Annotated in this window: 61 protein-coding genes and 1 pseudogene (2 of these 62 cut by a window edge); 29 read left to right on the top strand and 33 right to left on the bottom strand. The window is 71.1% G+C overall.

The genetic code is table 11. The features are described from left to right. Window positions 1-200, bottom strand: partial view of an MFS transporter gene (locus AB0C82_RS06355; protein ID WP_362836782.1) — the start only. 1408 nt of this gene lie to the left of the window's left edge; the window shows 200 of its 1608 coding nt (coding positions 1-200); it begins with the start codon at window positions 198-200; its stop codon lies beyond the left edge, outside the window. 115 nt (window positions 201-315) lie between these two features. Here AB0C82_RS06355 and AB0C82_RS06360 point away from each other — a divergent pair, with 115 nt between their 5' ends. The 3 genes from AB0C82_RS06360 (at window position 316) to AB0C82_RS06370 (ending at window position 1837) form a co-directional block, all read left to right on the top strand. Beyond that, complete coding sequence (locus AB0C82_RS06360; RefSeq protein ID WP_362836784.1) at window positions 316-1227, top strand: TetR/AcrR family transcriptional regulator C-terminal domain-containing protein; 912 nt, start codon at window positions 316-318, stop codon at window positions 1225-1227. Window positions 1228-1310: 83 nt separating this feature from the next. Further along, window positions 1311-1559: a hypothetical protein gene (locus AB0C82_RS06365; protein WP_362836786.1), complete on the top strand. Its 249-nt coding sequence runs from the start codon at window positions 1311-1313 to the stop codon at window positions 1557-1559. An 86-nt stretch (window positions 1560-1645) separates the two neighbouring features. Further along, window positions 1646-1837: a hypothetical protein gene (locus tag AB0C82_RS06370; RefSeq protein ID WP_328911456.1), complete on the top strand. Its 192-nt coding sequence runs from the start codon at window positions 1646-1648 to the stop codon at window positions 1835-1837. Between the two features lie 122 nt (window positions 1838-1959). Here the strand turns inward: AB0C82_RS06370 and AB0C82_RS06375 are convergent, their stop codons facing one another. From AB0C82_RS06375 to mshA, 4 genes are all read right to left on the bottom strand, one after another. Beyond that, window positions 1960-2163, bottom strand: a complete 204-nt coding sequence (locus AB0C82_RS06375) for a hypothetical protein (RefSeq protein ID WP_362836788.1) — start codon at window positions 2161-2163, stop codon at window positions 1960-1962. Window positions 2164-2238: 75 nt separating this feature from the next. Next, window positions 2239-3024 carry a hypothetical protein gene (locus AB0C82_RS06380; RefSeq protein ID WP_362836790.1) on the bottom strand — a complete coding sequence of 262 codons (786 nt, stop codon included), beginning with the start codon at window positions 3022-3024 and terminating at the stop codon, window positions 2239-2241. Between the two features lie 302 nt (window positions 3025-3326). Further along, window positions 3327-3836, bottom strand: coding sequence for a YbjN domain-containing protein (locus tag AB0C82_RS06385; RefSeq protein WP_362836792.1), 510 nt, complete (start codon window positions 3834-3836; stop codon window positions 3327-3329). Next, window positions 3829-5181: a D-inositol-3-phosphate glycosyltransferase gene (mshA, locus tag AB0C82_RS06390; RefSeq protein WP_362836794.1), complete on the bottom strand. Its 1353-nt coding sequence runs from the start codon at window positions 5179-5181 to the stop codon at window positions 3829-3831. Before mshA ends, AB0C82_RS06385 begins: the two co-directional genes overlap by 8 nt. 198 nt (window positions 5182-5379) lie before the next feature. On the opposite strand from mshA, the gene AB0C82_RS06395 reads away from it, so the two are divergent. The 3 genes from AB0C82_RS06395 to AB0C82_RS06405 all read left to right on the top strand — a co-directional run bounded on the left by AB0C82_RS06395 (window position 5380) and on the right by AB0C82_RS06405 (window position 9298). Continuing rightward, window positions 5380-6207 (top strand): class I SAM-dependent methyltransferase, encoded by an 828-nt coding sequence (locus AB0C82_RS06395; RefSeq protein WP_362836796.1) that lies wholly within the window; start codon window positions 5380-5382, stop codon window positions 6205-6207. A gap of 342 nt (window positions 6208-6549) precedes the next feature. Continuing rightward, window positions 6550-7611: an NlpC/P60 family protein gene (locus AB0C82_RS06400; protein ID WP_362836798.1), complete on the top strand. Its 1062-nt coding sequence runs from the start codon at window positions 6550-6552 to the stop codon at window positions 7609-7611. Window positions 7612-7936: 325 nt separating this feature from the next. Next, on the top strand, window positions 7937-9298 hold the full coding sequence (locus tag AB0C82_RS06405; protein ID WP_362836800.1) for a fused response regulator/phosphatase: 1362 nt from the start codon (window positions 7937-7939) through the stop codon (window positions 9296-9298). A 112-nt stretch (window positions 9299-9410) separates the two neighbouring features. Here AB0C82_RS06405 and AB0C82_RS06410 read toward each other — a convergent pair whose 3' ends face one another. The 4 genes from AB0C82_RS06410 to AB0C82_RS06425 form a co-directional block, all read right to left on the bottom strand. Beyond that, on the bottom strand, window positions 9411-9749 hold the full coding sequence (locus AB0C82_RS06410) for a DUF2516 family protein (RefSeq protein ID WP_362837089.1): 339 nt from the start codon (window positions 9747-9749) through the stop codon (window positions 9411-9413). Window positions 9750-9907: 158 nt separating this feature from the next. Then, complete coding sequence (locus AB0C82_RS06415; protein WP_362836802.1) at window positions 9908-10492, bottom strand: hypothetical protein; 585 nt, start codon at window positions 10490-10492, stop codon at window positions 9908-9910. 28 nt (window positions 10493-10520) lie between these two features. Beyond that, window positions 10521-11033 carry a helix-turn-helix transcriptional regulator gene (locus AB0C82_RS06420; RefSeq protein ID WP_362836804.1) on the bottom strand — a complete coding sequence of 171 codons (513 nt, stop codon included), beginning with the start codon at window positions 11031-11033 and terminating at the stop codon, window positions 10521-10523. Window positions 11034-11184: 151 nt separating this feature from the next. After that, window positions 11185-11739, bottom strand: a complete 555-nt coding sequence (locus AB0C82_RS06425; RefSeq protein ID WP_362836806.1) for a GNAT family N-acetyltransferase — start codon at window positions 11737-11739, stop codon at window positions 11185-11187. A 402-nt stretch (window positions 11740-12141) separates the two neighbouring features. Here AB0C82_RS06425 and AB0C82_RS06430 point away from each other — a divergent pair, with 402 nt between their 5' ends. The 7 genes and pseudogenes from AB0C82_RS06430 to AB0C82_RS06460 all read left to right on the top strand — a co-directional run bounded on the left by AB0C82_RS06430 (window position 12142) and on the right by AB0C82_RS06460 (window position 17104). Next, window positions 12142-12498 carry a YciI family protein gene (locus tag AB0C82_RS06430; RefSeq protein WP_362836808.1) on the top strand — a complete coding sequence of 119 codons (357 nt, stop codon included), beginning with the start codon at window positions 12142-12144 and terminating at the stop codon, window positions 12496-12498. Between the two features lie 129 nt (window positions 12499-12627). After that, complete coding sequence (locus AB0C82_RS06435; RefSeq protein WP_362836810.1) at window positions 12628-12972, top strand: deoxyxylulose-5-phosphate synthase; 345 nt, start codon at window positions 12628-12630, stop codon at window positions 12970-12972. A 160-nt stretch (window positions 12973-13132) separates the two neighbouring features. After that, window positions 13133-13621, top strand: a complete 489-nt coding sequence (locus AB0C82_RS06440) for a MarR family winged helix-turn-helix transcriptional regulator (protein ID WP_362836812.1) — start codon at window positions 13133-13135, stop codon at window positions 13619-13621. A 108-nt stretch (window positions 13622-13729) separates the two neighbouring features. Further along, window positions 13730-15193: an MFS transporter gene (locus AB0C82_RS06445; RefSeq protein ID WP_362836814.1), complete on the top strand. Its 1464-nt coding sequence runs from the start codon at window positions 13730-13732 to the stop codon at window positions 15191-15193. A gap of 79 nt (window positions 15194-15272) precedes the next feature. Next, on the top strand, window positions 15273-15785 hold the full coding sequence (locus AB0C82_RS06450; protein WP_362836816.1) for a TIGR03618 family F420-dependent PPOX class oxidoreductase: 513 nt from the start codon (window positions 15273-15275) through the stop codon (window positions 15783-15785). Window positions 15786-15856: 71 nt separating this feature from the next. Next, window positions 15857-16477, top strand: a pseudogene (locus AB0C82_RS06455) (HAD-IA family hydrolase); the annotation flags it as partial. A gap of 33 nt (window positions 16478-16510) precedes the next feature. Beyond that, window positions 16511-17104 carry an HAD-IA family hydrolase gene (locus tag AB0C82_RS06460; protein WP_362837091.1) on the top strand — a complete coding sequence of 198 codons (594 nt, stop codon included), beginning with the start codon at window positions 16511-16513 and terminating at the stop codon, window positions 17102-17104. Between the two features lie 85 nt (window positions 17105-17189). Here the strand turns inward: AB0C82_RS06460 and AB0C82_RS06465 are convergent, their stop codons facing one another. Further along, window positions 17190-17831: a TetR family transcriptional regulator gene (locus AB0C82_RS06465; protein ID WP_362836818.1), complete on the bottom strand. Its 642-nt coding sequence runs from the start codon at window positions 17829-17831 to the stop codon at window positions 17190-17192. A gap of 196 nt (window positions 17832-18027) precedes the next feature. Beyond that, the gene (locus AB0C82_RS06470; RefSeq protein WP_362836820.1) at window positions 18028-18816 is read right to left on the bottom strand and encodes a TetR/AcrR family transcriptional regulator; all 789 of its coding nucleotides are present in this window, start codon (window positions 18814-18816) and stop codon (window positions 18028-18030) included. An 88-nt stretch (window positions 18817-18904) separates the two neighbouring features. On the opposite strand from AB0C82_RS06470, the gene AB0C82_RS06475 reads away from it, so the two are divergent. Beyond that, complete coding sequence (locus AB0C82_RS06475; RefSeq protein ID WP_362836822.1) at window positions 18905-19885, top strand: ATP-binding cassette domain-containing protein; 981 nt, start codon at window positions 18905-18907, stop codon at window positions 19883-19885. After that, complete coding sequence (locus tag AB0C82_RS06480) at window positions 19878-20651, top strand: ABC transporter permease (RefSeq protein WP_362836824.1); 774 nt, start codon at window positions 19878-19880, stop codon at window positions 20649-20651. Before AB0C82_RS06475 ends, AB0C82_RS06480 begins: the two co-directional genes overlap by 8 nt. Here AB0C82_RS06480 and AB0C82_RS06485 read toward each other — a convergent pair. From AB0C82_RS06485 to AB0C82_RS06510, 6 genes are all read right to left on the bottom strand, one after another. Further along, window positions 20632-21738: an aminoglycoside phosphotransferase family protein gene (locus tag AB0C82_RS06485; protein ID WP_362836826.1), complete on the bottom strand. Its 1107-nt coding sequence runs from the start codon at window positions 21736-21738 to the stop codon at window positions 20632-20634. The genes AB0C82_RS06480 and AB0C82_RS06485 overlap by 20 nt on opposite strands. A 165-nt stretch (window positions 21739-21903) precedes the next feature. After that, window positions 21904-22620 carry an HAD family hydrolase gene (locus AB0C82_RS06490; RefSeq protein WP_362836828.1) on the bottom strand — a complete coding sequence of 239 codons (717 nt, stop codon included), beginning with the start codon at window positions 22618-22620 and terminating at the stop codon, window positions 21904-21906. Window positions 22621-22723: 103 nt separating this feature from the next. Beyond that, window positions 22724-23575, bottom strand: coding sequence for a winged helix-turn-helix domain-containing protein (locus AB0C82_RS06495; protein ID WP_362836830.1), 852 nt, complete (start codon window positions 23573-23575; stop codon window positions 22724-22726). A 411-nt stretch (window positions 23576-23986) separates the two neighbouring features. Beyond that, window positions 23987-25237, bottom strand: a complete 1251-nt coding sequence (locus tag AB0C82_RS06500; protein ID WP_362836832.1) for a GNAT family N-acetyltransferase — start codon at window positions 25235-25237, stop codon at window positions 23987-23989. A 71-nt stretch (window positions 25238-25308) separates the two neighbouring features. Continuing rightward, window positions 25309-26283 carry an asparaginase gene (locus tag AB0C82_RS06505; RefSeq protein ID WP_362836834.1) on the bottom strand — a complete coding sequence of 325 codons (975 nt, stop codon included), beginning with the start codon at window positions 26281-26283 and terminating at the stop codon, window positions 25309-25311. Between the two features lie 47 nt (window positions 26284-26330). Further along, complete coding sequence (locus AB0C82_RS06510) at window positions 26331-27104, bottom strand: ABC transporter substrate-binding protein (RefSeq protein WP_362836836.1); 774 nt, start codon at window positions 27102-27104, stop codon at window positions 26331-26333. A 115-nt stretch (window positions 27105-27219) separates the two neighbouring features. Between AB0C82_RS06510 and dtd the strand changes: the two genes are divergently transcribed. Then, window positions 27220-27669: a D-aminoacyl-tRNA deacylase gene (gene dtd / locus AB0C82_RS06515; RefSeq protein WP_362836838.1), complete on the top strand. Its 450-nt coding sequence runs from the start codon at window positions 27220-27222 to the stop codon at window positions 27667-27669. 31 nt (window positions 27670-27700) lie between these two features. On the opposite strand, the gene AB0C82_RS06520 is transcribed toward dtd, so the two are convergent. The 6 genes from AB0C82_RS06520 to AB0C82_RS06545 all read right to left on the bottom strand — a co-directional run bounded on the left by AB0C82_RS06520 (window position 27701) and on the right by AB0C82_RS06545 (window position 32672). Continuing rightward, a complete protein-coding gene (locus tag AB0C82_RS06520) occupies window positions 27701-28666 on the bottom strand; it encodes a folate-binding protein (RefSeq protein ID WP_362836840.1) in 966 nt (321 codons plus the stop codon). A gap of 51 nt (window positions 28667-28717) precedes the next feature. Continuing rightward, window positions 28718-29167, bottom strand: coding sequence for a Fur family transcriptional regulator (locus AB0C82_RS06525; protein ID WP_362836842.1), 450 nt, complete (start codon window positions 29165-29167; stop codon window positions 28718-28720). A gap of 76 nt (window positions 29168-29243) precedes the next feature. Then, window positions 29244-29816 carry an FABP family protein gene (locus AB0C82_RS06530; RefSeq protein WP_362836844.1) on the bottom strand — a complete coding sequence of 191 codons (573 nt, stop codon included), beginning with the start codon at window positions 29814-29816 and terminating at the stop codon, window positions 29244-29246. 248 nt (window positions 29817-30064) lie between these two features. Further along, window positions 30065-30985: a hypothetical protein gene (locus AB0C82_RS06535; protein WP_362836846.1), complete on the bottom strand. Its 921-nt coding sequence runs from the start codon at window positions 30983-30985 to the stop codon at window positions 30065-30067. Further along, window positions 30982-31761, bottom strand: a complete 780-nt coding sequence (locus tag AB0C82_RS06540; protein ID WP_362837093.1) for a hypothetical protein — start codon at window positions 31759-31761, stop codon at window positions 30982-30984. The genes AB0C82_RS06535 and AB0C82_RS06540 overlap by 4 nt, the downstream gene beginning before the upstream one ends. A gap of 56 nt (window positions 31762-31817) precedes the next feature. After that, on the bottom strand, window positions 31818-32672 hold the full coding sequence (locus AB0C82_RS06545; RefSeq protein WP_362836848.1) for a hypothetical protein: 855 nt from the start codon (window positions 32670-32672) through the stop codon (window positions 31818-31820). Between the two features lie 107 nt (window positions 32673-32779). On the opposite strand from AB0C82_RS06545, the gene AB0C82_RS06550 reads away from it, so the two are divergent. Beyond that, on the top strand, window positions 32780-33142 hold the full coding sequence (locus tag AB0C82_RS06550; RefSeq protein WP_362836850.1) for a DsrE family protein: 363 nt from the start codon (window positions 32780-32782) through the stop codon (window positions 33140-33142). Between the two features lie 22 nt (window positions 33143-33164). Here the strand turns inward: AB0C82_RS06550 and AB0C82_RS06555 are convergent, their stop codons facing one another. The 8 genes from AB0C82_RS06555 to AB0C82_RS06590 all read right to left on the bottom strand — a co-directional run bounded on the left by AB0C82_RS06555 (window position 33165) and on the right by AB0C82_RS06590 (window position 38765). Continuing rightward, the gene (locus tag AB0C82_RS06555; protein ID WP_362836852.1) at window positions 33165-33425 is read right to left on the bottom strand and encodes a DUF3099 domain-containing protein; all 261 of its coding nucleotides are present in this window, start codon (window positions 33423-33425) and stop codon (window positions 33165-33167) included. Between the two features lie 126 nt (window positions 33426-33551). Next, window positions 33552-33839 (bottom strand): DUF1416 domain-containing protein, encoded by a 288-nt coding sequence (locus AB0C82_RS06560; protein ID WP_003968135.1) that lies wholly within the window; start codon window positions 33837-33839, stop codon window positions 33552-33554. Between the two features lie 50 nt (window positions 33840-33889). Then, on the bottom strand, window positions 33890-34735 hold the full coding sequence (locus tag AB0C82_RS06565) for a sulfurtransferase (RefSeq protein ID WP_362836854.1): 846 nt from the start codon (window positions 34733-34735) through the stop codon (window positions 33890-33892). A 142-nt stretch (window positions 34736-34877) separates the two neighbouring features. Then, window positions 34878-34958 carry a putative leader peptide gene (locus AB0C82_RS06570; protein WP_350310325.1) on the bottom strand — a complete coding sequence of 27 codons (81 nt, stop codon included), beginning with the start codon at window positions 34956-34958 and terminating at the stop codon, window positions 34878-34880. A gap of 333 nt (window positions 34959-35291) precedes the next feature. Next, window positions 35292-35981, bottom strand: a complete 690-nt coding sequence (locus AB0C82_RS06575) for a DUF2993 domain-containing protein (RefSeq protein ID WP_362836856.1) — start codon at window positions 35979-35981, stop codon at window positions 35292-35294. Window positions 35982-36174: 193 nt separating this feature from the next. After that, window positions 36175-37533 carry a hypothetical protein gene (locus tag AB0C82_RS06580; protein WP_362836858.1) on the bottom strand — a complete coding sequence of 453 codons (1359 nt, stop codon included), beginning with the start codon at window positions 37531-37533 and terminating at the stop codon, window positions 36175-36177. 10 nt (window positions 37534-37543) lie between these two features. Next, the gene (locus AB0C82_RS06585) at window positions 37544-37798 is read right to left on the bottom strand and encodes a MoaD/ThiS family protein (protein ID WP_328904981.1); all 255 of its coding nucleotides are present in this window, start codon (window positions 37796-37798) and stop codon (window positions 37544-37546) included. 40 nt (window positions 37799-37838) lie between these two features. Then, the gene (locus AB0C82_RS06590) at window positions 37839-38765 is read right to left on the bottom strand and encodes an alpha/beta fold hydrolase (protein WP_362836860.1); all 927 of its coding nucleotides are present in this window, start codon (window positions 38763-38765) and stop codon (window positions 37839-37841) included. 262 nt (window positions 38766-39027) lie between these two features. Here AB0C82_RS06590 and AB0C82_RS06595 point away from each other — a divergent pair, with 262 nt between their 5' ends. The 6 genes from AB0C82_RS06595 to AB0C82_RS06620 all read left to right on the top strand — a co-directional run bounded on the left by AB0C82_RS06595 (window position 39028) and on the right by AB0C82_RS06620 (window position 44533). After that, on the top strand, window positions 39028-39834 hold the full coding sequence (locus tag AB0C82_RS06595) for a response regulator transcription factor (RefSeq protein ID WP_362836862.1): 807 nt from the start codon (window positions 39028-39030) through the stop codon (window positions 39832-39834). Window positions 39835-39858: 24 nt separating this feature from the next. Continuing rightward, window positions 39859-40902: a LacI family DNA-binding transcriptional regulator gene (locus tag AB0C82_RS06600; protein ID WP_362836864.1), complete on the top strand. Its 1044-nt coding sequence runs from the start codon at window positions 39859-39861 to the stop codon at window positions 40900-40902. Window positions 40903-41011: 109 nt separating this feature from the next. Continuing rightward, complete coding sequence (locus AB0C82_RS06605) at window positions 41012-42121, top strand: trypsin-like peptidase domain-containing protein (protein ID WP_362836866.1); 1110 nt, start codon at window positions 41012-41014, stop codon at window positions 42119-42121. A gap of 37 nt (window positions 42122-42158) precedes the next feature. Continuing rightward, entirely contained in the window at window positions 42159-42350 is a 192-nt protein-coding gene (locus AB0C82_RS06610; RefSeq protein ID WP_362836868.1) for a hypothetical protein, read from the top strand. 42 nt (window positions 42351-42392) lie between these two features. Further along, window positions 42393-43124, top strand: a complete 732-nt coding sequence (locus AB0C82_RS06615; RefSeq protein WP_362836870.1) for a response regulator transcription factor — start codon at window positions 42393-42395, stop codon at window positions 43122-43124. Next, the gene (locus AB0C82_RS06620; RefSeq protein WP_362836872.1) at window positions 43121-44533 is read left to right on the top strand and encodes a HAMP domain-containing sensor histidine kinase; all 1413 of its coding nucleotides are present in this window, start codon (window positions 43121-43123) and stop codon (window positions 44531-44533) included. The genes AB0C82_RS06615 and AB0C82_RS06620 overlap by 4 nt, the downstream gene beginning before the upstream one ends. Before the next feature lie 7 nt (window positions 44534-44540). Here the strand turns inward: AB0C82_RS06620 and AB0C82_RS06625 are convergent, their stop codons facing one another. Both AB0C82_RS06625 and AB0C82_RS06630 read right to left on the bottom strand, forming a co-directional pair. After that, on the bottom strand, window positions 44541-45434 hold the full coding sequence (locus AB0C82_RS06625; RefSeq protein ID WP_362836874.1) for a phosphatidylinositol-specific phospholipase C: 894 nt from the start codon (window positions 45432-45434) through the stop codon (window positions 44541-44543). A 153-nt stretch (window positions 45435-45587) separates the two neighbouring features. Continuing rightward, window positions 45588-47399, bottom strand: a complete 1812-nt coding sequence (locus AB0C82_RS06630; protein ID WP_362836876.1) for a bifunctional metallophosphatase/5'-nucleotidase — start codon at window positions 47397-47399, stop codon at window positions 45588-45590. 295 nt (window positions 47400-47694) lie between these two features. Between AB0C82_RS06630 and mshD the strand changes: the two genes are divergently transcribed. The 6 genes from mshD to AB0C82_RS06660 all read left to right on the top strand — a co-directional run. Next, window positions 47695-48618 (top strand): mycothiol synthase, encoded by a 924-nt coding sequence (gene mshD, locus AB0C82_RS06635; protein ID WP_362836878.1) that lies wholly within the window; start codon window positions 47695-47697, stop codon window positions 48616-48618. A 92-nt stretch (window positions 48619-48710) separates the two neighbouring features. Next, window positions 48711-49121, top strand: a complete 411-nt coding sequence (locus tag AB0C82_RS06640; protein ID WP_362836880.1) for a GntR family transcriptional regulator — start codon at window positions 48711-48713, stop codon at window positions 49119-49121. Further along, complete coding sequence (locus AB0C82_RS06645; protein ID WP_362836882.1) at window positions 49118-50023, top strand: ABC transporter ATP-binding protein; 906 nt, start codon at window positions 49118-49120, stop codon at window positions 50021-50023. Before AB0C82_RS06640 ends, AB0C82_RS06645 begins: the two co-directional genes overlap by 4 nt. Further along, entirely contained in the window at window positions 50020-51015 is a 996-nt protein-coding gene (locus tag AB0C82_RS06650) for an ABC transporter permease (protein ID WP_362836884.1), read from the top strand. The genes AB0C82_RS06645 and AB0C82_RS06650 overlap by 4 nt, the downstream gene beginning before the upstream one ends. Before the next feature lie 253 nt (window positions 51016-51268). Continuing rightward, complete coding sequence (locus tag AB0C82_RS06655; protein ID WP_362836886.1) at window positions 51269-53521, top strand: RNA degradosome polyphosphate kinase; 2253 nt, start codon at window positions 51269-51271, stop codon at window positions 53519-53521. Next, window positions 53508-54206, top strand: partial view of a CHAD domain-containing protein gene (locus tag AB0C82_RS06660; RefSeq protein ID WP_362836888.1) — the 5' portion only. 381 nt of this gene lie beyond the right edge of the window; 699 of the gene's 1080 nt are visible here — the first part of the coding sequence; it begins with the start codon at window positions 53508-53510; its stop codon lies off the right edge, out of view. Before AB0C82_RS06655 ends, AB0C82_RS06660 begins: the two co-directional genes overlap by 14 nt.

The raw sequence follows: 54206 nt of genomic DNA on the forward strand, positions 1-54206 counted from the left end.
AAGCCGTACATGTCGAGGATCCACAGCTGCTGGGTGGCGCTCGGTGTCAGGTCCTCACTCACGTACGGGATCGCGAAGTAGAGGACCGAGACATCCATCGACACGAGGAGCAGGGGCAGCATCAGGACGCCGAGGGCGATCCATTCCTTGCGGCCCGCGTGGGGGCCGGTATTCGTCTCCGTCAGGGCTTTCGTCTCCATGAGGGCTACGGAAGCGGGACCGCGCGTACACCGCAATCAGATGCCTAGTGCACCTGCGCACCGCCCCTTTCCCAGGTGGGCGGACGGCGTTCCGGCGCACTAGTACAGTGCCGCCATGGTCAGCGATCCGCCCTACCTCCGTATCGCCGGTGACATCCGCCGCCGCATCACCTCCGGGGAGCTCGGACCCGGCGATCCGGTTCCTTCGACCCGGCGCATCACGCAGGAGTGGGGGGTCGCCATGGCCACCGCGTCGAAGGCGTTGGCCGCCCTGGCGCAGGAGGGTCTGGTGCGGGCGGTGCCCGGGGTCGGGACCGTGGTGGCGGATGGCCGGCGGGAGCGCGGGGCGGCACCGGGGCAGGGGCTGAACGCCGAACGCGTCATCCGCACGGCGATCGAACTGGCCGACGCGGAGGGGCTCGGCGCCCTGTCGATGCGCCGGATCGCGACGGAGTTCGGCACCTCCACCATGACGCTGTACCGGCACGTGCCGAGCAAGGGTGAACTCGTACGACTGATGGCGGAAGCGGTGTTCAGGGAGGCGCCCACGGATCCGTCGGCCGCTTCGTGGCGTGCCCGGATCACCGTGGAGGCACGGTGGTTGTGGGCGAGGTACGAGCGTCACCCGTGGCTGGCACGGGCGATGGCCGCACTCACCCGGCCGATGGCCTCGCCCCACGCCATGCGCTACACGGAACGGGTCCTGGCCTCCCTCAGCGGTCTGGGCCTCACCCCGGCCCAGATGCTCCACACGCACCTGACCCTGCTCGGGTTCGCCCAGGGGATCGCGGTGGCGATGGAGCTGGAGTCGCTGGCGCGGCAGGACACCGGGATGACGCCGGACGAGTGGATGGCGTCCAACGAGCCCCGGATGGAGGCGATTCAGACATCCGGGGCCTATCCGACGCTGTCGACACTCTTCGGACCTGACGAGTTCGACCTGGAACTGGGCACGCTCTTCGAGTTCGGCCTCGAACGCATCCTGGACGGCGTACAGGTGCTCACCGAGCAGGCCACGACCCTATGATCGTGCGCATCGTGGACTGTCCCTGACACGCGCGTGGACGCACGCGAACGGGCGTGGATCGCAAGGAGATCGGGGAGACGATCATGGGTGAGCCTCTGAAGACCTTCGTCGGCGGCACCGAAGTCGACGTGCCCAACAGCATCCCTGCCATCCGCACCGCCCTGCCCGAGGACAGACGCACGGAGTTCGACCATGCGATCAACGAGGCCGGGGTGGACGAGATCCATGCGGTCATGCGGCACTGGATGCTGGAGGCCGTGCCCGATCCGGAGGCCGAGGGCATCCTGGTCCGGCTCGCGCAGGACGAGGCCGAGAGGCGGCAGATGTCTTGAGCCGTCACCGCAGGGACCGCGGCCGGCCGGGTGCCGGAGCGTTCCGTATCTCCTACGCGCCGCCGGCGGACGACACCCTGGCCAAGATGCGGGACGGCGATCCGTTCCGCGACGCGATGGCGCGCACGCTGGGCCGTGATCCGTACGGACACGGCTCGTGCGCCGTCAAGAGCGAACGGGACCGCCGCGAGGCGACGGTCCTCGGCGCCATCGTCCTCTATTACGTCTCCGGGTCGGTCCTGACCGTCACCGTGGTGAGGCTCGTACCGCTGCCCTGACGCGCGTGTCCTGCCGGGCACGCGCGCTGCCCTGGGGTCCGCGCCCGGTAAGCGTGCGCGCCCCGCTCACACACACGCGCGCCCCGCCGTTCGGCAGGGGGCGCGGTTCGGACGGGCGGGGATCAGGCGAGCTTCGCCGCCTGGGCCGCGATCACGTCCGCCGGCAGTTCGAACGTGACCTCCTTGCCGCTCATCGAGGCGAGGTTGAACGACGTGAGCGTGGCGACGGTGCCGCCCTGGCGAACTGCCCTGACGCGCGTGTCCTGCCGGGCACGCGCATGCTGCCCTGCGGGTCCGCGCCCGGTAGGCGGGCGCGCCCCGCTCACACATACACGCGCGCCCCGCTCACACACACGCGCGCCCCGCCGTTCGGCAGGGCGCGCGGTTCGGACGGGCGGGGATCAGGCGAGCTTCGCCGCCTGGGCCGCGATGACGTCCGCCGGGAGCTCGAACGTGACCTCCTTGCCGCTCATCGAGGCGAGGTTGAACGAGGTGAGCGTGGCGACGGTGCCGCCCTGGCGCAGCACCACGAGCTTCATCGGGACCTTCTGGCCGCCCTGGGTGACGTCCAGCGTCCAGGCGAGGGCCTCCTCGCCGCCCGAGGTCTTCTCCTCGGTGATCTTGGTGACCTGCTGCTTGTCCCCGGCCATGGTGATCGAGAAGCCACCGGCGCAGTCGGTCGCGGCCTTGCGCAGGTCGGCGACGTTGCCCTCGGCGGTCGCACCGTCGAAGGAGGAGAGCGAGACCAGCGTGGACGTCAGGTCGAAGGCGGCCGTCAGCGCGTCCTCCATGTCCTCGGTGGAAGCGGCTTCCTCGGTCTTGGGCTCGCTGACCACCTTGCGCTTCGTGGCCGCCGTCGGCTTGCCCTCCTCGGCGCCGTACAGTGCCCGGGCCAGCGGAGCGCACTCCTCCTTGTCGACGACGACGTCGGCCGCGGCGACGGTGTCCTCGGGGCCGCCCTTCGAGATCTTGTGGGCCTTGACGTCGCCCTGCTTCAGGGATGCCTTCTCCAGCTCGGCGGCGGTCAGCGCCGTGGCCGCGGGCTTCTCGGCGGCACCTTCCTTGGCACCGCCCTTCGCGTCGTCACCCTTGGTGCTGGAGTCCGAGCCGCCGCAGGCCGTGGCCAGCAGGGCCAGGGTGGCCACGGAAGCGGCGAGGGCGGTACGGCGTACGGCGGTGGCGCGCATGGTTCATCTCTCCGTCTCATGGAACAACGACCCTTGCCCGCAGGGCACTTAGATGCTGTGCGGGATGGATCGTCGCAGTGCGTCACACTCTAGATTCGGACGCGCGTCCGATGAGGGCGTTGACCAGTCAGGGGGCGCATTGTGATTTCCCTGTGATCACTCTGTGCGTACGACCGGGATCTGCCGGAGTACAACCATCGGGCGGGCGGAGGGTCGCCCGGGGCGCCGAGGACCGAGCTGAGGCGGGAAGCCGGGGGCAGGGAGGGACGCAAAGCCGGTCCGTCCGCGCGGGGCCGGAGCCGTCAGTCGGACGGACGCTGCGTCAGGTGGGCGAACGCGTCCAGGTTCCGCGTGGACTCGCCGCGCGAGACCCGCCACGCGTACTCCTTGCGGATCGCGCTCGCGAAGCCCAGTTCGAGCAGGGTGTTGAACGACCCGTCAGCGGCTTCGAGCACCGTGCCGAGCAGGCGGTCCAGCTCGTCCGGAGTGACGACAGCCAGCGGGAGCTTGCCGGCCAGGTAGATGTCACCGAGGCGGTCGACCGCGTAACTCACCCCGAAGAGGCGGAGGTTGCGCTCCAGCAGCCAGCGGTGCACCCCGGCGTCGTTCTCGTCCGGGTGGCGGATGACGAAGGCGTTGAGGGAGAGGGAGTGCCTGCCGACGCGCAGGGAACACGTCGTGAAGAGCTTGCGGGTACCGGGCAGCTTCACGACGTACGTGCCGGGCTCCGGGCTCTCCCATTCGAGCTCCGCGTCGCTCAGCGTCGACTCGATGACCTGCGCCACTGCTGCTTCGTCGGGTACGTCAGCCATGGTGCGAGCGTACGTGACGGCGGTGTTCGTTCATCGCTGCCGTGTACACGTCGGAGGTTCCCGACGCGGCCGTGTCCCAGCCGAACGACTGGGCGTGCGCGGCGGCTGCCGCACCCATCCGGCCGACGAGCTCCGGCGTGTCCACGAACCGGCCCAGCGCCGACGCGTACGCCTCCGGATCGTGCCCGGGGATCAGGAAGCCGCTGACCTCGTCCCGCACGGCCACCGGCAGGCCGCCCACGGCCGCGGCGACGACCGGGGTGCCGGCCGCCTGGGCCTCTATGGCGACGAGGCCGAAGGACTCGCTGTACGAGGGCATGACCAGCACGGACGCGGCCCGGAACCAGTCGGCGAGCTGGTCCTGGCCGACCGGCGGGTGGAACCGTACGACATCGGCGATGCCCAGCCGCGCGGCCAGTTTCTGCAGGCCCTCCGGCTTGGCGAGACCGCTTCCGCTCGGCCCGCCGACGACGGGGACGATCATGCGGTGGCGCAGCGAGGGCTCCCGGTCCAGGAGCACCGCCGCGGCGCGCAGCAGGATGTCGGGGGCCTTCAGCGGCTGGATACGGCCGGCGAAGAGCGGAATGAAGGCGTCCTGGGGCAGTCCGAGCCGGGCACGGGCCGCGGCGCGGCCGTCCGCCGGGCGGAAACGGTCCAGATTGACGCCGGGATGGACGACTGCGACGTTGCCCGGGTCGGCCTCGTAGAAGCGGACGAGCTCGTCCGCCTCCTCGGCCGTGTTCGCGATGAGCCGGTCCGAGGCGCGCACGATCTGGGTCTCGCCGATGACGCGGGCGGCCGGCTCGGGGGTGTCGCCATCGGCGAGCGCCGCGTTCTTGACCTTCGCCATGGTGTGCATGGCGTGGACGAGCGGAACGCCCCAGCGCTGCGCGGCCAGCCAGCCGACCTGGCCGGAGAGCCAGTAGTGGGAGTGGACGAGGTCGTAGTAGCCGGGGCGCTGACCGGCCCAGGCCTGCATCACGCCGTGCGTGAAGGCGCAGAGCTGCGCGGGCAGCTCCTCCTTGGCCAGGCCCTCGTAAGGGCCCGCGTCGACGTGCCGCACCAGGACGCCGGGCGACAGCTCCACCGCCGGGGGCAGCGCGCCGGTCGTGGCCCGGGTGAAGATCTCCACCTCGATGTTGATCGCGGCGAGACGCTTGGCCAGCTCGACGATGTAGACGTTCATACCGCCCGCGTCGCCCGTGCCGGGCTGGTGCAGCGGCGAGGTGTGCACGGACAGCATCGCGATGCGCCGCGGCCTGCGGTGCGTGCCCGGGAAACCGCCGGGGAACCGGATGCGCGGCGCCACGCGACTGCCGCCGAGCCGAGAGACGTACTGGCTCACGTCGTCCGGTCCTCCTCGCTCAGGCATCACTTTTGAAGGGCGCACTGGTCCCTACGCACAGCCAGAACAGCGACATGCGGCAGTTCATTCCGCTTTACCGAACCATGACCGAGCCGTGCTCCCGCGGGACGGCCCAGGGAAGCCCTGGGGCCCGGCCGACCGTCTTCCCCGTTTACCGCGTCGCATACGCTCGCTGTCATGCGCCAGCGCCCCATCGGCACCGCGACCCGCGGGACCACCAACCCGAACAGGCTGCGCCGTATGGACCGCTGGATCGCCGCGACCCACGGCCCCGCCCTGCGCCGCTCGGACTACCCCGTCGCCGTCGATCTCGGCTACGGGTCGGCCCCCTGGACCGCCGTGGAGCTGCTGGAACGTCTGCGCACCGCCGAACCGCGTACGGCGGTGGTCGGCATCGAGATCGACCCCGGGCGGGTGACGGCGGCGAAGCCGTACGAACGGGAGGGGCTCGCGTTCGTCCACGGCGGCTTCGAGGTACCGGTCCCGGCCGGCGTCGTGCCCGGCGGCGCCACCGTCGCGAGCGGAGCCCTGCGTCCCTCGCTGATCCGGGCGGCGAACGTGCTGCGGCAGTACGACGAGCGTGAGGTCGAGGCGGTGTGGCGGCGGCTCTGCGCGCGGCTGGCGCCGGAGGGACTGCTCGTCGAGGGCACCTGTGACGAGATCGGGCGACGGCACGTGTGGGTGGCGCTGGGCCCGGAGGGACCGCGCACGGTCACGTTCGCGACCCGGCTGGGTTCGCTCGAGCGCCCGTCCGACCTCGCGGAACGCCTCCCCAAGGCGCTGATCCACCGCAACGTGCCGGGTGAGCAGGTCCATGCCTTCCTGCGTGACGCCGACAGGGCCTGGGCGGCGGCCTCCCCGTACGCCTCGCTGGGCGCCCGGCAGCGCTGGATCGCGATGGCCCGGGCTCTTTCCGGCGATTGGCCACTGACGGACGGGGAACGTCGGTGGCGGCAGGGTGAGCTCACGGTGCGATGGGATGCGCTGCGGCCCAACGGCCCGTGAAACAGAGACCCCGAGCGCGTCGCGGAGGGGGGTCGGGTCCGCGTACGTTCGACGCGTCGCGGAGGGGGCCGGGGACCGTGTCCCGGTGGAGCGCCCCCCACGCCGACACGCCGTGAGGGTGCTCCCGGGAACACTCACGGCTCACCGTTCGTCGACACGACGGGGTGTCAGTCACCCGCCCCTCGGGGCGGGCTGTGTGATGCGTCAGGTGGTGTCAGCCTCTGTTGCTTTACGTGACGACATGGCACGATCGCGAGGTTGCTCAAAAGTTACTGACGGTAAGTCAGGTGACCGTATTCATACGGTCTGACTTGTGTCGCTTTGTGCCCGGAGGGGGAGTCCGTGAACCGACGCCACTGTGCCGCTGCCGCGATCACGCTGGTCTGCGCGCTGGCCGTACTGGCCGCGCCGGTCCAGGCGATGGCCGCGCCGGTGCCCGAGCCGGCCCCCACTGCCCCAGCGGCGGCGAGGCCGAGCCTCGAAGAGGTGCGGCAGCAGATCGACACCCTCTACCGCAAGGCGGGCGCGGCCACCGACGCGTACAACCTTGCCGAGGAGCAGACGGCCAAGCAGTCCGGCGAGATCATCAAGCTCGCCAAGGCGATCGTCGACGGCCAGGCCAAGATCGCCGAACTCAAGAACAGAGCGGGCGCCCAGGCCCGCGAGCAGTACCGCAACGGCGGCCTGCCGCCCGGTGCGCAGCTCGTCCTCAGCTCCGATCCACAGCTCTTCCTCGACGGGGTGAACCAGGTCAGGCTGGGGCAGCAGGCGTCCAAGAGCGTCCTGGCCGAACTGACCCGGACGCAGGAGGACTTGGAGACGTACACCAAGGACGCGAGCATCAACTGGGAGAAGCTCGAGGCCAACCGCCTCCACCAGGCGAAGGCCAAGAAGAAGATCAACGCCCAGATAGCGGCGGCGCGGAAGCTCGAATCCCAGCTGGCCAAGGAGGAGCGGGTACGGCTCCTCAAGCTGGAGGAGCAGGCGGAGTACCAGGCACAGAGCGCCTGGCTCGGTTCCGGCGCCCTCGGCGAGATCAACCGCGAGGCGAGCGCCGGTGGCAAGCAGGCGGTGGCCTACGCGACGGCGCAGATCGGCAAGCCGTACGTATGGGGAGCCGAGGGCCCCGACTCGTACGACTGCTCGGGCCTGACGTCGGAGGCGTGGGCGGCGGCCAAGCGCCCGATCCCGCGCACGTCCCAGGAACAGTGGCGCCTGCTCCCGCGCATCGCCATCAAGGACATGCGCCCCGGCGACCTGATCATCTACCACGCGGATGCCAGCCACGTCGGGATGTACGTCGGTGACGGCGCGATCGTCCACGCACCGCGCCCCGGCCGGAACGTCACGCTGACGGGCGCGGGTTCGATGGCGATCCTGGGAGTGGTCCGACCGGACAAGTAGGCATACGGCGCCGTCGGGTGTGGGCGGTCCGCCCGTGCGCGCCCCGCCCCGTGAGCCACGCCACCCCGCGCGACGGCCTCGACGTGAGCCAAACCACGTGGGGGCACCCGGGACGGGTGATGTTTGTCATGGCCCATATCCCTGCGCGGGTGCGCTGATCTCGCCGGTTCCGTGACAGGAAGCGGCTTATGACTGCGCATATGACGGAGGCCGCGTGCCGTTCGCCATTCCGTTCCCGTGCCAGGGACCGCTATCGTCCCCGTCTGGCGGGTCGTCGATCGTCGTTCCGCCGCGCCCTCGGGGGGAGGGAAGGAAACCCGAACCGATGCCCGTACCCGAACCGCAGCACCGCGCCGTGCCCGCTGTGGACGCCACCTATGGCGCCGACCTCACCCTCCTGGTGATCGAGGCCGACCCCACGGGCACCTTCGGCGTCCCCGAGCTGCCGTCCGCCGCCGGGACCCGGGTCCGCGTCCGCACGGCCCGCAACCTCACCGAGGCAGGCCGGCTGCTCACCGACGACGTCGACTGCATCCTGCTGGACCTCGCCCTTCCCACCGGCTCCGAGACCCGGTCCGAGGCCCGTACCGACACGCGCGCCGACGGGGACCCCGCCGGCGCGGAGCCGGACGGCCTCGCCACGCTCAAGCACGTCCTGCGCATCGCGCCGCGCCACGCCGTCCTCGCGCTCACGGCGGAGGACGACGCCGAGCTGGCCGCCGAGGCGGTGCGGGTCGGGGCCCAGGACTACCTGTTCCGCGGCGAGCTCGACGGCAGGCTGCTGAGCCGCGCCATCCGGTACGCGGTGGAGCGCAAGCGCGCGGACATCGCCCAGCACCAGCTCACCGAGTCCCGGCTGCGCGCCCAGGAGAACGCCCGGCTGGAGCGCGGGCTGCTGCCCACGCCCCTCCTCCAGGGCTCGGACCTGAGCTTCGCCTCCCGTTACCGGCCCGGCCGCAGCCGCGCGCTGCTCGGCGGCGACTTCTACGACACGGTCCGTACGCCCGACGGCACGGTCCACGCGATGATCGGGGACGTCTGCGGCCACGGCCCGGACGAGGCGGCGCTCGGCGTCGAACTGCGGATCGCCTGGCGGGCGTTGACCCTCGCCGGTCTGTGCGGGGACGAGCTCCTCTCCACGCTCCAGCAGGTGCTGGAACACGAGCGGGAGAGCGAGGAGATCTTCGCGACGCTCTGCACCGTCGACATCTCGCCCGACGGCCGCCGCGCCGGACTCTGCCTGGCGGGCCACCCCGCACCGCTGATCGCCCGACAGGGGCGCGCGGCGCATCTGCTTCCTTACGAGGACGGAGGCCCGGCCCTCGGACTGCTGCCGCGCGCCCGCTGGCCGCGTCGGCAGGTCGAACTGGGCGGCTCCTGGAGCCTGATGATGTACACCGACGGTCTCATCGAGGGACGCGTCGGCCCGACCGGCACCCAGCGACTCGGCCAGGACGGCATGGTCGCGATGATCAACCGTCAGTTGGAACAAGGGCTCACCGGTGAGGCGCTGCTGGAGGCCGCGGTCACGCAGGTGCAGTCACTGAACGGCGGGGAACTCACCGACGACGTCGCGGTCCTGCTGCTGGACCGGGACGAGGAGCTCATACGCCGACGGGGGCGGAGTCTCCCCCGCCCCCGCTCCGGCTCGGCCACACCCGCGAACGCCCAGCGCACGCCGCTGTAGGGCTCGGGGCCGTCACTCCGAGGGGTCGGCGCCCGCTGTCGCAGCGGCTCGGCGCCGTCGCTCCGAGGCTCGGCTCACCGTCCCAGCGGACCGGCGCCGACGTCGCAGCGGCTCAGCGACCGCCGTTGTAAGGACCGTACGGCCCGTCGCTGCTGGAACCACCGCCGCGGCGTCCGCCGCCACCGCCCGAGATCTGCCGCACGGCGGGCCGCACGTCGACGATGTAGACGATCGTCGCGATGAGCCCGATGATCGGCAGGAACGACATGATCGGGAAGAGCCAGATCACGACGAACGCGATCGCGAGGATGACCAGCCAGAACGGCTTGGTCTGCTTGTCGGCCGCGCGGTAGGCGTCTTCACGCCGGATCACCGCGTCCACCAGAGCGAAACCGCTCAAAAGAATCAGAGCCAAGCTCAAGAGGGACATCAGTCCCGCGAAACCCTGCATCAACACAGTGCCCACCGCCTGTCGGACCGGCCATAACGTGGCCACGCTACCGGGAGAACGGACCGGACACCCCTGAGGTGCCCGGGCCGCGATCCAGGTCTTCGGTTCTCGGCCCGCGCCGGCGAGCGTTCACCGGCGCGTCGCTCTCCGTCCTGTCACTACTTGGCGGGCGGGGTCGTCTTCTTCGCCACCGGCTTGCGCGCGGGCGCCTTCTTGGCGGGCGCGGCCTTGGCGTCCGCCTGCTTCGGCACGGGCTTCGCCTCGGGGGCGGCCTTCGGCTTCGCCTTGGGCTCGGCCTCGACGACGGTGGCGATCTCGACGATCTCGTCGGCGGCCTCACCGCGCCAGGTCCTGACGGTCTGCTCGCCGCGCTCGGCGACCTTCTCGTACGTCTCGCGGGCCCTGACCGCGTACTCGGCGGCCACTCCCACGCTGCGCAGGGCCAGGTCCTGAGCGGTCTCGCCGAGCTTCTTCAGATCGGTGTCGAACGCCCCGATGACCTCGGTGACCTTCGCCTGGACGGTGGCCTGCGCCTCCTTGGCCTGCGCGGTCACCTTCTCCTGCACGGCCTTGGGGTCGCTGTTGCGTACTGCCTCGATGCGCTCGGGCGCGTCGGCCCGCAGCTGCTCGATCAGCGCAGGGACCTTGCGCGCCTGCTGGACGGCCAGGTCGGCCGTGCCTGCGGCGAAGTAGAGGGGGGTGGGGTCGGTGAGGGTCTTACGCAGGTCATCGGTGATGGCCATGACTGTGGTCCTCCCGGATCATCAGAAGTCAGCTTGAGGGTGTGTGTGCATCACTGCCGCCGGCCGTGCGGGGGCCGCGGGCATCCGCTTCGGTGCCGAAGTCCACTGTGTCGTGACCGGCACCCCGATCCCCGTCACCGACGTGCCCGGCGACACCTGTGTCGCGGACGTCGGCCCCTGGACCGCTCTCGCCTTCGAACCCGTTCTCCTTGCGGAAGGAGTCGTAGATCTGGAGCAGCACGTTCTTCTGCCGCTCGTTGATCGACGGATCGGCCAGGATGACCGCCCGTGTCTCCAGCTCGTCCCGCTCCCGCTCGTCGAGGATTCCGGCCCGCACGTACAGCGTCTCGGCGGAGATCCGCAGGGCCTTGGCGACCTGCTGCAGCACCTCCGCGCTCGGCTTGCGCAGTCCGCGCTCGATCTGGCTGAGATACGGATTGGACACCCCGGCGGCTTCGGCGAGCTGCCGCAGCGAGAGCTGCGCCGTGCGCCGCTGCTCGCGGAGGTACTCACCGAGGCTGCCGACGTTGAGTGATGCCATGACTCGATACTGCAACACCCTTGCTAACTTTTGCAAGCGCCTGCTTGCAAAAGTGTTTCCGACGTCGGCCGACCGGGCTGTGCCTGGGCACGCGGGCTGTCCGGTCTCACGCGACCCGCTCCGATCTCACCCGGGCTGATCCGGCCCGGACCTACGCCTCACCGAACCTGCCCGGGGGCATTCCTGCGGTCCGGTACAGCACGCACCGGCGAAGCGGCCCCTCGGGCACGCTCGGATCCTCGAAGTCGTCGGCCGGGTCCCGCGTCATGCCGATCCGCCGCATCACCGCTCGGGAGCGCAGGTTGTTGACGGTCGTCGACGCAAGGACCTCCCGCAGCCCGAGGGCCCCGAAGCCGAAGGCCAGGCACGCGAGGGCGGCCTCGGTGGCGTAACCGTGACCCCACGCCGGACGTATCAACCGCCACCCGACGTCCACCCCCGAGAACGGCATGTCCTCGCCCACCGCGTCCAAGCCGGCACGGCCGACGAACTCACCGGTCTCCCGCGCTTCGAGCGCCCACCACCCGAAACCTCGCTCGTCGAACTCGGCCCGCATGAGTTCCACCGTGGCATCGCTCTGCTCCCGCGTCAGCAGTTCCCCGAGGTGTTCCCGGACTTCGGGATCGGCGTTCATCGCCGCCCATGGTTCGAGGTCGGACTCCCGCCACCGGCGGAACAGGAGACGATCGGTACGCAGTTCCGGCATGGTGCCCAGCCAACCTCCTCACGATCAGGGTGTCGATCGGTTATGGCTTGCCGGCGGACTCCCGCGCAGGCGATGACTGCCGGCGTCTTCGGCGAGAACTCCCGCTGTCCGCTCAGGTGTCGAAGGGGAGCTCAGGCCGGGCCCAGAGGGCGAGGTCGCCGCTGGTGGCGACCGCCAGGGTGAGGCCGGAGGGCCGCACACGGCAGCCGTACGGGTGTGAACGTGTGCACATGCCGCCCGGTCGCCGCCGCCGCACACCGGATGCGGCGACCCTGGAAAAACTTTCCGGGCTCGTGTCGATCCGGCCGCGGCCCGTTCGACGCAGGGGTGAGGGGCAGGGAAGGCCCCGCTGCGGGAACACCGCACCACCAGCACCGCACCACCCCGAACCGAGGAGTCACCATGCCGCGCTTCCTGACGATGATCCACAGCTCCGAGCAGAACGCCCCCACCGAGGATCCGGGCCCCGGCTTCGAGGAGCGCATGGGCGCTCTCCTGGAGGAGATCACCAAGGCCGGGGTCATGCTGGAGACCGCCGCCCTCACCCCGACCTCGGACGGCACCCGCATCACCTGGTCCGGCGGCAGGATGACGTACACCGACGGTCCCTTCACCGAGAGCAAGGAAGTCATCGGCGGGTACTCCATCATCCGCGCCAAGGACAAGGCGGAGGCGCTGGAGTGGGCCGACCGGTTCCTCCGGATCCACCCCGCGAGCTGGTCTCTCTCCGCCGAGGTCCGCCAGATCGACGAGGGCTGACCCGGGCCGGTTGCCGCATCGGGCCGGCCGGGGGACTCCGCGGACCCTGGCCGGCCCGCGCACGGCGCACTCGGGAGGGTGCGCGAAAACCGTTCGTGGGCGGGAGTGCCCTGCCCCTACCCTCGGCCCATGTCCCACGTGAAGACCGCGTACGTCTGCCTGCCGTGCAGGGCCTCGTACAAGCAGCCGTACGACCGGTCACGCGCCCGCGTCTGCCCGCGCTGCACCGGACCGCTGATCCACGTCGGTTCGGCCTTCGCCCCGCCGAAACGCAGGGACACCGCGGCCTGGCGGACGCTCTCGGTGCTGCTGCACGCGGGTATCCGCTTCCACAAGAGCTGCTGCTTCGGCGGTGCGGGCTACCGGCCCCGCACGCTCGGCGAGGTCCGGGAGCGCATGGCGTACGCGGAGAGCAGCGGGGAACCGTTCGCCAAGGTCCTCGTCCGGCGCGAACTCCACCGACACGGAGCATGAGGCCGGGCTGACTCCATGCGTGACTCGGCATGGGCATGACGCCGTGCGCAGGCTTCACTCCGGGCCGGTCACCCGGCTCACAGACGCACAGATCCGCGGCCGTGGAAATCCGTCTCCTGGCGGACAATCCGCCACGGACCTAATTGTTACGCTGGTGGGCATGACCGCCATGACTCCCACCCGCACGGAACCGGACCTCTCCTTCCTCCTCGACCACACCAGCCACGTCCTGCGCACCCAGATGTCGGCAGCCCTGGCCGAGATCGGGCTGACCTCGCGTATGCACTGCGTCCTGGTCCACGCCCTGGAGGAGGAGCGCACCCAGATCCAGCTCGCCGAGATCGGCGACATGGACAAGACCACGATGGTGGTGACCGTGGACGCCCTGGAGTCCGCCGGGCTCGCCGAGCGCCGCCCTTCCAGCCGCGACCGCCGCGCGAGGATCATCGCGGTCACCGAGTCGGGCGCCCTGCTGGCCGTGCAGAGCCAGGCCATCGTCGACCGGGTACACAAGGACGCGCTCGGCGCGCTCCCCGAGGACGACAGGACGGCGCTCCTCCGCTCCCTCAACCAGCTCGCCACCGGCCACCTGGCCACCCCCGCCGAGAGCCCCGCTCCGGTGCGGCGCGCCCGCCAGAGCAAGAAGTAGACGGCGAGGGGCCGAGGAACAACGGAAAAGCGAGACCGAGAGAGATAGTCTGCAACAAAACCATCTGCTACGGTTTCTCATGTCGACCCAACCGACAGGAGACGACCGATGCCCGCCACCGCACCGCCTCGCCCGGCCCCCTCCCCCGCACCCCCGGCCGCACCCGCCCCCTCGCTCCGCACCCGCAGGCTCGCACTCGGAGTCATCGCCACCGGGATGCTGATGATCGTGCTCGACGGCTCGATCGTGACCGTGGCGATGCCCGCCATCCAGGGCGATCTGGGGTTCACGCCCGCCGGCCTCAGCTGGGTGGTCAACGCCTACCTGATCGCCTTCGGAAGCCTGCTGCTGCTCGCCGGACGCCTCGGTGACCTGATCGGCCGCAAGCGGATGTTCGTGGCCGGCACCGCGGTGTTCACCGCCGCCTCCCTGCTGGCCGGGGCCGCCGCCTCGCCCGCCGTACTGATCGCCGCCCGCTTCCTCCAGGGCATCGGCAGCGCGATGGCCTCCGCGGTCGGCCTGGGCATACTCATCACCCTCTTCACCGATCCGCGCGAACGCGCCAGGGCCATCGCCGTCTTCTCCTTCACCGGCGCGGCGGGCGCCTCCATCGGGCAGGTGCTCGGCGGTGTCCTCACCGACGCCCTCGACTGGCACTGGATCTTCTTCATCAACCTGCCGATCGGGCTCGCCGCCCTCGCGGTCGCCGTGCGCGTCCTGCCCGCCGACCGCGGCCTCGGACTGGCGGCGGGAGCCGACCTTCTCGGTGCGCTCCTCGTCACCTCGGGCCTGATGCTCGGCATCTACACGGTCGTCAAGGCCGAGGAGCACGGCTGGACTTCGGCGCACACGCTCGGTCTCGGGGCACTCTCCCTCGCCCTGCTCGGCGGCTTCGTCGCCCGCCAGGCCACCGCCCGTACCCCGCTCATGCCGCTGCGGATCCTGCGGTCACGCGCCGTCCGGGGAGCCAACCTGGTCCAGATGCTGATGGTGGCCGCGCTGTTCTCCTTCCAGATCCTCGTGGCCCTCCACCTGCAGAACGTCCTCGGTTACGGTGCCGCCGAGACCGGTCTCGCCATGCTTCCGGCCGCCGCGGTCATCGGGGCCGTGTCGCTGGGCGTCTCCGCACGGCTGAACACCCGCTTCGGCGAGCGCGGTGTCCTGCTGGCCGGGATCGTGCTGCTGACCGCCGCGCTCGGCTTCCTCACCCGCCTGCCCACGCAGGCCGACTACGTCACCGACCTGCTGCCCGTGATGCTTCTCGCCGCCGGCTTCGGACTCGCGCTCCCGGCACTGACGACGCTCGGCATGTCCGGCGCGGGCGACGAGGACGCCGGGCTCGCCTCGGGACTCTTCAACACCACGCAGCAGATCGGGATGGCGCTCGGTGTCGCCGTGCTGTCCACCCTGGCGGCCACCCGCACCGACAGCCTCCGGGCGGCCGGCCACACCCGGGCCGAGGCCCTGACCGGCGGCTACCACTTGGCCTTCGGCATCGGCACGGGGCTGCTCGTCACCGCGTTCGCCGTCACCCTCCTCGTACTGCGCCGCCGCCCCACGACCGACGCGTGACCTTCCCGGTACGAACGTACGCACGAACCGACGCCTGACCCTCCCCGCACTTCCCCGCACGGACGAGAGGACCATCGCCATGAACGCAGCACACACCACCGCCGGGCCGGCCGAGACGGACGAGAAGCCCGCGGGCGGGCCCGCGCCCCGGGTCCTCACCGGGACCGAACTGTCACGGCTTCTGCGGGAGCAGCGGTTCGGGGTGCTCGCAAACGTCCGGAGCACCGGGCACCCCCACCTGTCGACCGTCCTCTACCACTGGGACGAGGAGACCCGCACCGTACGCGTCTCCACCACCGACGAGCGGCTCAAGTCCCGTCTCGTGCGACGGAATTCGCGCGCCGCCCTCCATGTCCAGGGGCCCGACATCTGGTCCTTCGCCGTGGCCGAGGGCGAGGCCGAGGTCTCGGAGCCGACCACCGCTCCCGGTGACGCGACCGGTCGTGAACTCCTGTCCCTGACACCGGGGTTCGAGGATCCGGCGGACGAGACGGCCTTCCTGGAACAGCTGGTGGCCGAGCGCCGTGTGGTGATCCGCATCCGGGTGTCCCGGCTGTACGGCACGGCCTTGGACATCCCCACGGCCGAGTGACCGGCCGGGCCGTGCATACTCGACGGCCCGGTCACGAAGCAGGACACCTCACAGGACGGACGGCACCCGCGATGCCCGCGAAGTACGTACTCTTCGACGTCGACGGCACCCTCGTCGACGCGCTCGCCAACCAGCGGCGCGTCTGGAGCACTTGGGCGGAGCGCCACGGACTCGACCCGGACGACGTCTACCGGACAGCACTGCGCACCCGCCCCATGGAGACGTTCGCCGAGGTCGCGCCGGACCTGGACCCCACCGCCTGCCTGGCCCTGCTGCACGAGCTGGAGGACGAGGACGTCCTGACCGGTCACTACACCGCCTTCGAGGGTGCGGCGGACCTGCTGGCCTCCCTGCCTGCCGGGTCGTGGGCCCTCGTGACGTCCAACTACGAGCACCGGGTGCGCGGCCGCTTCTCCCGTACGGGGCTGCCGGTGCCGGAGGTGATCGTGGACGCGGCCTCGGTCGAGGAGGGCAAACCGTCCCCCGCTCCGTACCTCCTGGCCGCCGAGCGGCTGGGCGCCCGGCCCGAGGACTGCCTGGTCGTCGAGGACGCCCCGTCCGGAGTCCTGTCGGGACTGCGGGCCGGCATGACCGTCTGGTCGGTGAACGCGCCCCTCGCCACAGCCGGCGCCCACCGCCACTTCACCGGCCTGCGCGAGGCCGCTCGCGGCATCGTCGGTTTCGCGACCGGCCCGGACGCCCCCGCCACCCGTCCCTTCGACGCGGTGCTGTGCGACCTGGACAACGTGATCCGCTTCTACGACACGACTCAACTGTCCGCGCTGGAACGGTCCGTGGACCTCCCCGAGGGCGCGACGACGGACGTCGCGTACTCCCCCGAGATCGACCTGCCCCTGCTCCTCGGCCGGATCACCCCCGACGAATGGGCGGGCACCATCGCCGCCCGCCTCCCCGGCCGGGTGACCGAGGTGCAGGGCTACGAGCTGGGGTACGCCCTCGCCCGGGCGCCGTTCCGGGCGGACGAGGCGGTGGTGGCGCTGCTGCGCCGGGTGCGGGAGAGGCTGCCGCTGGTCCTGGTCACCAACGCGTCCGTGCAGTTGGAGGAGGACCTCGTGCTGCTGGGCATCGACGACCTGGCCGACCATGTGGTCAGCAGCGCCCGTGAGGGAGTGGCCAAGCCGGACCGGGCCATCTACGAGACGGCGGCGGCCCGTGCGGGGGTGGCGGTGGAACGGTGCCTGTTCGTGGACGACCGTCAGGAGAACGTCGACGCGGCCGTGGCCCTGGGCATGACCGGGCTGCTCTACCGGGAACCCGCGGACCTGGAAGGGGCGTTGAGCCCGGTACTCGCCGGGTGACGCCGACGGGCCGCGCGGCTCCCGAGCGGCTCCGGCGGCCGGCCCCGTGCACCCGCGCCGGTCCGGCCGTGGCGGACCCCCGGCCCTACTCCAGACCCGACCTCAGCTGTACGAAGGCCAGCTCCGCCGCCTCCACCGCGCCCGGATACACCGCGTCCGCGCTCTCCCCCGCGTCGATCCGCCGCCAGTTCTCCTCGGCCAGGATGCGCAGGACGGCCACGATCTGACCTGCGGCCAGCCGTGCCGTGACCCCGCCGCCGAGCGCGCGGGCGAGCGCCGCCTCCGAGCGGCCCTGGTACGCGTACATCCGGGCGACCAGCGCCGGAGTGCCGTACAGCAGTCCGTGGAAGGCGAGAACGTGCGGGTTGTCGCAGAGGCCGGTCACCGGGTCACGGCCCGCAAGCCCGGCGAGGAAGTGCCGGTGCAGCGCGTCCAGCGGCGATTCGCCGTCCGCACGGCCCGCGACGGTCCGTGCGGCCTCGTCCTCGTGGTCGGCGAACCGGTGCAGTACGAGGTCTTCCTTGGCCGGGAAGTACCGGAACAGCGTGGGCTTGGAGATGTCGGCGGCCGCCGCCACCTCCGCCACCGAGACCTTGTCGAAGCCCCGCTCCAGGAACATGGTGATCGCCGCGTCGGAGACCGCCTGATAGGTCAGCTGCTTCTTCCGCTCCCGCAGACCGACCGGCGCGTGCGCCGCCACCCCGGACCCGGACTTCTCTCCACTCATGACTGCTAAGCCTACGCCCTTGACCTCAAGCGCACTTGACGTCCCGGAGTGCGCCCACCGCGCCGGAACGGCCGGCCGGGGCACGGGAGAGGCGTGATCACCATGCGAGTGGCGCGGGCCCACGCGGCGATCGAGGCGCGAAGCCTGCCCGGCACGGCGCCGCTCACCACCGGTACCGCCTGAGCGGCCCGGCTTCTCAGGCCCCGTCCTCCGCACGCCGGCGCCGGACGAGCACGTCGAGGCCGTCCAGGATCCGTTCCAGGCCGAAGGTGAACTCGTAGTCCGGCTCGTCGGGGTCGCTCATCACCCCGGACGCCATCAGGCGGGAGAGCGCCGGGTGTCTCACGGGGTCGATGAGCCGGTTCACGGTGTGCTCCCAGGCGGCCATCACGTCCTGGGCGGGGACACCCCGCGCCTCGACGGCCGCCGCGAGGTCGCTCATCAGCAGTGCCTCGCTCCGCACGAAACCGCCGACGAGGAGGATGGCGGAGATCTTGTCGCCCTCGTGGAGGCCGCTGCCGTCCAGCGCCTGGAGCCCTTGTTCCCACCAGGCGACCGAGTGGGGACTCGCGGGCGGGCCCTGGATCGGAATGCGGAGCACCCACAGATTGCGGTGGAACACGTCGCGCTGCGCCAGGGCCCACTGACTGATCGCCTCGCGCCAGCCCGCGCCGGTCTCCAGTGCGGGCAGGGCAACGGGCGGGCCCATGGCGGCCTCCTGCATCAGGACGTAGAGCTCGTCCTTGGCGGAGACGTACCGGTAGAGCGCCATGGTCGACGCCCCCAGCTCCTTGGCGACCCGGCCCATCGAGACGGCGGACACCCCCTCGGCCGCGGCGATCGCCATGGCGGCGGCCACGATGCGGTCCAGGCTCAGCCCGGGCCTCGGCCCCTTGACCGGACGCTCGCGCAGCCCCCAGGCGGCCTCGATGCTGGCCGGCAGGCCCGTACCGGCCCCGCCCGGCGCGCCGTCCTTCTCACCCACGTGGACCCCACCTTCCCTTGACCACCATCCTAGGTTTGCGTAATGCTTACGCAATAACGCGTATGCCATACGCAGAAGGAGGCGGGTCATGAGCGGCACCGACCGTGACACCGGCAGCGACAGGACGGCCCCGCCCGGCTCGATCGAGGCGCACGGCCTCACCAAGTCCTACGGGAAGCCCGCGGTCCGGGTCCTCGACGGCATCGATCTCCACGTCGGCCCCGCCACCGTCTTCGCCCTGCTCGGACCCAACGGCGCGGGCAAGACCACCGCCGTACGCATCCTCGCCACCCTCACCGAGCCGGACTCCGGAGCCGCCCGCGTCGCCGGGTACGACATCGCCACCGAGCGCGGCAAGGTCCGCCGGGCGATCAGCCTGACCGGCCAGTTCGCCGCCGTCGACGAGACGCAGACCGGCGAGGAGAACCTGCGCATGATGGCCCGCCTGACCGGCCTCACGCGCGCCGCCGCCCGCCGGCGCGCGGACGAACTCCTCGTCCGCTTCGGCCTCACCGACGCGGCCCGCCGCCTCGTCCGCACGTACTCCGGCGGTATGCGGCGCCGCCTCGACCTGGCCGCCGGACTCGTCGGCTCCCCCGAACCAGGCGTCTTCTTCCTCGACGAACCCACGACCGGCCTCGACCCCCGCAGCCGCCAGGAGCTCTGGCAGGTCGTCCGCGAACTCGCCGACCGGGGCGCGGCGGTGCTCCTCACCACGCAGTACCTGGAGGAGGCCGACCGCCTCGCCGACCGGATCGCCGTGCTCGACAAGGGCCGGATCGCCGCCGAGGGCACCCCCGCGACCCTCAAGTCCAGGGTCTCCGGCCACCGGCTCGACGTCGTCCTCACCGACGGCGCGGCCTATCTGCGCCTCGCCACCCGCGCCGTCCACCACTCCCCCGAGACCCTCACTCTCGGGCTTCCCACGGACGGCACGGCGGCCCACGTCCGCGCCCTCCTCGACGAGATCGACCCCACCAGGACCGACGTGGCGCGCTTCACCGTGCACAGCGCGAGCCTCGACGACGTCTTCCTCGCCCTCACCGCGGAGGTTCCGGCCCATGTCTGACACACCGGGAGTCCTCGCGCACGCCATGGTCATGACGGGCCGCAGCCTGCGCATCAGCCGCCGCAACATCGACGCCGTCATCACCTCGATGATGCTGCCGGTCATGCTGATGCTGATCTTCGTCTACTTCTTCGGCGGCGCGATCGACACGGGCACCGCGTACGACTCGTACGTGATGTACGTCGTTCCGGGCGTCCTGCTCCTGTGCGTCGGCTTCGGCTCCGCGACCACGGCGGTGGCCGTCAGCGAGGACATGAAGGGCGGCATCATCGACCGCTTCCGCTCCCTCGACATCGGCGGCACCGCGATCCTGGCGGGGCACGTGGCGGCGAGCACGGTGCGCAACCTCCTCTCCACGAGCCTGGTCCTCGGCGTCGCCCTCCTGATCGGCTTCCGCCCCGCCGCCACAGCGGCCGGCTGGCTCGCGGCGGCCGTCGTCCTGCTCGCCTACATCGTGGCGCTGTCGTGGATCTCGGCGGCGATCGGCCTGCTCGCCCGCACCCCGGAGGCGGCGAGCGGATTCACGTTCTTCATGTCGTTCCTGCCGTACCCCAGCAGCGCGTTCGTCCCTGTCGACTCGATGCCCGCCTGGCTCCACGGCTTCGCCGACCACCAGCCGATCACGCCGGGCATCGAATCGCTCCGCGCCCTTCTCCTGGGCGGGGCCGTGGGAGACACCGCCTGGCTCGCCCTCACCTGGACGGCGGGCATCCTGCTGGTGGCCGTCGCGCTGTCGGGAGCCCTCTTCAGGATCCGGACGCGTTGACCGGGCCGGGCCGGTCACGGAACCAGCGGACGTACGCGGCCATCACCTCGGGAAGCGTGGGAACGGCCGTCGCGCCCAGCACCTCACCGGCATCGTCGAGCACCTCACGGACCCGGTGCGCGACCAGGGGGAGCCGCCCCCAGTTCAGCCGGCCACCGGGCTGCTCCAGAGCGACGGCCCCGCGGATCACATCGGTGTAGACGGACTGGGCGCGCTTGTAGGAGCGCAGGACGTCCAGGTCCTCGCCCCACCCCTTCACGCACCCCGGCCTGACCTCCTCGACCGCCCCGGCCCACAGCCGCGCGATCCGCTCGGCCTCCTTCTGCGGGTAGCGCATCAGATGGAGGTGCGTCGCCAGGTCGTAGAGCGGATCGCCGATCATGGCCAGTTCCCAGTCGATGGTCCACAGATCGCCCCCGGCCCGGTCCACGACGAAGTTGTACCGGTGGAGATCGCCGTGGACCAGAGCGAAGGACCGGCGCGCCAGACCGTCCGCCCGTCGCCTCAGCCCATGCAACGCACTGTCGTCCACGCGGAGTTCCTCGAAGAGGGAGTGGTACGGGGCACCGTGCCTGAGGTACACCTGCTGCTCGGTGAAGGTGATCAGCCGGCCCAGGAAGCCGGCCGTGTCACCGTCGCCGGGGCGGTCGGCCTCCTCGCAGATCCGCTGAGCGCCGACGGAGTCGATGTCGACGGAGACCAACTCGGAGAAGAGCTGCCCCAGCTGGCCGCAGTGACGCGGCGAGAGTGCCTTGCCTGCCAGCACGCCCCTGCCGAGGGTCCGCCCTTCGATGAAGCCCTGCAGCAGGACGCCCTCGCCCACCGTGACGATCTCGGGGATCCGGCTGATCCGGCCGTCCAGTTCCTGGAGCAGCCGGTCCTGCGAGGCGAAGCAGCGCCGGTCGAACCAGAGCAGACCCGGCCTCGGCTCGCGCACCTTGAAGCGCCGGGCGCCGCCCGGCAGCGGAATGACGTACGTCTCGTTGTGATGCCCCTTGAGGGGACCCTCGATGGCGGGACTGGTGTCGCCCAGTCCGGCGGTCGCCGCCGCGCGGCTGCGGACCTCGGGTGTCATGTCGACTGCCATGAATGGGGATGACCTCGGCGGTGAAGGACTCGGCGGTAAGGGGCGGCGGATCGGCCGGTGACGGGGAAATTACCACCGCCGCGTTACGTCCGCCCTCTTCGACCCACCCGCTCGAACACCCGTCCCTTTACCGGGCGTACAGCCCGCACGGACGTCCGCGTGGCCTCAGAGGCCCCGCTCCCCTCCTCGCACCGTGGCGGGCACCGCGAGGAGCAGGGTCTTCAGCGAGCCCAGTACGACCTGCGCACCCGCGGCCCGCAGCTTCCCGTACTTCTCGGCATCCGTCGCATAGCCCAGAAAGGGCACTCCGGCGGCCCGGGCGGCATGGACGTCGTCCGGGGAGTCGCCGATCATCAGCGCGTCGGCCGCCGCCGTCCCCGTGGAGTCGAGCGCCCTGTGCAGACAGTCCGGGTCCGGTTTGAGACGGCCAGGGTCGAGCGTCCTGCCGTGTATGTGCTTCTCGGGAAGCCCGGCCACCCCCCACACCTCCAGAAAACGGATCACCGCCGCCGGGGAGTTGTTGGTCGTGACGGCCATCCGGTGGTCCGAGTCGGCGAGCCGCCGGATCAGGGGCAGCACGAAGGGGGTCGGTTCCGCCTTGGCCGCCGCCTCGCACTCCTCCGTGGAGAGGAACCGTTCCAGCTCACGCATCGCCGCCGCCGACGCCCCACGGGCGGCGGCGGAACGCAGGACGGCGAGCGGGTCCCTGCCGACGTCCCGGCCTGTCTCCTCCGAAGGGCCGGCGCCCAGTTCCCGCATACGCGCGGCGAGCCGCTCCGCGACCCCTTCCGCCGGATGCCGGGCGAAGAGCGGGCAGAGTGGGCCGTCGAAGTCGAAAAGTACGCACTGGGCAGTCGCAAGGAGGCCGCGCAGGTCGGTCACGTCGCTCCGTCCGTCGGGGGCGGCAGGCTGACAGACTGCGCCTTCGGCCTTTCATACTGCCCTCAATAGGCTTACATGAAAGGGCTGTTGGTACCGAAGATGCTCACGTCCGAAGGTCCAGGTCGGTCGCGATCGTGTTCCACAGACCGTCGAACCACGCCTCGGACTGCGTGACGAACAACTGGTCGCGCACCCCCGCGGACGTCTCGAAGGGGAAGAGCGTCGAGTCGCTGCCCAGCGCGTCGAAGAGCTCGACGGGGGTGCCCCCGATCAGCTCCTCCCGCTTGGTCACCGTGTAGTACGCGAACAGCGCCTCGGAGCCGTTCAGCAGGTAGAGCTTCACGGGCGGCGTGAAGGGTAGCGCCTTCAGGGACACCTCGACGTCGATGGCACGCGTACTGCGCAGCGACTCCAGGTTGTGCTTCAGCACCTGCAGCTGGGAGTTGCGCAGTCCGAGCCAGCGGTCATGGACCGACTGGTCGTTCGCCACCGGCTCCGCGCGCCGGGGGAAGGCCAGGTCGAGCGTGCGGGCCGGGAGCATGATGCGCACCCGCACGCTGCTGGGGGCCGGCCCTCCCGCCCTGATCTGCTGGAGGGGGTCCGCCAGCGCGAGCGTGAGCGACTCGGCGGTCAGGCACAGCGCGTCTATCCGCACCTCGTCCTCGGCGAACGCGGCCATGATCCGGGGCCCGAGCCCGGCCGCCGTCTGCAAGGGGGCCTCACTGTCCGAGGGCTGAGCGACCTTCGGCGGGGCGCCCCTGGTCACAGCGGTGAGCAGGCCGTCCCCCTGGAGGTACTGCAGGGCCTGCCGGATCACCCCGCGCTCGACAGCGAACTCCGCCGCCAGAGCGGACTGTGTCGGGAGATGGTCCCCGGCCTTCAGTTCACCGGTACGGATACGCGTGCGCAGGACGTCCGCCACCTCCAGGGGTGAGGACTTCCGGTCACGGTTCATAGCTGTGCGCTCAGGAGTCACAACAGAACGCTACAACTTCGCACCATCGAGCGGGAGTTGTTGTGGAGTTGTTTATGAGATGGCACCAACTGGGAACAACTCAGTTAGTTGGTCGCTCCTCATCGAGGGCGGCCCGGGTACGTCACCCGCTCGCCCGTCCACCGTCGTACGGGTGCTGTCGGCGCATCGGCTGAATCCCCGGAGCCTCTCCCGCTCCCCACCTCCTGAGGAGGGACCGCCATGCCCTTGTTCACCCTTGCCCTGGAACAGTTCGCGGAATGGAAGCTGGGCACCATCGGCGGCCTGGGTGTCGCGGGAGTGGCCGTCGGCGTGAAAGCCGGCAGCCCGCGGATCGTGCTCGTCTGCCTGTTCGTCCTCGCCCTGCTCGCCGGCTCCGCCCACGCGGCGTCCTCAGAACATGTCCGGGCACCACGCACGGCGGCCCGTGCGGAGCGCCGCGTCCGCGGCAACCGCCGCACCCGCCCGGCTCTCCTCGACCCGGCCGAGGTCCCGCAACCGGAGAACCGATTCGTCGCCCAGGTACAGCGTCCCCAACTCCCGTACGTCCAGGGTCAGATCGGCGCTCTCCGTCGTCGGCACGCAGGAGGCGCCGGCCGGGGAGGCGTCCAGGCGGAAGCGGCCCGCGGTGAGGCCCGCCGTGTCCTGGACGTCCAGGACCAGGGTGGCCTCGGCCGCGTACGTACGGGCCTCCAGCGCGCGGGGGACGTCCAGGATCCTCAGCCACAGCCAGTCCACCTGCGTCACGATCCGCGCGGCGCGGGGATCGGGCAGGAGCAGGGGCAGCAGGTCGTCGGGGGCCCGGTATCCGGAGCGGACCGTGGTGATCCAGTCGATCGAGCAGACGAACCGCCACAGCGCCCGCTCCGCCGCCGGGGTCGCCGCGATCAGGGTCTTCACCGTCGCCTTGTTCAGCGGCTGCTTCGCGTCGCCCCAGTTGTCGTCGGCCCGGTACACGGCCAGGCCGTCGACCTCGCCGTCCGCCCCACGGTAGACCGCGTAGAACGGGTCCTTCCAGCCGTCCGCCGCCGGCACGCCGACACCCGTGTTGAACTCCCACCAGCGCTGGTCGCGGCTGATCACCCCGGGAGTACGGGCGGCCAGCCGGTCATGGAGCGCGGGGCCCAGCTTGCGTACCTCCGCGCCGTCCACCAGGTCGATCCGGCCGCCGTCCGCCTCCGAAGGAACGGGCCTGCGCAGGTCCAGGCCGGCGCGGGTGACGTCGACCTCCCACTCCGTCGTCCACGTCGCCGGGCCGAAGCCGTACCGCCCGTAGATCGGGTACTCCGCCGCGATCAGCGTGGCGACCACGTCGCCACGCTCCTTCGCCGCCGCCAGATCCGCGGCCATCATCCGGCCGAGCAGCCCGCGGCGGCGGTGCGTGGGCGTCACCGTCACCGCGCTGATCGCGTCGGCCGGCACGGTGGCGCCGCCCACGACGGTCAGCTCCTGGGCGAACGACCGGAAGGTCGCCACACACCGCTCGCCTTCGAAGACGCCCCGCACCCTGCTCAGATCGGTATGGGCCAGCCGTACCTTGATCTCGTCCTCCGCCGGCGCGGCAGCGCGCAGAAAGCCGGTCCCCACGGCCCGAAGCCACTCGGGGTACTCGGACTCGGAGACGGTGCGGAGATCAAGATTCATACACCCACGCTAGCCAGAGATCCGGCGGGATGTCGCGTGCATTAGGGGCCCGGCCGTCACGCCGGCTCCTGTCAGAACGCCGCGCGGATCACGCCCACTTCGTCGCTTCCGCCCAGCAGCGGCGCCCGGCCGATCCGGGAGACCACCGGCGCCTCGATGCCGAGCATGTCCAGCGCGCGGGCCAGCACCGGACCCAGCGCTCGCGTGGCACCGTCGTCGATCTTGAAGGCCAGCGCCCTGCCGTCCGCGAGGGCCACCGCCTGCACGGCCTCCGCTCCCATCTTCGAGAGTGTGCCCGGCACCTCCCGCATCAGCCAGGTGTCGGGGCGCCGCGTCCCCGCGACGTACTCGGGGTGGGCGCGCATCGCGTCCGCGACCCGTCGCTCCGCCGTGCCCGGCTCCGCCAGCACGAAGGAACGGAACGCGCGCGCCAGCCCCACGAGGCCGATCCCCATCAGAGGAGCACCGCAGCCGTCCGTACCGACCGCGGCCACCGGCTCGCCGGCCGCCTCCTCGACCACCTGGCGCACCAGCTGCTGGAGCGGGTGCGCGGGGTCGAGATAGCTCGCCGTGTCCCAGCCGTTCTGTGCGCAGACCGCGAGCATCGCCGTGTGCTTGCCGGAACAGTTCATCGTGAGCCGCTCCCTGACCTGCCCGGCGGCGAGGTACGACTCGGCCTCGACCGGGTCGAGCGGCAGATCCGGCGGCGTCTGGAGGTCATCGGGCGTCAGCCCGTACTCGGCGAGCATCTTGCGCACGAGATCGAGGTGGAAGCCCTCCCCCGAATGGCTCGCCGCGGCCAGCGCCAGCCGCTCGCCGTCGAGGTCCAGTCCCGCCCGCAGGATCGCGGCGGCCTGCATCGGCTTGTTCGAGGAGCGCGGGAACACCGGCGCCGCCGGGTCCCCCAGCGCGTACTCGACGCTGCCGTCCGCGGCCAGCACGACCAGTGACCCCCGGTGGAGGCCCTCGACGAAACCGGACCGTACGACCTCGGCCAGCACGGGCCGGGTGGCTATGGCGGGCGAGGGAGTGGCGCTGGAGGTCATGGTGGCCTTCCGGGGACGGGCGGAGACCCGCCCCAGGAGGGATCGCCTCAGGCGAGCAGGTCGTCTACTTGTGCTTCCCCGTCACGGTACCTGCGCGCGATCTCCGCGCTGCAATCGTCGGCGGTGCGCTGGAGGCGGTGACGGCGCCGGGAGACCTGCTGCTCGTAGCGGACGAGCCGCCCCATCGCGGTGTGCAGCTCATCGTCCGTCCGGGCGTCCAGGTCGGACAGCTCCACATCGGCGAGCGTCTCCGCGGCCAGCTGCCGGTACTCGTCGCTGCGGGGCGTGGTGAGGGTGACGTGCCGGGCGGAGGACCGGTGCAGGGACGGGGTGTCGGCGAGGATCTCCGAGAGCCGGTCGACCACCGGGGACTCCGGGTCCCGGCGGCGGGCCAGCTCGGCCCTGAGGATGTCGATGCGGCCCTGCACGAGCCTGCGTACGTAACTGAGGTCGGCCTCGTCGCGCTGCGCGTCCTTGCGGAGCGTGCGCAGCTCGGGCAGGCGCAGGCCACGGAACTCGGGCTGGGCGCGCACCGCGGACAGCCCCTCCCCCGCGCCAGGCACGACGGGCTGCTCGGGGAGGGCGGACTGCTCGGGGACGGCGGGCGGCTCGTGTGCGGCGGACTGCTCGGGCACCGACATGGCCAGGGTCGCGGCCACCGGACCCGTCCCATGGACCGCGCCCTGCTGTCCCAGCTGTCCCAGCTGCCCTGGCTGCCCCGGACCCTGCGGGACACCGGTCCGCTGTACGGGTGGCCGCATGATGCCGGTACGGGTCGTCGGTACGGCACCGGGTGACTGCCCGGCTCCATATGTACTCATGCTGTTCCGTCCCCTCGGCCGGTGCGTCGGCAACACCGGCACGTGCATGGTGCCACCCCACATGCTTCCCACGCAGGTGCTCTGTACCCGTTCAGCCCAAGATAGGTTGGTCTGTATGCGTGCAGTGGTGCAGAGAGTGGACGGCGCGTCCGTCACCGTGGCCGGGGCCACGGACGGCCCTTCGGGGACCGCGGTGGTCGGCGAGATCGTCGGCGAGGGCCTGTGTGTGCTGGTGGGGGTGACCCACGGGGACACTCCGGAGAAGGCGGCACAACTCGCCCGGAAGCTGTGGAGTGTACGCATTCTGGACGGCGAGAAGTCCTGCTCCGATGTGAATGCACCGCTTTTGGTCATTTCGCAGTTCACCCTGTACGGGGACGCGAGGAAGGGCCGCAGGCCCACCTGGAACGCCGCGGCCCCCGGGGAGATCGCGGAGCCTCTGGTCGACGAGGTGGTGAGGCAGCTGCGGGCGCTCGGTGCGCAGGTGGAGACGGGCCGGTTCGGAGCGGACATGCGCGTCTCGCTCACGAACCACGGCCCGTTCACCGTACTGATCGAGGTGTAGCAGCGGTCATGGACGCCGGCGCGTAGGAGAACTACGGTTCGACGACCGTCTCCTGCGCCGCCGCCGTGTCCCCGGCCATCAGTTCGGCGTCCACGGCCACATTCCGCTTCACCAGGGCCAGGGCGATGGGACCCAGCTCGTGGTGGCGGGCGGACGTGGTGATGAAGCCGAGCTGACGGCCCTCGGGCCCGTCCGCCTTCAGCCGTACCGGCGTGCCGTGACCGGGCAGCAGGACCTCGCTGCCGTCCAGGTGCAGGAAGACCAGACGGCGCGGCGGCTTCCCCAGGTTGTGGACGCGCGCGACCGTCTCCTGGCCGCGGTAGCAGCCCTTCTGGAGGTGCACGGCGGTGCCGATCCAGCCCAGCTCGTGCGGGATGGTGCGGTGGTCGGTCTCGAAGCCGACGCGCGGCCTGTGGGTCTCGATGCGCAGCGCCTCGTACGCGAGGATGCCGACCGCCGGACCGTGCGCCGCGGCGTACGTCTCCAGGTCGTCGCGCGGCAGGAACAGGTCCCTGCCGTGCGGCGTCTCGCGTACGGCCACGCCCTCGGGGACCTCCGCGATGGAACCGGCCGGCAGGTGCACCACGGCGAAGCTGTCGGTGCGGTCGGTGACGTCGACCCGGTAGAAGAACTTCATCGACTCCAGATAGGCGATGAGCTCGCCCTGCGTGTCCGGTTCGACGTGCATCCACACGGTGTCGCCGTCGTCGACGAGGTAGAGGGCGTGCTCGATGTGCCCGTTCGCCGAGAGGATCAGCGCCTCGGTGGCCTGACCGGGCGCGAGATCGCTGACGTGCTGGGTGAGCAGGAGGTGCAGCCAGGTCAGCCGGTCGTCGCCGGTGACCGTGACCACTCCGCGGTGGGACAGGTCCACGAAACCGGTGCCGTCGGCGAGGGCGCGCTGCTCGCGGAACAGGTCACCGTAGTGCCCGGCGACACCTTCGTCGCGGCCTTCGGCGGGGACGGCGCCGGGCAGGGACAGCAAGGGGCTCTTCATGCGCCCAGCCTACGGCCCGGGGGCAAACGCCCGCCCGGGGCCTCGGCCCGCTCAGTCCCCGGAGGGCTCGGGCTGTTCCGCGGCCTTCGCCACGCAGTCCGCACAGCGGCCGAAGATCGCGAAGTGCTTCATGTCCGTCTCGAAGCCGAAGTCGCGCCGCAGCTTGGCGGTGAAGTCCTCGACCACGCCGACGTCCGCCTCGATGACGTTCGTGCAGTCCCGGCACACCAGGTGGATGTGGTGGTGGCGGTCCGCCAGGTGGTACGTGGGAGCGCCGTGGCCCAGATGCGCGTGACTGACCAGACCGAGCTCCTCCAGGAGCTCCAGGGTCCGGTAGACGGTGGAGATGTTCACACCGGACGCGGTTCTGCGCACCTCGGAGAGGATGTCGTCGGGCGTGGCGTGCTCCAGCGCGTCGACGGCCTCGAGGACGAGCTGACGCTGAGGCGTCAGCCGGTAGCCACGCTGCCGAAGATCGGTCTTCCAGTCGGTGCTCACCACAGCCCCAGTGTAGGCGGCGGTGAGCACCGGACCCAGGTTCCGTGCTTTCCCGGAGACCCCGGAGACCCCGGAGCGCCTACTTGAAGAAGGCGATGCCGTCGTCCGGCAGGTCACCGAGGCTCTTCGCCATCGCGGCGACCTCCTCCGGCGTGACGACCTTCTTCAGGTGCGCCGACATGTAGGGGCGCAGCTCGACGTCGGGGGTGGCCTTCTCGCCGACCCACATCAGGTCGCTGTTCACGTAGCCGTAGAGCCTCTTGCCGCCGCTGTACGGGCCGGAGGCCGCCGTACGGGCCACCGCGTCGGTGACCAGGTCGATCTGCGGCTTCTTGTCGGCGAGCTCGCCGTACCAGATCTCGACGATTCCCTGGTCACGGACCATGACGACCTCGACCTTGCGGTCCTTGTCGACACGCCAGTAACCGGACTCGCTCTCCAGCGGGCGGACCTTGTTGCCCTGGTCGTCGAGGACCCAGGAGTGCGAGACGTACTCCAGGAAGTCCCGGCCGTCGTGGGTGAAGGAGACTTCCTGGCCGAAGTTGCACTTCTCGGCGCCGGGGAAGTCGGACACGCCCGCGCCCGTCCAGTTACCGAGGAGGAAGACCAGCGGGACCAGGTCCGGATGGAGGTCGGACGGAATCTCGATCATGTACGGCTCAGACCATCTGTGAGGGAGAGGCGGAGTTCGGCGAGGGTCAGCGCTGGCCCTGGTAGAGCTTCTTCACGGTCAGACCGGCGAAGGCGAGCACGCCGACGCACACCAGGATCAGCAGGGCGGAGAAGAATGCCTCAAGCACGGGAGCTCCTCGGAACGAACGATGTGGCCGCAGTAAGGGGCCGGGCCCCAGCCTAATGGGTTGGGGCCCGGCGTTCTCGTCCAGGTCCTCGGCCGAGTCCTCAGCCCAGCAGCTGCGTCTGCAGGATCACCGACTGGTGGAACGGAATCCGCTCGGTGACCGCTTTGCCGTCCCTGGAGTGCACGATCAGGGCGACGGTGTCCCCGGCGACGGTGTACGCCTGCCGGACGTGCTCTGCGCCGAACGGCTTCTTCTCGCTGAACACGTACGACACGGTGTCGTGCACCCGGCCCGAGCTCCTCCAGCTCTCGTCGAAGTTCGCTTCGGGCGCCGAGGCGAGCGGCTGGCCCACGGTCGCACCCACGTAGAGGTCGTCGCGGAAGGCCTCCGCGAACGCGGTCGAGTTGAACCGCAGCAGATAGATCCGGGACTCGGTGCCGTCCGGCATCGTCCAGCCGCGGGCCGCGATGTGCCGCAGCGCGGAGTCGCGGAGCGTCTGGGTGATCTCGGCACGCTGGTCGGCCTCGTACTCGGAGACGTACTGCGCGGTAGTCACCCAGCCGCCGGTCAGCTTCTTGTCCTGGGTGGCTCCGGCCGGCACGGGCAGCAGCAGTTCCCGCAGGTCGGCGTGGTGCACCCCGGCGACGTTGCCGTGAGAGAGGGGCCTCGGCGCTCCGGACGGCAGGGCGGGCAGGGAGAGCTCGGGGTAGTCCCAGCGGCCGTCGCCCTCGGTGGCGAGACCGGGGACATCGGTGCGCTCCATGGACGCGATGCCGTACGCCGTGCCGGTACCGAGGCCGCCGCACACCAGCACGGCGGCGGTCCAGCGCGCGACGGCACGCAGCACGCGGCGCGGCGGGCGGGGAGCGGCGGGCGGTTCGGCCTGGAGAGCCGGGGCGGGCTGCTCGGTCGGCGCGGGCGGTGCGGGCGGTGCGGGCGGTGCGGGCGGTGCGGGCAGTACCGGCGCTTCGGACGGCGCGGATGCTTCGGCCGGGGCGGGCTGCTCGGTCGGCTCGGTCATATGTACTCCCCCGGGGACGCGATGTGGTCCAGCTGGTCCTTGAGCAGGTCCGCTACGGCGCCGGTGTCGAACGGCTCGCTGCCCGTCGCCGAGACGATCAGGAGCACCCCGCCGTCGTAGGCGACGCAGTTCATGCCGTCGAGGTCGGACTTGGTGTCCTTGGGCATCCGGAAGCACGTGGCGTGCTTGTGACCCTTGATCTTCGGGCCGTCGCGGAAGACGCCGACGGCGTCCATCAGCGCGTTCCTGAAGGTGTACATGTCGCGGACGGCCTTGCGGTCCTTCATCTTCACGATCTGCGTCTCCACGACGAGGTCGTCGGTGTCGGCGACGTACGAACGCTGCGCGAGGCCCTGGATGTCGTACCGGTCGATCCGCTTCTCCAGCTCGCGGCGCTGCTTGCCGGCCAGCCCGCGGCCGGACTCCTTCATCGCCGCCGCGGCCTTCCTGCCGCTCGTCTCGCTGTCGTTGCCGTCGGCGTCCATGTCGGGGCCGAGACGGAAACCGGAGGGGACCGGCAGCAGCAACTTGCTCATCTCGGTGCCGGCGCGGCCCCGGGGCGGGTCGCCCGCCGGGTCCTTGGCCGGCTCACGGTCCGGCCTCTGCCAGACGGCGGTGGTGACGGTCCGGTCGGCCCCGTCCACGGTGGACTTCGTGTACGCGGCCGCGCCGCCGACCGCACCGAGCACCAGGACGAAGGGCAGGGTCCCGAGGACCACCCGGCGCACCCTGCCGGTCCGCACGGGAGTGTCGGCCGGGGCGGGAGTGTCAACCAGGGCGGGAGTGACAGCCGGATCGGGTGTCACGGCCGGGGCGGGTGTGGTGTCGTCGTTCACAGGCGCTCCAGCTGTCGCTCGGCCAGGGTGCGGATGTCCTTCTTGGCGATCGGCTTGCTGTCGAAGATGTTGATCTCCACCATCACGTCGCCTCGCTGCGCGACAGCGCGGGCCCGGTAGAGCGGCAGATAGCCCGGTTCGTTACGGACCTTGTAGAGGTAGTAGCGGCCGTTGCCACTCCCCTTGAGCGCGTTTCCCGCATTGCCGGCGCCGTTCTTGCTGTTGCCCATGTACGACATCTGGCCTTCGGCGTGATCGACGGCGCCCCGTTCCGTACCGCTGCGGAACTGGATGAGCCAGACGTTGACCTCACGGTCGCCGCGCTCCCAGGTAGCGCCCGCGACCCGGCGGAGGTCGGAGGAGGCGAGCTCCTCGTACATGTACGCCTCGTCCTTGAAATCATGGGCGTAGTCCTCAAGGCTCGCCCACCCGTCGCTGAACCACGTGTCCTCGACCTCGCGCAGGCCGGCAGGCTTGGCGATCAGCAGCTTGCGCAGATCGCCGTCCGTCCTGACCTGACGGTCCTGCGAAACGGGCAGCGGGTCCGGGGTCTTGTCCGCGGGCAGCGGCTTCGCCGGGTACGCGAGGTCCGGCTGGGAGAGCGCGGTCAGCGGCGTCGGTGCGCGCTCGGCCTGGATGCCGTATCCGGCGGCCGTACCGCCCGCGATACCGAGCAGCGCGGCGGCGGCGATCAGCAGTGTCGTGCGGCCCCGCGGGCGCGGGCGCCGGGCGGTGCTCGGAGCGGTTGCCGGAATGACCGGCGGCGCGAGCGGCTCGGGTGGAACTTCGGGCGGCGCGGGCAGAGCCGCCGGCTCGGCCTGCACATCAGAAATGGTGTCGTTCAGTTCCAAAAGGGGGTCCCCCCACGAGACCTGAGGCGCAGATTCCGTTACCTGCGCATCCAACTGACCCTCGGGTACCCGGGTAGGTTGCACGGCCGCCTATTACAGTTCGGCATATGCCGAAGAAGCTCGTGATCAAGGTGACCGCCGGGGCCGATTCTCCCGAGCGCTGCTCTCAGGCCTTCACCGTGGCGGCCGTGGCCGTCGCCAGCGGTGTGGAGGTCTCGCTCTGGCTGACCGGCGAGTCCGCCTGGTTCGCCCTGCCCGGCCGTGCCGCCGAGTTCGAGCTGCCGCATTCCGCCCCGCTGCCCGACCTGGTCGAGGCGGTCCGCACGGGTGGCCGGATCACCCTGTGCACGCAGTGCGCGGCGCGGCGGGACATCACGGAGAAGGACGTCCTGGAAGGCGTACGCATCGCGGGCGCCCAGGTGTTCGTGCAGGAGATCATGGCGGACGGCGTCCAGGCGCTCGTCTACTGATCCCCGTCCACTGATCCGCCCGCTACGGCCGCCGTTTCTTGCCGTCGAGCTCGTCCCACCACTCGTCGGACCGCGGGTCGCCCGACGGGTCGTCCCACCAACGGTCGTCCGGGCCGCGCCGGTTGGCCACCAACGCCGCTACCGGCGGGATGACCATCGCCACGACGCACATGCCGACGGCCACCGGGACCGACCAGAGGCGCACGACCGCCCAGGCGGAGACGAAGAGGACGATGCATCCGCCCATCAGCAGGAAATAGGCCCGGCGGCGCCGTGCGTACATACCTCCAGGGTAGGACCGGACGGCGCGAAGGGCCGCACCCCTGCTCAGGTGGCGTCCAACCCCCTGGGGTGCGGCCCTCCGGCCGGTCATGCGCCAGGGCCCGTCCGGAGGACAGGCCCTGGGGAATCACACAGCGATGGCGACCTCGGAGAGGCCTCCGGTCTGCGCGACGACCGTGCGGTCCGCGCTGCCGCCCGGGACGAGGGCGCGGAGCGTCCAGGTGCCCTCGGCCGCGTAGAAACGGAACTGTCCGGTCGCCGAGGTCGGGACCTCGGCGGTGAACTCGCCGGTCGAGTCCAGCAGGCGGACGTAGCCGGTTACGGGCTCGCCGTCACGGGTCACGCTGCCCTGGATGGTGGTCTCACCGGGCTTGATCGTCGAGGCGTCGGGGCCGCCGGCCTGTGCTCCACACATGGTGTTCTGTCCTTCTGGTCGGGTGTCGTGCTGGTCGGTGGTCCGCAGGCCTACTTGTTGGCGCCGAGCTCGATCGGCACACCCACGAGGGAGCCGTACTCGGTCCACGAGCCGTCGTAGTTCTTGACGTTCTCCTGGCCGAGGAGCTCGTGCAGCACGAACCAGGTGAGCGCGGAGCGCTCACCGATGCGGCAGTACGCGATGGTGTCCTTCGCCAGGTCGACCTGCTCGGCCTCGTAGAGGGCCTTGAGCTGCTCGTCCGACTTGAAGGTGCCGTCGTCGTTGGCGTTCTTCGACCACGGGATGTTGCGGGCGCTCGGCACGTGGCCGGGGCGCTGCGACTGCTCCTGGGGGAGGTGCGCCGGGGCGAGCAGCTTGCCGCTGAACTCGTCGGGCGACCGCACGTCGACCAGGTTCTGGTTGCCGATCGCCTTCACGACGTCGTCACGGTAGGCGCGGATCGACTCGTCCTGCGGCTTGGCCTTGTACTCGGTGGCCGGGCGGGACGGGATCTGGTCGCCGTCGACGAGGTCGCGGGAGTCGAGCTCCCACTTCTTGCGGCCGCCGTCGAGCAGCTTGACGTCCTGGTGGCCGTAGAGCTTGAAGTACCAGTAGGCGTAGGACGCGAACCAGTTGTTGTTGCCGCCGTAGAGGACCACGAGGGTGTCGTTGCCGATGCCCTTCTCGGACAGGAGCTTCTCGAAGCCGGCCTGGTCGATGAAGTCACGGCGTACCGGGTCCTGGAGGTCCTTGGTCCAGTCGATCCGGATCGCGTTCTTGATGTGGTTCTTCTCGTACGCCGAGGTGTCCTCGTCGACCTCGACGATGGCAACCTTCGGGTCGTCGAGGTGGGCCTCGACCCAGTCGGCGTCTACCAGAACGTCAGCGCGGCTCATGTGTTTCTCCTCCGGGGCAGTCTGCGGCGGGGTGGTGCGAGGTGCGGGGTGTACACGCGGACGCACGGCGGTGCGTGTACGGAGGCACGGGGCGGGCCCTGAGAACGTCGAGGGGCCCGGGGGAAACGGGAGGCGATCCCGCTCAGAAGGTGCGACAGAGCATGGCGGCGACGCGGCACAGGTCTACTGCCCGCCGCTTCGTGAGGTCCGCCTGTCGCTTCATGGGTCCGATCGTAGGGAGGTACGGGTGGAGATGTCACCGCCGTGTCGGATGGTGAGACACGATCGTCCGCGATGCGAGACGCGATCGGGCCCCGGCCGGGCGGGGAGCCGCCGCGGGGAGGCGGGCGAACCCGAGCCACCCGAGGACCGGACAGCGCCGTCTCACCATGTGGATGAGCGGGGGATTCCGGTCGGTCTACGGAGGTACGGGCGGTAAGTCCGGCGGCAGAGGCGGTCGGGGCAGCCGAAGAAGCGGGGGTCTCAAGGGCCAGTACCGAAGGAACAGGGGATGTCTCAGGGACCAGCGCCGAAGAAGCGGCGGTGGTCCCAGGGACTACCCGGCGAGCGCGACGTCCGCGCCCTTCACCGAGATCTCCAGGCCGCTCTCGGTGACCTCGATCCTGTCCAGCTCCATACCGCTCGGAAGGCCGCCGATACCGCGCTCGAAGTCCGTCTTCTGACGGACCAGCCCCTCAAGGCCGGGGATGCCCTCGCCCGGGACCTCGTCCGCGTGGACCCGGACGGTGTCGCCGTCGACCAGGGTGACGGTCGAGAGAACGCTGCGCGACAGGGTCCGCCCGAGCACGCTTATCGCGCCGGTGACCTTCACCTTGCCGTCGCCGCCGTAGGCCACCGTGACGTCCTTGTCGGCCGCCTCGGTGAGGTCCTCGTACGAGACGACGGCCGTACCCGTGGCCCGGGCGGCCGTCGCGCTGGTGTAACCCTCGCCGAGGGTCACCTGGTGGAGCTGCGCCCTGATCTCACTGATCCGGAGGGTGCGTCCGGCGGCGTTCGTCCGTATGCCCGTCAGCTTGACGTCGACCTGGCCGAGCTCCGATCCGGCCACCTGGGTGAGGAACGGGAAGCCCTTGATCGAGACCTCCGTCGAGCCCGCCTCCGCACCGCTGAGCCGCACCCGTCCCTCGGCCTCGGACTCGGCGAAAGACACCGCGGCGCGGTCCACGGCGACGAAGACGCCGGCCAGGACCACCGCGACGATCAGCAGTATCCGCAGTGCACGCATGACTGTTCCTCCCCCACCCGAGCGCTCGGACCCCTGGTGCGCGTGAGCCTACTGCGACGCGGCAGGCCCGTGGTGATCGACGAACGGGGCCGCCACCCGGTTCCCCCGGCCGCGGCGAAGGGCCGGAAAGCGATGAAGAACACGTCGCGGCAGGGGGACTTGGGGGAAGGGGCCGGCCAACGGCCGGACCACGTCAGCCGATCGCGCGGCCGATCAGATAGACGGCGGGCGCCGCGGCCGTCAGAGGAAGTGCCACCCCGGCCGTCATGTGCACGAAGCGCGACGGGTAGTCGTAACTCGCCACCCGCAGCCCGATCAGCGCGCAGACGCCGGCCGCGAGCCCGAGGAACGCCGCCTCGGAGCCGAAGTCGGTGAACCCGCCCGCCGCGACCCCCGCACCGGCGGCCGCGAGCAGCGCCACGACGACCGAGGCGGCGCCCGGCAGCGGAAGTGCCCTGGCGAGCACGGCTGCGGCCACGGCGACCCCGCCCACGGTCACCGCGTCCGGAGTCGCCGCCAGGTGCCCGGCCGCGAGGACGGCGAGCGCCGCGGACACGACGGTGGCCATCAGCCCGTACATCCGCTCGTCGGCACCCGCGTGGCTGCGCAGCTGGAGGACCAGGGTGAGCAGCACCCAGACACCGAGGGCGCCGAGGAGCGCCGCCGCCGCGTTCTCGCGGCCCGCCACGAGCAGCGCGACATCGGCGGCGAGACCGCCCATGAAGGCGAGCGCGATGCCCTGCCGGGCGGGCCACATGCCGTTGAGCCTGAACCATCCGGCGGCCGTCACCGCCTGGAGCAGGACGAGCGGTACGAGCAGGGCGTACGAGCCGATCGCCGCCCCCACCGCGAGCAGCAGACCGAGGACCGCGGTGATCGCGGCCGGCTGCATCCCCGGCGCGATGACCGGCGAACGGCCCTCCGCGCGGGCGCGCTGGGCGTCGGTGATCCTGGCGTTGCCCACGGTGGAGGGCGCGCTGTACGCGGCGGCATCCGGCATGCCGGAGGCGCTGTCCGGCACGGCGGCCGGGGCGGCGGGTGCGGCGGCGGGAGCTTCGGGCGGCAGGGGATACGAACCCGACTGCGACTGATGCCCCTGCGACTGCTGCTGGTACGGCTGCTGCTGTGCCTGCGGCTGCACGGTCGGCTGGTACTGGGTGTCCCAGGTCTGCCCCTGCCAGGTCTGCGTCGCACCCTGGTCGGAACCACCGTGTCCCTCGGGCGAGCCGGGCACCTGCTGCGCCTGGTGCGTCGGCCAGGCGGGCTGCGCGTCGTACCGGGACGGGTCGCCGTAGGGCTGCTGGGGCTGTGCCGGCTGCGCGTGGGCCTGGTCGGCGTACTGACCGGCGTACGGGTCCGCGTGGTGCTGCCCGCCGTACTGCCGGCCTTCGTGCGACTGGCCGTCGTACTGCTGGCCGTCGTACTGCTGACCGTCGTACTGCTGACCGTCGTGCGACCGGCCCGCGTACGGGTCGGCGGGCGGTCGTGCGCCCGGGTCCCCGTACGCGTCGTACTGCCCGCCGTACGGATACTGCTGATCGCTGCTGCTCATGGTCTGCGGTTCACCCTCCTGCGAACGGCGGGAGCACCTCGACCGTGCCGCCCTCGGCAAGCCGTACGGTCTCATGGCCACGGGTCCCGACGGGGTCACCGTCGATGAGGAACGAACACCTCTGCAGTACGCGCGTCAGCTCGCCCGGGTGCCGTTCGCGCACCGCTTCGAGCGCCTCGGCGAGCGTCGCCGCTGCGTACGGTTCCTCCGCGGTCCCCGCGGCTGCCTTGGCCGCGGCCCAGTAGCGGATCGTTCCCGCTGCCATGGCTCCACCCTCTCCTCGTCCGTCAGTTGTCCATCATCGGTCACCGCGACGCCGTCCAGTCGGCGATGCGGGTGAGCAAGCTCTCGTCGGCCGCGTTCTCCGCGTGCCCCATGCCGCGCTCCAGCCACAGTTCCGCACCGCCCGCGGCGGCCTCCGCCAGCATCCGGGGGTGGTCGAGCGGGAAGTAGGGGTCCTGGTCACCGTGCACGATCAGCAGCGGGACCGGCGCGATCAGCGGGACGGCGGCGACCGGCGGGAGCGGCACCGGGTCCCACTCCCTGCGGTCGATCCGGGTCCTGAACCCGTAGCGGCCGACGATCCGGCCCGCCGGGCGGGTGACGACCCAGTGCAGGCGGCGCATCGGTGCCGTACCCCGGTAGTACCAGCGTGCGGGGGCGCTCACGGAGACCACAGCGTCCGTGTGCTCCGCAGTGCGCGCTTCCGTGCGCCCCTCGCGCGCTGCAATGCCTCCGAGAGACGTGCCCGACGTCTCCGGCAGGCCGGCCGCGTCGGCGGCATCTGACGGCTGCGTATACAAAGCGGCGTGTCTCAGGGCCACGGAACCGCCCATGGAGAACCCGACCGTAACGACCCGCTCATGCCCCAGTGACCGGGCCCACGCCACCGCGGCGGCCAGATCCAGCACCTCGCGGTCCCCCACCGTCGACACCCCGCCGGACCTCCCGTGCCCCCGGAACGAGAACGTGATCACGGCCGCACGCTGCGCGAACACCCGGGCGGCACGGCGCACCGCGGGCCGGTCGGCCGAACCGGTGAACCCGTGCGCGATGACGATCGCGGTCCCTGCCCCCACCCCTTCGGGCGAGGCCCCGGCACCCGCCGTACACGGCTCGTACACCGCCTCGATCCGTGTCCCGTCATCCGTGCGCAACACGCTCCGCAACGGAGCCCGCGTGATCAAGCGAACAGAAGAACTCGGAAACGGACCCTCGGAGACAGAACGCATGTGGGTTATTCTGCTTCGAAGAGGACTCGGGCAATGCAGCCCCCGGGTCCTTTTGTGCTTTCCACGCGTTGTTACGGAGACGTTTCAACAAGCTCAGCGGCCTCAGGGCGCGGGGCCGTACCAGTAATTCGTACGAAGCAGTGCCGCACTACTCCCCCGGGTCCGACCCGGGAGTGCCCCTCTCGCAGGGAACGAGGAGGACTGACGTAATGGGCGAGCGAACCGTGCACGATCGACCGACGACCCAGGCAGGTGGGCGGCGATGAGTTCACTGCTGCTTCTGACCAATGCGCTCCAACCGTCGACGGAGGTGCTTCCCGCCCTCGGTCTACTGCTGCACAGCGTGCGGGTCGCCCCCGCCGAAGGACCCGCTCTCGTCGACACCCCGGGTGCCGACATCATCCTGATCGACGGCCGCCGCGACCTTCCGCAGGTGCGCTCGCTCTGTCAGCTGCTGCGGTCCACCGGACCCGGCTGTCCGCTGATACTGGTCGTCACGGAGGGCGGCCTCGCGGCCGTCACCGCCGACTGGGGCATCGACGACGTGCTGCTGGACACCGCCGGCCCTGCCGAGGTCGAGGCCAGGCTGCGGCTGGCCACCGGGCGTCAGCAGATCGTCTCCGACGATTCCCCGATGGAGATCCGCAATGGTGATCTTTCGGTGGACGAGGCGACGTACAGCGCGAAACTGAAGGGCCGGGTCCTCGACCTGACCTTCAAGGAATTCGAACTGCTCAAGTATCTCGCCCAGCACCCGGGCCGGGTTTTCACCCGCGCCCAGTTGCTCCAGGAGGTCTGGGGTTACGACTACTTCGGCGGCACGCGGACGGTCGACGTCCATGTCCGGCGGCTGCGCGCCAAGCTCGGTCCCGAGCACGAGTCGCTGATCGGCACGGTCCGAAACGTCGGCTACCGCTTCGTCGCTCCGGAGAAGGTGGAGCGCGCGGCGGCCGAGGAGGCCAAGGCCCAGGCGTCGGTGAGGAGCACTCCGGAACCCGTAACCCGTTCGGAGCAGCCGGAGGAGTCCGAGGTCACGGAAGAAGCCCCGGTCCGACCTGCCGCGAGGTAGGTCCATCCGCGTAGACTGCCGCGCGTGGCCAAGGTGACGCGGGACGATGTGGCGAGACTGGCGGGGACGTCGACCGCGGTCGTCAGTTACGTCATCAACAACGGACCCCGGCCGGTTGCCCCGGCCACGCGCGAGCGGGTACTCGCCGCGATCAAGGAGCTGGGCTACCGGCCCGACCGGGTCGCCCAGGCGATGGCCTCGCGGCGGACCGACCTCATAGGCATGATCGTGCCGGACGCCCGCCAGCCGTTCTTCGCGGAGATGGCGCACGCGGTCGAACAAGCAGCGTCCGAACGAGGGAAGATGGTCCTCGTCGGCAACTCCGACTACCGCGACGAACGCGAGGTCCACTACCTGCGCGCGTTCCTCGGTATGCGGGTCTCCGGACTGATCCTGGTCAGCCAGGGCCCCAGCGAGCGGGCCGCGGCCGAGATCGAGGCGTGGGACGCCCGCGTGGTGCTGCTGCACGAGCGGCCCGAGGCGATCGACGACGTCGCGGTCGTCACGGACGACGTGGGCGGCGCCCAGCTCGCCACCCGTCACCTGCTGGAACACGGATACGAGTACGTGGCGTGCCTCGGCGGCACGGAGCAGACCCCCTCGGTCGGCGACCCGGTCGCGGACCACGTCGAGGGCTGGCGCCGGGCGATGCACGAATCCGGGCGGTCCACGGAGGGCCGGCTCTTCCAGGCCCCGTACAACCGTTACGACGCCTACCAGGCGGCCCTGCGGCTGCTGGCGGGACCCGACAGACCCCCGGCGATCTTCTGCTCCACGGACGACCAGGCCATCGGTGTGCTGCGGGCGGCGCGCGAGCTGCGTATCGATGTGCCGGGCGAGCTGGCGGTGGCGGGCTTCGACGACGTGAAGGAAGCCGCTCTCACCGATCCGCCGCTGACGACGATCTCCTCCGACCGTCCGGCGATGGCACGGGCCGCCGTGGACCTGGTCCTCGACGACTCACTGCGGGTGGCGGGCTCGCGCCGCGAGCGGCTGAAGCAGTTCCCCTCCGCGCTGGTGGTCCGGCAGTCGTGCGGCTGCGGGGAGCCTCCGGTCCAGTCCCCGTAAGCCTCGAAGGACCCCGCCGTCCCGGCTTTATATGGGGCATACAGGGTTCTGCCGGGCTTCTCAGGACACGCTCAGCCTGCTCTCATCTTCGGCGGACACGCTCGTGTACATGACTGAGAGCCACCGCCCGAGCGGCGAGTACGCGATGGACCCGACGTATGCCCCGTACGGGAACGGCGGCGCGGCCTACCCGCCGCCGCCCCCGTACGAGCCCGCGCAGCCGTTCGCCACGGGTCCCGGCACCACGGTGTGGCCCGGCAGCGGCGGCGCCGACGCCGGTGGCCCCGGCGGCTACCCGCCGCCGCCCGCTCCCGAACCGGCGAGGCCCTCACGCCGTGCCAAGCGTCCGGTCGCACTGCTCGCGGCCGTGGCGATCGCCGCCTCGGTGGTCGGCGGGGGCACCGCGACGCTCATCGGGCAGTTCACCGACGGCGGCACGGCCACCCCGGCCTCCGGCGGCGCCGTCCAGGGCACGACCGTCTCGCAGAGCAGCGCCGGGACGGTCTCCGGTGTGGCGGCGGCCGTGTCGCCCGCGATCGTCGAGATCGGCGCGACGTCGACGGCCGGCCAGTCCACCGGCTCCGGGGTCGTCATCACGTCCGACGGCGAGATCATCACCAACAACCACGTCATCTCCGGCGCCTCCGAGATCGAGGTCACCCTCAGCACCGGCAAGAAGTACACCGCCGACGTCGTCGGCACCGACCCCGACAAGGACCTCGCGCTCATCAAGCTCCAGGGTGCGAGCGGGCTGAAGACCGCCTCGCTCGGCGACTCCTCCCAGGTGAAGGTCGGCGACCAGGTCGTGGCCATCGGCTCCCCCGAAGGCCTGACCGGCACCGTCACCAGCGGCATCGTCTCGGCCCTCGACCGCGACGTCACCGTCGCGAAGGACTCCGAGGGCTCGGACCAGGGCCAGGGGCAGCGGCAACAGGGCGGCGGCGACTGGCCGTTCGAGTTCGGCGGGCAGCAGTTCAACGGCGACACGGGCTCGTCGAAGACCACGTACAAGGCGCTCCAGACCGACGCCTCGCTCAACCCCGGCAACTCCGGCGGTGCGCTGATCAACATGAACGGCGAGATCATCGGCATCAACTCCGCGATGTACTCCCCCAGTTCGTCCAGCTCCGCGGCGGGCAGCGTGGGCCTCGGCTTCGCCATCCCCGTCGACACGGTCAAGGCCGACCTCGACAGCCTGCGGGCGGGCAACGGCTCCTGACCGCGGTTCCACGCGCCAACAGGCCGAGGAGGCCGCCATGAACGACAGCTCCGACGGTTCCGACGGGTCGGGGACCGGCCCGGCCGGCCTGGCCCTGCCCCTCGCGCTCGCCACCGCCATGGCCGCCCGGACGCCACCAGTGCGTCCCCACGAGATCAGCGCCGCGTCGGACCCCACCGGCCGCGAGCGCCGCGCCGCACGCCGCCGCGCCCTTGCCGTGCGAGGCTGACAGCACCCTGATGAGTCCGGACCGAGAAGAGGACGACCAGCGATGAGCCCCGCCGAAGACGATCCGCAGCGCATCCTGATCGTCGACGACGAGCCCGCCGTGCGCGAGGCCCTGCAGCGCAGTCTCGCGTTCGAGGGATACGGCACCGAGGTGGCCGTCGACGGGTACGACGCCCTCGCCAAGGCGGAGTCGTACACCCCCGACCTGATCATCCTGGACATCCAGATGCCGCGCATGGACGGCCTCACCGCCGCCCGCCGCATCCGGTCCACCGGCGCCACCACACCCATCCTGATGCTCACCGCCCGCGACACCGTCGGGGACAGGGTCACCGGCCTGGACGCGGGTGCGGACGACTACCTGGTCAAGCCCTTCGAGCTGGACGAACTGTTCGCCCGCATCCGCGCCCTGCTGCGCCGCAGCTCGTACGCGACGGCGGTGGGCGCGGACGTCCCGGACAACGACGTGCTGTCCTTCGCCGACCTGCGGATGGACCTGAACACCCGCGAGGTCACGCGCGGCACCCGCCGCGTCGAGCTGACCCGTACGGAGTTCACGCTCCTGGAGATGTTCCTGGCACACCCCCGCCAGGTGCTGACGCGTGAGCAGATCCTGAAGGCGGTCTGGGGCTTCGACTTCGAGCCGAGCTCCAACTCCCTGGACGTGTACGTCATGTACCTGCGCCGCAAGACCGAGGCGGCCGGCGAACCCCGCCTGGTCCACACGGTCCGGGGCGTGGGGTACGCGCTGCGGTCGGGGGGTGGGGAGGGGTGACAGGCCCCTTGCGCCGCTTCCGCGCCCTGCCGCTCCGCTCCCGCCTGGCCCTGCTGGTCGCCACGGCGGTGGCGGTGGCGGTGGCGGCGGTGGCGGGGGCCTGCTGGTTCGTGACGAAGGCGCAGCTGGAACGCCAGCTGGACGACTCGCTGCGCAACTCGCAGGTCGACGCGATCTACCTGACCAACCTCTACGCGTACTGCAAGGGCACCACCCCGATTCCGCCGCGGCCGTTCGCCGGGGCGTACACCGTGCAGCTCGTGGACTCCCAGGGCACCGTGTGCATCGCCCCCGACGAGACGTCGAAGCTTCCGGTCAGCGATGCCGACATCGCGGTGGCCGAGGGAGACCGGCGCTACGCCCTGCACACGTCGACCGCGGCGGACGACACGCAGATGCGCGTGTACACCTACCAGCTGCAGGCCGGTGACCGACCCGGCCGGATCGCCGTGTCCATCGCCCGTCCGATGAACGAGATCGACGACCCCCTGTCCACCCTCGCCTGGGTCCTCCTCATCGTCTCCGGCATCGGCGTCGTCGGCGCCGGCGCCGCGGGCCTGTGGATCGCCCGCTCAGGTCTGCGTCCCGTCGACGAGCTCACCGAGGCCGTCGAGCACGTCGCCAGGACCGAGGACCTCACCGTCCGGATCCCTGTCGAGGGCGAGGACGAGATCGCGCGCCTGTCCCGGTCCTTCAACTCGATGACCGCTTCGCTGGCCACCTCCCGCGACCGACAGTCCCAGCTGATCGCGGACGCGGGCCACGAGCTGCGCACCCCGCTCACCTCGCTGCGGACGAACATCGAGCTGCTCGCCCGCAGCGACGAGACCGGCCGGGCCATTCCGCCCGACGACCGCAAGGCGCTGATGACCTCGGTCAAGGCGCAGATGACCGAGCTGGCCTCCCTCATCGGTGATCTCCAGGAGCTGGCCCGCCCCGACGCGGCCCAGCCCGGCCCCCTCCAGGTCGTCGCGCTGCACGACATCACCCGTACCGCCCTGCAGCGGGCCCGGCTGCGCGGCCCCGAGCTGAGGATCACGGAGGAGCTCGCCCCCTGGTACGTACGGGCGGAGCCGGCCGCGCTGGAGCGTGCCGTCGTCAACGTCCTGGACAACGCCGTGAAGTTCAGCCCGCCGGGCGGAACCGTCGACGTCACCCTGGACCGGGGCGAGCTGACCGTACGGGACCACGGCCCGGGTATCCCCGCCGACGAACTGCCGCACGTCTTCGAACGCTTCTGGCGCTCCCCGTCGGCCCGCCAGCTCCCGGGCTCCGGACTCGGTCTCTCCATCGTGGCGCGCACGGTCCAGCAGGCCGGTGGCGTGATCGCCCTGAGCCCGGCGGAGGGCGGCGGCACGGCGGCCACGATCCGCCTCCCGGGCGCACCGCAGCCGCCGCCGGAGCTCTGAGCGCTCCTCAGGCCGCCGGGTTGTGCCGGATCAGCGACTCGACCAGGCCGGAGCGGGTCGCCGGGTAGTCCAGCGGGACGATGCCGAGCCCGGTCCAGCCCGCCGCCTCCGCCCCGTCGAGGAACGAGTGGACCTGCGGGTTGAGCCGGTCGGAGTTCCAGCGCGGCGGCATCAGGGCCGCGGTGCTCACGTAGTTCATGAACAGCTTGCCGGGCTGCTGCGCGGCCTTGCGGAACTGCGCCACGATCTTCGGGTACTTGCCGAACGGCTCGGCCATGTAGTCGTCCTGGATGTCGAAGACGCCCGGGTCCGCGTACCGGACCCCCGGCAGACCGCCGTTGTCGGCGAGCACCACGACCTTGCCCCGGGCTCCGCCGAGGTCCGGGAGCGCGGAGTCGAGCCGCAGGAGCGGGCGCCAGCCCTTGCCGTCGAGGTAGAGGTCGAAGATCCGCCGGAACGCGGCGTCGCTCTCCTGCGAGTACTCCTGCTTGACCCGCATCAGCACGGTCTCCGATGGCCGCTGGGCCAGGAAGTCCCGGCAGGCGCCGAGGACATCGTCGAAGTTCAGGTTCTGGTACGACGCTCCGTGGTGGATGGCGTACGCGTCGCCGCTGATCCGGCAGCGTATGTCCAGGAAGCGGATGCCGCTGTTGAGCTGCTCGGCGACCGTGGTGTTCTGGCACGCCGTCCAGGGGCCGCCGTACCGGGCCCCCGAGTTGTGCGTTCCCGGGATCGTGAGGCGTTGCAGCGGGGTGGCGTCGGCGATGCCGCCCATCCAGTCCCGCGTGCCGAGGACCCGGCCGGCGGCCGCGACGCCGGGTGTTGTGCCGATGAGGACTCCGGCGGTGGTGGCCAGGGCGCCGGTGAGGAAGGTCCGGCGGCTGGCGGTGTAGGGGCTCATACGGGGAGGCCTCCGTCGGCTGTGGGGGAGGCCTGAAATTATGTCGGGTACACCTCAAAACTGGAACAGGGCGGAGACGCACGCGGTGAAATGACGGAAGCGGGGCGCCGGGCCTCTCGGCCCGCCGCCCCGCTCCGTCGTGTCCGCAGGTGGTTACTTGATGACCGTGATCCGGTCCGTCGCCGGCGGGGCCAGCGGCGCGGCGGCCGTGGAGTGCGCCGCCAGGTAGGCGTTGAACAGGTCCAGGTCGGAGGCGCCGACCAGCTTGTTCGTGCCCTGGCCGAGGGCCGCGAAGCCGTCGCCGCCGCCCGCGAGGAACTCGTTCATCGCGACGCGGTAGGAAGCCGCCGGGTCGATCGCCGCACCGTTGAGCTTCACGCTGTCGACGACCACGCGGGCCGCGCCCGTCTTCGTCATGTCCAGCGTGTAGGTGAGGCCCTCGGACACCTGGAGGATCTTCGGGGACGCCTCGTTCGAGCCGCTGACCTGCTGCTGGAGCGCGGCGATCAGCTGCGCGCCGGTCAGGTCGACGACGTTCATCATGTTCGTGAACGGCTGGACGGTGAACGCCTCGCCGTACGTCACCACTCCGTCGCCCTCACTGCCGGACGCCGTGTAGACGAGGTCGGAGCGGATACCGCCCGGGTTCATGAAGGCGACCTGCGCCCCGCCCTTGTCCGCCGGGGCCAGGCCCTCCAGCTGCGCGTCGGCGATCAGGTTGCCGAGCGGCTTCTCGGGGGCGGTGGAGCCGCGTCCGTTGATGTCGGCGGAGATGAAGCCCTGCGGCCGGCTGGCGATCGGCGCCGCGAGGGTGTTCCAGCGGGCGATCAGGGCCGTCATGTCGGTGGCCTTGGCCTGGTTCCGGTGGACGACGTGGTTCGTCGACGTCACCGACTTCACCGACGTACGGACGATGTCCTTGGTGCGGCGGTCGTACGTGAGCGTCGTGTCCGTGTAGATCTTGCCGAACGACGAGGCCGAGGTGACCATGCGCGGCTTGCCCGCCGGGTCCGGGACGGTGCAGACGTACGCCTGGTGGGTGTGGCCCGTGACCAGGGCGTCGACCTTGGGCGTGATGCCCTTGGCGATGTCGACGATCGGCCCGGAGATGCCGTCACCGGCGCCGGGGCTGTCGCAGTCGTAGTTGTACGCGGTGGAGGCCGGGGCGCCGCCCTCGTGGATCAGCGCGACGATGGACTTGACGCCCTGGCGGTCCAGCTCCTTGGCGTACTTGTTGACCGTCTCGATCTCGTCGTGGAACTTCAGACCCTTGACGCCGTTGGCCGTGACGATGTTCGGCGTGCCCTCCAGGGTCACTCCGATGAAGCCGATCTTGACGCCGTCCTTCTTCCACACCGTGTACGGCTTGAGGATCGGCTTGCCGGTCTTCTCGTTCGTCACGTTGGCCGCGAGGTACGGGAAGTCGGCGCCCTCGAAGGTCTTGCCCTGCTCGTAGCAGCCCTCGACCGGGTGACAGCCGCCGTTCTGGAGGCGTCCCAGCTCGGTGGCACCCTCGTCGAACTCGTGGTTGCCGACCGCAGTCACATCGAGGTCGAGCCCGTTGAGCGCCTCGATGGTGGGCTCGTCGTGGAAGAGACCGGAGAGCAGCGGGCTCGCGCCCACCATGTCGCCCCCGGCCGCGGTGACGGAGTACGGGTGGCCCTGGCGCGCGGTGCGCAGCGCGGTCGCCAGGTACTCCACGCCACCGGCCGGGATGGCCTTCGTCGTGCCGTCGGCCTGCTTCTCGGTGACCGAGCCGGCCGAACCGGCCGGCGGCTCCAGGTTGCCGTGCAGGTCGTTGAAGGACAGCAGCTGCACGTCTACGGTGCGCCCGGACCCGTGGCCCGCGCCCCGGTCATCGGCACCGGCCGGCATCGCGGCGACGAGTGCGCCGACGGTGGCGAGACCGGCCGCGGCGGCGAGCACCCGCCGGGACGCACGGTTCTTCTGCGGAGTCGCTGACATCGGTCCCCTTTGAGTTCAGCGGGAGGTTTGGGAGTTGCGGAGAAGGTGAAGACTTCCGGACGCAGCCTAGAGTCAACGCGCGTAGCGCGACAGGGTTTTCGGGTTACGACCGGGTTGCTTCCCGGTCGGTAGGGGGCCGAAGGGCGCACATCCCCCTTTGGCGCACATAGCCGGGCAGAAACGTCACTGCACGGAGGCGCGTCACCAGCCGGTACGCCCCCGGCAGCCATCGGACCCGTGACGACCCGCGCCGCACCCCCGCTTCCCCCACCCCGCCCGCCGTACGCTCGTAGACATGACGACAGACGTACCCCTCCCCTCCCCCGGACGCGAGATTCAGACCCTCGACGCGCTCACCCCCGAGCAGGCCGAAGCCGTCCTCGACCTGCTCGCAGAGGCCACCCGGACCGACGGCAGGCAGGCGGTCTCCGAGCAGGGGCGTCTCCAGCTCAGGGGCGGGCACCGCGAAGGCGTACGGCACTTCCTGCTCACCATGGACGGCGTGCTCGCCGCGTACGCGCAACTGGAGGACACCGACCCCGTCGAGGCGCCGGCCGCCGAACTCGTCGTGCACCCCTCCCACCGCGGCCACGGGCACGGGCGCGCGCTCGGCGCGGCCCTCCTCGCCTCGACCGGCAAGCGGCTGCGGGTCTGGGCGCACGGGGGCAAGTCCGCGGCCCGGCATCTCGCCCAGGTCCTCGGCCTCTCCCTCTTCCGCGAACTGCGCCAGCTGCGGCGCCCCTTGGCCGGGTCCGTCATCGCGGAGCCGGTGCTGCCGCCGGGTGTCACGATCCGTACGTTCGTCCCCGGCGAGGACGACGCGGCCTGGCTCGCGATCAACCGCGCCGCCTTCGCCCACCACCCCGAGCAGGGCTCCCTGACCCAGCGGGACCTGGACGACCGCAAGGCCGAGCCCTGGTTCGACCCGAAGGGCTTCTTCCTCGCCGAACGCGACGGCGAGCTCATCGGCTTCCACTGGACGAAGGTGCACGCCGAGGAGCAGATCGGCGAGGTGTACGTGGTCGGCATCCTCCCCGAGGCGCAGGGCGGCGGCCTCGGCAAGGCGCTGACCGCGATCGGCCTGCGCCACCTGGCCTCCGAGGCGCTGCCGACCGCGATGCTCTACGTGGACGCGGACAACGTGGCGGCCCTGAAGGTGTACGAGCGGATGGGCTTCGTGACGCACGAGGTGGACCTGATGTACCGCACGGAGTCCTGAGCCGCGACAACTCCCCCGGGGGCGGCGCCTCTTGACGCCGCCCCTCCCTTACGCCACCCTTTCACTACTCAATTAGTGAAAGGGTGGTGAACATGGCAGAGTCCGCAGCGGTCGAGTTCCGCATCGACCGGCGCAGCGGCATCGCCACGTACCTCCAGATCGTCCAGCAGACCAAACAGGCCCTGCGCCTGGGCGTGCTGGAGCCGGGAGACCGGCTGCCCACCGCACGCGAGGTCGTCGAGGCCACGGCCATCAATCCCAACACCGTGCTCAAGGCCTACCGCGAGCTCGAACGCGAGGGCCTGGTCGAGGCACGCCGCGGGCTCGGCACCTTCGTCCGACGCACGCTCGGCAGTCCCGCGACGGCCACGGACGCGCCGCTGCGCTCCGAGCTCGCCGACTGGGTACTCAGGGCCCGCACCGCAGGACTGGAGAAGGACGACGTGAGCGCGCTCTTCACCGCCGTACTGGACAGCACATTCAAGGGGGACAAGGACCGATGACAGGCTCCGCGATCGAGGCGAACGGCCTCGGGATGAAGTACGGCCGCCGGGCGGGCGGGTGGGCACTGCGCGACTGTTCGTTCCGGCTGCCCGCAGGACGGGTCTGCGCCCTCGTCGGCCCCAACGGCGCGGGGAAGTCCACCCTGCTCGCACTGACGGCCGGTCTGCTCCGGCCGACCGAGGGATCGGTCCGGGTCCTCGGCTCCGACGCGCCGGGCGACATGCGGGACCGCATCGCGTACGTGTCCCAGGACAAGCCCCTGTACCCGCAGCTCACCGTGGCCGACACCCTCTGGGCCGGCCAGGAACTCAACCCCGCGCGCTGGGACCGGGCCGCGGCGGACCGGATCGCCTCGTCGCTCCCGCAGGACGCCAAGGTCCGCACGCTCTCCGGCGGCGGGCGCACCCGGCTCGCCCTCGCGCTGGCGCTGGGCAAGCGGCCCACGCTGATGCTGCTGGACGAGCCGATGGCCGACCTCGACCCGCTCGCCCGCCACCAGCTGATGGGCGTCCTGATGGCGGAGGCCGCCGAGCACTCCACCACCATCGTGATGTCCTCGCACATCCTCACCGAGCTGGAGGGCGCCTGCGACTACGTCCTCCTGGTCGACGGCGGACGGGTCCGGCTCGGCGGCGAGACGGAGGACATCGTCGGCGCGCACGCGGTCCTGACCGGACAGACCCGCGACCTCGCCCCGCACACGGTCGTCGAGTCCCGCACGACGGGCCGTCAGCTCACCGCACTCGTACGGACGGAGGGCCCGGTGGACGACACCGCCTGGGACGTGACGGAACCGTCTCTGGAGGAGCTGCTGCTCGCCCACCTCCGCTCCCCGGAAGCCCCGGCGCTGCTCACACCGAGCGCGCGGCACGAGAGCCGTGAGGCGGTGGCGTCCGCATGAGCACGCTCACCGCACCACAGCGCCAGGCACCTGACACCGGCAACAGACGGGGCCCTGCCCGGGTCCTGCTGCGTCAGCACCGCAAGGCCCTCTGGGCGGCGGGGGCGCTGCTGGTTCTCGGCGTCGGCATCGTGGCCGCGCTCCAGATATGGGTCGCGTCCGCGTCCGGGAAGGAGCGTTGCCCGGACGGCGACACCACCCGGTGTGGCGACGGCAGCTACCTCCCCACCTACGCGCGCACGTCCACCGAGCAGTACATGTCCGACGGCGGCATGGTGCTGCTCGTACTCGCCGGCCTCGTCGGTGTCTTCGTGGCAGGGCCTCTGATCGCCCGGGAGCTGGAAAGCGGAACGTTCCGGATGGCGTGGACCCAGTCGGTCCCGCCCGCCCGGTGGCTGGCGGCCCGGCTCGCCGTCCCCGCGGCCGTGGCGGTCACCGTGATCACCGTCCTGTCCCTCGTCTACCGCTGGGGGTGGACGAACATCCACGACAAGCCGTTCACGTCCCTCCCCTGGTACGGAACCGGCATCTACCCCGGCCTCGGTCCCGTCGCCGTCGCGTACGGGCTGCTCGCGGTGGCCGTCGGCGCGCTGTGCGCCGTAGTCATCCGCCGCACCCTGCTGTCCATGTCCGCCACCGCCCTCGCGCTCGGCGTGGTCATGCTCGGCCTGTCCGAGCGCCGATACGAACTCTGGCCGACCGTTCAGTACCTCGGCAAGGACATTCCATGGGGCGCCAACAGCTGGCACGTCGAAGGAGGGATGCTCACCGCGTCCGGCAAGAAGCTGCTCTGGCAGGACTGCACCGGGACCAGCCCTCTCTTCGACTCCGCGGCGTGTATGCGCGAGCGAGGCGGCGTCACCGACTTCGCCGAGATGCACCCCGTCTCGCACTTCTGGCCCCTCCAGCTCGTGGAGACGGGCATCCTGCTCGCCCTCGCCGCGACAGCCGTGGCCCTGGCCTTCCGGGCCCTGCGCCGCCTGCACAGCTGACCCGGACCGTACGCCGCGCCCCGGCCGGGGCGCGGCGTACGGTGTCCCCCGCCGCGCCCCACCGGTCCCGCACACCGCAGCCTGCATGTCATGTCGCCGTTACCGGCCATTCAGAAGCGCTTGCGACCCTCACGGAATGCAGCCAGCTGTGCCCGCCCCCCGCAACGGCAGACCTCGTGGGTCCGCCGGACCTTCCGCGATCTTTCCCGGCTCCGACGCGCCTCAGGAGCCGTCGACGCGGAACAATGGGTCCATGAGCCAGCAGCCCAGCTCCGAGGTCCCGGTCCAGCCCACCCAGCCGTCGGTCGGTTCGCTTGCCGCGCACCGGCCCCGCGCCGTCGCCGATACGGCGTCCAGCGGCGTCGGTCTCTCCACCTCCGCCGATCTGGACCCCGATCTGGACGCCGACGCGGACGCGTACGAACCCGACCGCGACGGCGACGAGCTGCCCCAGGGCCGCTTCCTCGACCGGGAGCGCAGTTGGCTCGCGTTCAACGAGCGCGTCCTCGAACTGGCCGAGGACCCCGCGACGCCCCTCCTCGAACGGGCTAACTTCCTCGCGATCTTCGCGTCGAACCTGGACGAGTTCTTCATGGTCCGCGTCGCCGGCCTGAAGCGTCGCATCGCCACCGGGGTCGCCACCCGCTCCGCGTCCGGACTCCAGCCGCGCGAGGTCCTCGACCTCATCTGGACCCGCTCCCGCGAACTCATGGCCCGGCACGCCGCCTGCTACCAGCAGGACATCGCGCCCGCCCTGTCCGACGAGGGCATCCAGCTCATCCGCTGGCCGGAGCTGACCGAGAAGGAGCAGGCCCGCCTGTTCACCTTCTTCCGCCAGCGCGTCTTCCCCGTGCTGACCCCGCTGGCCGTCGACCCGGCGCACCCCTTCCCGTACATCTCGGGGCTCTCGCTCAACCTCGCCGTCGTCGTGCGCAACCCCGTCAGCGGCCACCGCCACTTCGCCCGGGTGAAGGTGCCGCCGCTGCTGACCCGCTTCCTGGAGGCGTCGCCGCAGCGCTACGTCCCCATCGAGGACGTCATCGCGGCCCACCTGGAAGAGCTCTTCCCCGGCATGGAGGTCCTCGCCCACCACATGTTCCGGGTCACCAGGAACGAGGACCTGGAGGTCGAGGAGGACGACGCCGAGAATCTGCTCCAGGCCCTGGAGAAGGAGCTCATGCGGCGCCGCTTCGGCCCGCCCGTCCGGCTGGAGGTCGAGGAGTCCATCGACCCGTACGTCCTGGACCTGCTCGTCCGTGAGCTGAAGATCTCCGAGACCGAGCTGTACCCGCTGCCGGGACCGCTCGACCTCACCGGCCTGTTCGGCATCGCGTCGCTGGACCGGCCCGAGCTGAAGTACCCCAAGTTCATCGCGGGCACCCACCGGGACCTGGCAGAGGTCGAGTCCGCGTCCGCGCCCGACATCTTCGCCGCGCTGCGCGAACGCGACGTCCTGCTGCACCACCCGTACGACTCGTTCTCCACCTCCGTGCAGGCCTTCCTGGAGCAGGCGGCCGGCGACCCGGACGTCCTGGCGATCAAGCAGACGCTCTACCGCACCTCCGGCGACTCCCCGATAGTGGACGCGCTGATCGACGCGGCCGAGTCCGGCAAGCAGGTCCTCGTCCTCGTCGAGATCAAGGCCCGCTTCGACGAGCAGGCCAACATCAAGTGGGCCCGCAAGCTGGAGGAGGCCGGCTGTCACGTCGTCTACGGCCTCGTCGGCCTCAAGACGCACTGCAAGCTGTCGCTCGTCGTCCGCCAGGAGGGCGACACCCTGCGCCGCTACTCCCACGTCGGCACCGGCAACTACCACCCCAAGACCGCCCGGCTGTACGAGGACCTCGGCCTGCTCACCGCCGACCCCCAGGTCGGCGCGGACCTCTCGGACCTCTTCAACCGGCTCTCGGGCTACTCACGGCGTGAGACGTACCGCCGCCTGCTGGTCGCCCCGAAGTCCCTGCGCGACGGACTGGTCGCCCGCATCAACAAGGAGATCTCCCACCACCGCGCGGGCCGTCCCTCGTACGTCCGCTTCAAGGTCAACTCCATGGTCGACGAAGCGATCATCGACGCCTGCTACCGGGCCGCGCAGGCGGGTGTCCCCGTGGACATCTGGGTCCGCGGCATCTGTGCGATACGCCCCGGCGTCGCCGGCCTCTCCGAGAACATCCGGGTCCGCTCGATACTGGGCCGCTTCCTGGAACACTCCCGGGTCTTCTCCTTCGGCAACGGAGGCGAGCCCGAGGTCTGGTTCGGCAGCGCCGACATGATGCACCGCAACCTCGACCGCCGGATCGAAGCACTGGTCCGCGTCACCGACCCCGCCCACCGCGCGGCCCTCAGCCGGCTCCTGGAGACAGGCATGGCAGACACGACCTCCTCCTGGCACCTCGGTCCCGACGGGAACTGGACCCGGCACGCCACGGACGGGGACGGCCAGCCGCTGCGGCACGTGCAAGAGATGCTCATTGACGCCCGGAGGCGCCGGCGTGCGACGCCCTGATCATCAGACGACGACGCGGGAAACCGCGGAACTCTCCGCCGGAGGGGTCCTCGGACCGTACCTCCAGGAGCAGGCCGGAGACTTCCTGCGCGGCCTGCGGCTGCACCGCGAGCACAGCGCGCCGACCGACGGCGGCAGCCGCGGCGCGGAGGAGGCGGCCGGTGCGCTGCGCCGCTCGGCCCGCCGTATCGGCGGCACCCTGCACACGTTCCGGGGGCTGCTCGACGCGAACTGGGCCGACCAGCTCCGCACGGAGCTGGCCTGGCTCTCCGGCACGCTGGCCCGCGAACACGCGTACGCCACCCGCCTGACCCGGCTGCTCGAAGCACTGCACGCCCTGTCGGGGACGTCACTGCCGGCGGCCCGTGCCGCTTCGCCGGGCACCGCTGCCCCCGCCTCCTCCGCCCTTTCCACCTCCACCTCGTCCGCTTCCTCCGCCTCCCCCACCTCGTCCGTCACCTCCGTCGTCGACAAGGAGCGCGCCGCGCTCGGGGTCGGCGCGGCGCGGGCCGGGGCGCTCCTGGAGCGGCAGCTGACCCTCGCCCGGACCCGCGCACACTCAGCGGCGCTCCAGGCGCTCGGCTCCTCCCGCTTCCACGCGGTCGCGGACGCCGTGGCGCTGCTCGCGTCCGACGTACCGCTGTCCGCCTCGGCCGCGGCTCCGGCCGCCGACATGCTGTGCGGC

Source organism: Streptomyces sp. NPDC048560, assembly GCF_040650955.1.
GTDB lineage: Bacteria > Actinomycetota > Actinomycetes > Streptomycetales > Streptomycetaceae > Streptomyces.

Coding starts and splice junctions, on each gene's coding strand:
- AB0C82_RS06360 (WP_362836784.1), top strand. CDS start 316: ATGGTCAGCGATCCGCCCTACCTCCGTATCGCCGGTGACATCCGCCGC.
- AB0C82_RS06365 (WP_362836786.1), top strand. CDS start 1,311: ATGGGTGAGCCTCTGAAGACCTTCGTCGGCGGCACCGAAGTCGACGTG.
- AB0C82_RS06370 (WP_328911456.1), top strand. CDS start 1,646: ATGCGGGACGGCGATCCGTTCCGCGACGCGATGGCGCGCACGCTGGGC.
- AB0C82_RS06380 (WP_362836790.1), bottom strand. CDS start 3,024: ATGCGCGCCACCGCCGTACGCCGTACCGCCCTCGCCGCTTCCGTGGCC.
- AB0C82_RS06385 (WP_362836792.1), bottom strand. CDS start 3,836: ATGGCTGACGTACCCGACGAAGCAGCAGTGGCGCAGGTCATCGAGTCG.
- AB0C82_RS06395 (WP_362836796.1), top strand. CDS start 5,380: ATGCGCCAGCGCCCCATCGGCACCGCGACCCGCGGGACCACCAACCCG.
- AB0C82_RS06405 (WP_362836800.1), top strand. CDS start 7,937: ATGCCCGTACCCGAACCGCAGCACCGCGCCGTGCCCGCTGTGGACGCC.
- AB0C82_RS06410 (WP_362837089.1), bottom strand. CDS start 9,749: ATGCAGGGTTTCGCGGGACTGATGTCCCTCTTGAGCTTGGCTCTGATT.
- AB0C82_RS06415 (WP_362836802.1), bottom strand. CDS start 10,492: ATGGCCATCACCGATGACCTGCGTAAGACCCTCACCGACCCCACCCCC.
- AB0C82_RS06420 (WP_362836804.1), bottom strand. CDS start 11,033: ATGGCATCACTCAACGTCGGCAGCCTCGGTGAGTACCTCCGCGAGCAG.
- AB0C82_RS06425 (WP_362836806.1), bottom strand. CDS start 11,739: ATGCCGGAACTGCGTACCGATCGTCTCCTGTTCCGCCGGTGGCGGGAG.
- AB0C82_RS06430 (WP_362836808.1), top strand. CDS start 12,142: ATGCCGCGCTTCCTGACGATGATCCACAGCTCCGAGCAGAACGCCCCC.
- AB0C82_RS06435 (WP_362836810.1), top strand. CDS start 12,628: ATGTCCCACGTGAAGACCGCGTACGTCTGCCTGCCGTGCAGGGCCTCG.
- AB0C82_RS06440 (WP_362836812.1), top strand. CDS start 13,133: ATGACCGCCATGACTCCCACCCGCACGGAACCGGACCTCTCCTTCCTC.
- AB0C82_RS06445 (WP_362836814.1), top strand. CDS start 13,730: ATGCCCGCCACCGCACCGCCTCGCCCGGCCCCCTCCCCCGCACCCCCG.
- AB0C82_RS06450 (WP_362836816.1), top strand. CDS start 15,273: ATGAACGCAGCACACACCACCGCCGGGCCGGCCGAGACGGACGAGAAG.
- AB0C82_RS06465 (WP_362836818.1), bottom strand. CDS start 17,831: ATGAGTGGAGAGAAGTCCGGGTCCGGGGTGGCGGCGCACGCGCCGGTC.
- AB0C82_RS06475 (WP_362836822.1), top strand. CDS start 18,905: ATGAGCGGCACCGACCGTGACACCGGCAGCGACAGGACGGCCCCGCCC.
- AB0C82_RS06480 (WP_362836824.1), top strand. CDS start 19,878: ATGTCTGACACACCGGGAGTCCTCGCGCACGCCATGGTCATGACGGGC.
- AB0C82_RS06485 (WP_362836826.1), bottom strand. CDS start 21,738: ATGGCAGTCGACATGACACCCGAGGTCCGCAGCCGCGCGGCGGCGACC.
- AB0C82_RS06495 (WP_362836830.1), bottom strand. CDS start 23,575: ATGAACCGTGACCGGAAGTCCTCACCCCTGGAGGTGGCGGACGTCCTG.
- AB0C82_RS06500 (WP_362836832.1), bottom strand. CDS start 25,237: ATGAATCTTGATCTCCGCACCGTCTCCGAGTCCGAGTACCCCGAGTGG.
- AB0C82_RS06505 (WP_362836834.1), bottom strand. CDS start 26,283: ATGACCTCCAGCGCCACTCCCTCGCCCGCCATAGCCACCCGGCCCGTG.
- AB0C82_RS06510 (WP_362836836.1), bottom strand. CDS start 27,104: ATGAGTACATATGGAGCCGGGCAGTCACCCGGTGCCGTACCGACGACC.
- dtd (WP_362836838.1), top strand. CDS start 27,220: ATGCGTGCAGTGGTGCAGAGAGTGGACGGCGCGTCCGTCACCGTGGCC.
- AB0C82_RS06520 (WP_362836840.1), bottom strand. CDS start 28,666: ATGAAGAGCCCCTTGCTGTCCCTGCCCGGCGCCGTCCCCGCCGAAGGC.
- AB0C82_RS06530 (WP_362836844.1), bottom strand. CDS start 29,816: ATGATCGAGATTCCGTCCGACCTCCATCCGGACCTGGTCCCGCTGGTC.
- AB0C82_RS06535 (WP_362836846.1), bottom strand. CDS start 30,985: ATGACCGAGCCGACCGAGCAGCCCGCCCCGGCCGAAGCATCCGCGCCG.
- AB0C82_RS06550 (WP_362836850.1), top strand. CDS start 32,780: ATGCCGAAGAAGCTCGTGATCAAGGTGACCGCCGGGGCCGATTCTCCC.
- AB0C82_RS06555 (WP_362836852.1), bottom strand. CDS start 33,425: ATGTACGCACGGCGCCGCCGGGCCTATTTCCTGCTGATGGGCGGATGC.
- AB0C82_RS06560 (WP_003968135.1), bottom strand. CDS start 33,839: ATGTGTGGAGCACAGGCCGGCGGCCCCGACGCCTCGACGATCAAGCCC.
- AB0C82_RS06565 (WP_362836854.1), bottom strand. CDS start 34,735: ATGAGCCGCGCTGACGTTCTGGTAGACGCCGACTGGGTCGAGGCCCAC.
- AB0C82_RS06570 (WP_350310325.1), bottom strand. CDS start 34,958: ATGAAGCGACAGGCGGACCTCACGAAGCGGCGGGCAGTAGACCTGTGC.
- AB0C82_RS06575 (WP_362836856.1), bottom strand. CDS start 35,981: ATGCGTGCACTGCGGATACTGCTGATCGTCGCGGTGGTCCTGGCCGGC.
- AB0C82_RS06580 (WP_362836858.1), bottom strand. CDS start 37,533: ATGAGCAGCAGCGATCAGCAGTATCCGTACGGCGGGCAGTACGACGCG.
- AB0C82_RS06585 (WP_328904981.1), bottom strand. CDS start 37,798: ATGGCAGCGGGAACGATCCGCTACTGGGCCGCGGCCAAGGCAGCCGCG.
- AB0C82_RS06590 (WP_362836860.1), bottom strand. CDS start 38,765: ATGCGTTCTGTCTCCGAGGGTCCGTTTCCGAGTTCTTCTGTTCGCTTG.
- AB0C82_RS06595 (WP_362836862.1), top strand. CDS start 39,028: ATGAGTTCACTGCTGCTTCTGACCAATGCGCTCCAACCGTCGACGGAG.
- AB0C82_RS06605 (WP_362836866.1), top strand. CDS start 41,012: ATGACTGAGAGCCACCGCCCGAGCGGCGAGTACGCGATGGACCCGACG.
- AB0C82_RS06610 (WP_362836868.1), top strand. CDS start 42,159: ATGAACGACAGCTCCGACGGTTCCGACGGGTCGGGGACCGGCCCGGCC.
- AB0C82_RS06615 (WP_362836870.1), top strand. CDS start 42,393: ATGAGCCCCGCCGAAGACGATCCGCAGCGCATCCTGATCGTCGACGAC.
- AB0C82_RS06625 (WP_362836874.1), bottom strand. CDS start 45,434: ATGAGCCCCTACACCGCCAGCCGCCGGACCTTCCTCACCGGCGCCCTG.
- AB0C82_RS06630 (WP_362836876.1), bottom strand. CDS start 47,399: ATGTCAGCGACTCCGCAGAAGAACCGTGCGTCCCGGCGGGTGCTCGCC.
- mshD (WP_362836878.1), top strand. CDS start 47,695: ATGACGACAGACGTACCCCTCCCCTCCCCCGGACGCGAGATTCAGACC.
- AB0C82_RS06640 (WP_362836880.1), top strand. CDS start 48,711: ATGGCAGAGTCCGCAGCGGTCGAGTTCCGCATCGACCGGCGCAGCGGC.
- AB0C82_RS06645 (WP_362836882.1), top strand. CDS start 49,118: ATGACAGGCTCCGCGATCGAGGCGAACGGCCTCGGGATGAAGTACGGC.
- AB0C82_RS06650 (WP_362836884.1), top strand. CDS start 50,020: ATGAGCACGCTCACCGCACCACAGCGCCAGGCACCTGACACCGGCAAC.
- AB0C82_RS06655 (WP_362836886.1), top strand. CDS start 51,269: ATGAGCCAGCAGCCCAGCTCCGAGGTCCCGGTCCAGCCCACCCAGCCG.